Origin of the sequence: Salinispora pacifica CNR114 (genome assembly GCF_000514775.1) — a bacterium.
GTDB lineage: Bacteria > Actinomycetota > Actinomycetes > Mycobacteriales > Micromonosporaceae > Micromonospora > Micromonospora pacifica.
Window position 1 is genome coordinate 1 of sequence record NZ_AZWO01000030.1, and the last position, 57,389, is coordinate 57,389.

Annotated in this window: 52 protein-coding genes, 1 tRNA gene, 1 other RNA gene and 1 pseudogene (1 of these 55 running past the window's edge); 22 read left to right on the top strand and 33 right to left on the bottom strand. The window is 70.9% G+C overall.

All coding sequences use genetic code 11. The features are described from left to right. Positions 1–267: pseudogene (locus B118_RS28520) on the top strand (hypothetical protein); the annotation flags it as partial. A gap of 264 nt (positions 268–531) precedes the next feature. Here the strand turns inward: B118_RS28520 and B118_RS28525 are convergent. Both B118_RS28525 and B118_RS30645 read right to left on the bottom strand, forming a co-directional pair. Further along, positions 532–855, bottom strand: coding sequence for a winged helix-turn-helix domain-containing protein (locus tag B118_RS28525; protein ID WP_238324001.1), 324 nt, complete (start codon positions 853–855; stop codon positions 532–534). A 191-nt stretch (positions 856–1,046) separates the two neighbouring features. Continuing rightward, positions 1,047–1,382: a GntR family transcriptional regulator gene (locus B118_RS30645; RefSeq protein WP_408640403.1), complete on the bottom strand. Its 336-nt coding sequence runs from the start codon at positions 1,380–1,382 to the stop codon at positions 1,047–1,049. Between the two features lie 327 nt (positions 1,383–1,709). Here B118_RS30645 and B118_RS0118110 point away from each other — a divergent pair, with 327 nt between their 5' ends. Then, positions 1,710–1,976 (top strand): DivIVA domain-containing protein, encoded by a 267-nt coding sequence (locus B118_RS0118110; protein WP_043541544.1) that lies wholly within the window; start codon positions 1,710–1,712, stop codon positions 1,974–1,976. Between the two features lie 30 nt (positions 1,977–2,006). Here the strand turns inward: B118_RS0118110 and B118_RS0118115 are convergent, their stop codons facing one another. Together B118_RS0118115 and B118_RS0118120 are read right to left on the bottom strand one after the other, a co-directional pair. Continuing rightward, positions 2,007–2,906 carry an ABC transporter permease gene (locus tag B118_RS0118115; RefSeq protein WP_018221626.1) on the bottom strand — a complete coding sequence of 300 codons (900 nt, stop codon included), beginning with the start codon at positions 2,904–2,906 and terminating at the stop codon, positions 2,007–2,009. Continuing rightward, entirely contained in the window at positions 2,906–5,752 is a 2,847-nt protein-coding gene (locus B118_RS0118120) for an alpha/beta fold hydrolase (protein ID WP_028193166.1), read from the bottom strand. The genes B118_RS0118115 and B118_RS0118120 overlap by 1 nt, the downstream gene beginning before the upstream one ends. A gap of 39 nt (positions 5,753–5,791) precedes the next feature. On the opposite strand from B118_RS0118120, the gene B118_RS31825 reads away from it, so the two are divergent. Continuing rightward, on the top strand, positions 5,792–5,935 hold the full coding sequence (locus B118_RS31825; RefSeq protein ID WP_155256563.1) for a hypothetical protein: 144 nt from the start codon (positions 5,792–5,794) through the stop codon (positions 5,933–5,935). Here the strand turns inward: B118_RS31825 and B118_RS0118125 are convergent. Then, on the bottom strand, positions 5,913–6,548 hold the full coding sequence (locus B118_RS0118125) for a class I SAM-dependent methyltransferase (RefSeq protein WP_018812402.1): 636 nt from the start codon (positions 6,546–6,548) through the stop codon (positions 5,913–5,915). The genes B118_RS31825 and B118_RS0118125 overlap by 23 nt on opposite strands. A gap of 231 nt (positions 6,549–6,779) precedes the next feature. Here B118_RS0118125 and B118_RS0118130 point away from each other — a divergent pair, with 231 nt between their 5' ends. Continuing rightward, positions 6,780–9,110, top strand: a complete 2,331-nt coding sequence (locus B118_RS0118130; protein ID WP_028193167.1) for an AAA family ATPase — start codon at positions 6,780–6,782, stop codon at positions 9,108–9,110. On the opposite strand, the gene B118_RS0118135 is transcribed toward B118_RS0118130, so the two are convergent. Continuing rightward, positions 9,104–9,613, bottom strand: coding sequence for a GNAT family N-acetyltransferase (locus B118_RS0118135; RefSeq protein WP_026185514.1), 510 nt, complete (start codon positions 9,611–9,613; stop codon positions 9,104–9,106). The genes B118_RS0118130 and B118_RS0118135 overlap by 7 nt on opposite strands. Positions 9,614–9,829: 216 nt before the next feature. On the opposite strand from B118_RS0118135, the gene B118_RS0118140 reads away from it, so the two are divergent. Beyond that, a complete protein-coding gene (locus B118_RS0118140; protein WP_018218042.1) occupies positions 9,830–10,045 on the top strand; it encodes a hypothetical protein in 216 nt (71 codons plus the stop codon). Positions 10,046–10,073: 28 nt separating this feature from the next. Here the strand turns inward: B118_RS0118140 and B118_RS0118145 are convergent, their stop codons facing one another. From B118_RS0118145 to B118_RS0118160, 4 genes are all read right to left on the bottom strand, one after another. Beyond that, entirely contained in the window at positions 10,074–10,535 is a 462-nt protein-coding gene (locus B118_RS0118145) for a DUF3263 domain-containing protein (RefSeq protein WP_018221631.1), read from the bottom strand. A 184-nt stretch (positions 10,536–10,719) separates the two neighbouring features. Continuing rightward, positions 10,720–11,733 (bottom strand): ABC transporter permease subunit, encoded by a 1,014-nt coding sequence (locus tag B118_RS0118150; protein WP_018221632.1) that lies wholly within the window; start codon positions 11,731–11,733, stop codon positions 10,720–10,722. After that, positions 11,730–12,707, bottom strand: a complete 978-nt coding sequence (locus tag B118_RS0118155) for an ATP-binding cassette domain-containing protein (RefSeq protein ID WP_272945103.1) — start codon at positions 12,705–12,707, stop codon at positions 11,730–11,732. Before B118_RS0118155 ends, B118_RS0118150 begins: the two co-directional genes overlap by 4 nt. 142 nt (positions 12,708–12,849) lie before the next feature. Further along, positions 12,850–13,635 (bottom strand): DeoR/GlpR family DNA-binding transcription regulator, encoded by a 786-nt coding sequence (locus B118_RS0118160; protein WP_018221634.1) that lies wholly within the window; start codon positions 13,633–13,635, stop codon positions 12,850–12,852. A gap of 186 nt (positions 13,636–13,821) precedes the next feature. On the opposite strand from B118_RS0118160, the gene B118_RS0118165 reads away from it, so the two are divergent. Genes B118_RS0118165 through nagA form a run of 3 tightly spaced genes read left to right on the top strand, consistent with a single transcriptional unit; the run spans position 13,822 to position 16,828 of the window. Next, the gene (locus tag B118_RS0118165; protein WP_018221635.1) at positions 13,822–14,748 is read left to right on the top strand and encodes an SIS domain-containing protein; all 927 of its coding nucleotides are present in this window, start codon (positions 13,822–13,824) and stop codon (positions 14,746–14,748) included. Further along, positions 14,745–15,722 carry an ROK family protein gene (locus B118_RS0118170; protein ID WP_018221636.1) on the top strand — a complete coding sequence of 326 codons (978 nt, stop codon included), beginning with the start codon at positions 14,745–14,747 and terminating at the stop codon, positions 15,720–15,722. Before B118_RS0118165 ends, B118_RS0118170 begins: the two co-directional genes overlap by 4 nt. Continuing rightward, on the top strand, positions 15,719–16,828 hold the full coding sequence (gene nagA, locus B118_RS0118175) for an N-acetylglucosamine-6-phosphate deacetylase (protein ID WP_028193168.1): 1,110 nt from the start codon (positions 15,719–15,721) through the stop codon (positions 16,826–16,828). The genes B118_RS0118170 and nagA overlap by 4 nt, the downstream gene beginning before the upstream one ends. A gap of 37 nt (positions 16,829–16,865) precedes the next feature. On the opposite strand, the gene B118_RS0118180 is transcribed toward nagA, so the two are convergent. Continuing rightward, positions 16,866–18,077: a DUF4032 domain-containing protein gene (locus B118_RS0118180; RefSeq protein WP_018221638.1), complete on the bottom strand. Its 1,212-nt coding sequence runs from the start codon at positions 18,075–18,077 to the stop codon at positions 16,866–16,868. A 42-nt stretch (positions 18,078–18,119) separates the two neighbouring features. Here B118_RS0118180 and B118_RS0118185 point away from each other — a divergent pair, with 42 nt between their 5' ends. After that, positions 18,120–18,956 (top strand): phosphatase PAP2 family protein, encoded by an 837-nt coding sequence (locus B118_RS0118185; protein ID WP_018221639.1) that lies wholly within the window; start codon positions 18,120–18,122, stop codon positions 18,954–18,956. A gap of 312 nt (positions 18,957–19,268) precedes the next feature. Then, the gene (locus B118_RS0118190; protein WP_028193169.1) at positions 19,269–19,838 is read left to right on the top strand and encodes a carbonic anhydrase; all 570 of its coding nucleotides are present in this window, start codon (positions 19,269–19,271) and stop codon (positions 19,836–19,838) included. A 93-nt stretch (positions 19,839–19,931) separates the two neighbouring features. Here the strand turns inward: B118_RS0118190 and B118_RS0118195 are convergent, their stop codons facing one another. After that, complete coding sequence (locus tag B118_RS0118195; RefSeq protein WP_050592832.1) at positions 19,932–21,887, bottom strand: potassium channel protein; 1,956 nt, start codon at positions 21,885–21,887, stop codon at positions 19,932–19,934. Positions 21,888–22,000: 113 nt separating this feature from the next. On the opposite strand from B118_RS0118195, the gene B118_RS0118200 reads away from it, so the two are divergent. Then, positions 22,001–23,527, top strand: a complete 1,527-nt coding sequence (locus B118_RS0118200) for an FAD-dependent oxidoreductase (RefSeq protein ID WP_018812392.1) — start codon at positions 22,001–22,003, stop codon at positions 23,525–23,527. A gap of 22 nt (positions 23,528–23,549) precedes the next feature. Here the strand turns inward: B118_RS0118200 and B118_RS0118205 are convergent, their stop codons facing one another. The 3 genes from B118_RS0118205 to B118_RS33480 form a co-directional block, all read right to left on the bottom strand. Next, on the bottom strand, positions 23,550–24,347 hold the full coding sequence (locus B118_RS0118205; RefSeq protein ID WP_028193171.1) for an enoyl-CoA hydratase/isomerase family protein: 798 nt from the start codon (positions 24,345–24,347) through the stop codon (positions 23,550–23,552). 111 nt (positions 24,348–24,458) lie between these two features. Next, the gene (locus B118_RS0118210) at positions 24,459–24,929 is read right to left on the bottom strand and encodes an MSMEG_6728 family protein (protein ID WP_018221644.1); all 471 of its coding nucleotides are present in this window, start codon (positions 24,927–24,929) and stop codon (positions 24,459–24,461) included. 5 nt (positions 24,930–24,934) lie between these two features. Continuing rightward, positions 24,935–25,060, bottom strand: coding sequence for a hypothetical protein (locus B118_RS33480; RefSeq protein WP_269744919.1), 126 nt, complete (start codon positions 25,058–25,060; stop codon positions 24,935–24,937). Between the two features lie 78 nt (positions 25,061–25,138). On the opposite strand from B118_RS33480, the gene B118_RS0118215 reads away from it, so the two are divergent. The 4 genes from B118_RS0118215 (at position 25,139) to B118_RS0118230 (ending at position 29,318) form a co-directional block, all read left to right on the top strand. Continuing rightward, positions 25,139–26,308 carry a UDP-N-acetylglucosamine--N-acetylmuramyl-(pentapeptide) pyrophosphoryl-undecaprenol N-acetylglucosamine transferase gene (locus B118_RS0118215; RefSeq protein WP_018221645.1) on the top strand — a complete coding sequence of 390 codons (1,170 nt, stop codon included), beginning with the start codon at positions 25,139–25,141 and terminating at the stop codon, positions 26,306–26,308. Positions 26,309–26,971: 663 nt separating this feature from the next. Further along, complete coding sequence (locus B118_RS0118220) at positions 26,972–27,388, top strand: group I truncated hemoglobin (RefSeq protein ID WP_238324003.1); 417 nt, start codon at positions 26,972–26,974, stop codon at positions 27,386–27,388. Then, on the top strand, positions 27,385–28,575 hold the full coding sequence (locus B118_RS0118225) for a globin domain-containing protein (RefSeq protein WP_026185517.1): 1,191 nt from the start codon (positions 27,385–27,387) through the stop codon (positions 28,573–28,575). Before B118_RS0118220 ends, B118_RS0118225 begins: the two co-directional genes overlap by 4 nt. Continuing rightward, positions 28,572–29,318 carry a DivIVA domain-containing protein gene (locus tag B118_RS0118230; RefSeq protein ID WP_027646227.1) on the top strand — a complete coding sequence of 249 codons (747 nt, stop codon included), beginning with the start codon at positions 28,572–28,574 and terminating at the stop codon, positions 29,316–29,318. Before B118_RS0118225 ends, B118_RS0118230 begins: the two co-directional genes overlap by 4 nt. Positions 29,319–29,408: 90 nt before the next feature. Here the strand turns inward: B118_RS0118230 and B118_RS0118235 are convergent, their stop codons facing one another. Together B118_RS0118235 and B118_RS0118240 are read right to left on the bottom strand one after the other, a co-directional pair. After that, positions 29,409–30,587: an NAD(P)/FAD-dependent oxidoreductase gene (locus B118_RS0118235; protein WP_018828233.1), complete on the bottom strand. Its 1,179-nt coding sequence runs from the start codon at positions 30,585–30,587 to the stop codon at positions 29,409–29,411. An 81-nt stretch (positions 30,588–30,668) separates the two neighbouring features. Then, complete coding sequence (locus tag B118_RS0118240; RefSeq protein WP_026270901.1) at positions 30,669–31,613, bottom strand: RNA polymerase sigma-70 factor; 945 nt, start codon at positions 31,611–31,613, stop codon at positions 30,669–30,671. A gap of 180 nt (positions 31,614–31,793) precedes the next feature. Between B118_RS0118240 and B118_RS0118250 the strand changes: the two genes are divergently transcribed. Further along, positions 31,794–32,093, top strand: a complete 300-nt coding sequence (locus B118_RS0118250) for a DUF1905 domain-containing protein (RefSeq protein ID WP_018828231.1) — start codon at positions 31,794–31,796, stop codon at positions 32,091–32,093. A gap of 49 nt (positions 32,094–32,142) precedes the next feature. Beyond that, a complete protein-coding gene (recD2, locus tag B118_RS0118255; RefSeq protein ID WP_018221652.1) occupies positions 32,143–34,368 on the top strand; it encodes an SF1B family DNA helicase RecD2 in 2,226 nt (741 codons plus the stop codon). A gap of 77 nt (positions 34,369–34,445) precedes the next feature. On the opposite strand, the gene B118_RS0118260 is transcribed toward recD2, so the two are convergent. Beyond that, positions 34,446–36,149, bottom strand: a complete 1,704-nt coding sequence (locus B118_RS0118260) for a bifunctional metallophosphatase/5'-nucleotidase (RefSeq protein WP_026185518.1) — start codon at positions 36,147–36,149, stop codon at positions 34,446–34,448. A gap of 287 nt (positions 36,150–36,436) precedes the next feature. Between B118_RS0118260 and B118_RS0118265 the strand changes: the two genes are divergently transcribed. Further along, entirely contained in the window at positions 36,437–37,858 is a 1,422-nt protein-coding gene (locus B118_RS0118265) for a GGDEF domain-containing protein (RefSeq protein WP_018221654.1), read from the top strand. A gap of 4 nt (positions 37,859–37,862) precedes the next feature. Here the strand turns inward: B118_RS0118265 and B118_RS0118270 are convergent, their stop codons facing one another. Both B118_RS0118270 and B118_RS0118275 read right to left on the bottom strand, forming a co-directional pair. Next, a complete protein-coding gene (locus B118_RS0118270; protein ID WP_018812386.1) occupies positions 37,863–38,924 on the bottom strand; it encodes an aspartate-semialdehyde dehydrogenase in 1,062 nt (353 codons plus the stop codon). A 3-nt stretch (positions 38,925–38,927) separates the two neighbouring features. After that, positions 38,928–40,193, bottom strand: coding sequence for an aspartate kinase (locus B118_RS0118275; RefSeq protein WP_018221656.1), 1,266 nt, complete (start codon positions 40,191–40,193; stop codon positions 38,928–38,930). Between the two features lie 460 nt (positions 40,194–40,653). On the opposite strand from B118_RS0118275, the gene leuA reads away from it, so the two are divergent. Then, positions 40,654–42,429: a 2-isopropylmalate synthase gene (gene leuA, locus B118_RS0118280; RefSeq protein ID WP_028193173.1), complete on the top strand. Its 1,776-nt coding sequence runs from the start codon at positions 40,654–40,656 to the stop codon at positions 42,427–42,429. Between the two features lie 220 nt (positions 42,430–42,649). On the opposite strand, the gene B118_RS0118285 is transcribed toward leuA, so the two are convergent. Further along, positions 42,650–44,146 (bottom strand): MFS transporter, encoded by a 1,497-nt coding sequence (locus B118_RS0118285; protein WP_018812384.1) that lies wholly within the window; start codon positions 44,144–44,146, stop codon positions 42,650–42,652. A gap of 144 nt (positions 44,147–44,290) precedes the next feature. Between B118_RS0118285 and B118_RS0118290 the strand changes: the two genes are divergently transcribed. Both B118_RS0118290 and B118_RS0118295 read left to right on the top strand, forming a co-directional pair. Continuing rightward, a complete protein-coding gene (locus tag B118_RS0118290; RefSeq protein WP_018221659.1) occupies positions 44,291–44,899 on the top strand; it encodes an HNH endonuclease family protein in 609 nt (202 codons plus the stop codon). After that, positions 44,896–45,348, top strand: a complete 453-nt coding sequence (locus tag B118_RS0118295) for a hypothetical protein (protein WP_018221660.1) — start codon at positions 44,896–44,898, stop codon at positions 45,346–45,348. The genes B118_RS0118290 and B118_RS0118295 overlap by 4 nt, the downstream gene beginning before the upstream one ends. Before the next feature lie 53 nt (positions 45,349–45,401). On the opposite strand, the gene B118_RS0118300 is transcribed toward B118_RS0118295, so the two are convergent. From B118_RS0118300 to ffs, 9 genes are all read right to left on the bottom strand, one after another. Then, a complete protein-coding gene (locus B118_RS0118300; protein WP_027658337.1) occupies positions 45,402–46,517 on the bottom strand; it encodes an ABC transporter ATP-binding protein in 1,116 nt (371 codons plus the stop codon). Beyond that, positions 46,510–47,568, bottom strand: coding sequence for an ABC transporter ATP-binding protein (locus B118_RS0118305; RefSeq protein WP_027658336.1), 1,059 nt, complete (start codon positions 47,566–47,568; stop codon positions 46,510–46,512). Before B118_RS0118305 ends, B118_RS0118300 begins: the two co-directional genes overlap by 8 nt. Before the next feature lie 67 nt (positions 47,569–47,635). Next, entirely contained in the window at positions 47,636–48,598 is a 963-nt protein-coding gene (locus B118_RS0118310; protein WP_027648480.1) for an ABC transporter permease, read from the bottom strand. Then, on the bottom strand, positions 48,595–49,599 hold the full coding sequence (locus B118_RS0118315; RefSeq protein ID WP_018221664.1) for an ABC transporter permease: 1,005 nt from the start codon (positions 49,597–49,599) through the stop codon (positions 48,595–48,597). Before B118_RS0118315 ends, B118_RS0118310 begins: the two co-directional genes overlap by 4 nt. Positions 49,600–49,674: 75 nt before the next feature. Further along, positions 49,675–51,336 carry an ABC transporter substrate-binding protein gene (locus tag B118_RS0118320; RefSeq protein ID WP_018812380.1) on the bottom strand — a complete coding sequence of 554 codons (1,662 nt, stop codon included), beginning with the start codon at positions 51,334–51,336 and terminating at the stop codon, positions 49,675–49,677. Between the two features lie 392 nt (positions 51,337–51,728). Continuing rightward, positions 51,729–52,322, bottom strand: a complete 594-nt coding sequence (gene recR, locus B118_RS0118325; RefSeq protein WP_018221666.1) for a recombination mediator RecR — start codon at positions 52,320–52,322, stop codon at positions 51,729–51,731. Between the two features lie 7 nt (positions 52,323–52,329). Beyond that, positions 52,330–52,638, bottom strand: a complete 309-nt coding sequence (locus B118_RS0118330) for a YbaB/EbfC family nucleoid-associated protein (protein ID WP_018221667.1) — start codon at positions 52,636–52,638, stop codon at positions 52,330–52,332. A 125-nt stretch (positions 52,639–52,763) separates the two neighbouring features. Further along, positions 52,764–55,253 carry a DNA polymerase III subunit gamma and tau gene (locus tag B118_RS0118335; RefSeq protein ID WP_028193174.1) on the bottom strand — a complete coding sequence of 830 codons (2,490 nt, stop codon included), beginning with the start codon at positions 55,251–55,253 and terminating at the stop codon, positions 52,764–52,766. Between the two features lie 164 nt (positions 55,254–55,417). Then, positions 55,418–55,508: signal recognition particle sRNA small type (ffs, locus tag B118_RS30650), an RNA gene on the bottom strand. A gap of 81 nt (positions 55,509–55,589) precedes the next feature. Here ffs and B118_RS0118340 point away from each other — a divergent pair. Continuing rightward, positions 55,590–55,674 (top strand) — tRNA-Ser (locus B118_RS0118340). A gap of 98 nt (positions 55,675–55,772) precedes the next feature. Here B118_RS0118340 and B118_RS0118345 read toward each other — a convergent pair. The 3 genes in view from B118_RS0118345 to B118_RS32445 are tightly spaced (at most 15 nt apart) and all read right to left on the bottom strand, a layout consistent with a single transcriptional unit that may run on beyond the window. Then, positions 55,773–57,029, bottom strand: a complete 1,257-nt coding sequence (locus tag B118_RS0118345; protein WP_028193175.1) for a tyrosine-type recombinase/integrase — start codon at positions 57,027–57,029, stop codon at positions 55,773–55,775. A 15-nt stretch (positions 57,030–57,044) separates the two neighbouring features. Then, the gene (locus B118_RS0118350; protein ID WP_028193176.1) at positions 57,045–57,257 is read right to left on the bottom strand and encodes a helix-turn-helix domain-containing protein; all 213 of its coding nucleotides are present in this window, start codon (positions 57,255–57,257) and stop codon (positions 57,045–57,047) included. Next, on the bottom strand, positions 57,254–57,389 hold the 3' portion of the coding sequence (locus B118_RS32445) for a hypothetical protein (protein WP_202902342.1). 32 nt of this gene lie beyond the right edge of the window; 136 of the gene's 168 nt are visible here — the last part of the coding sequence; the start codon falls outside the window, past its right edge; it ends in the stop codon at positions 57,254–57,256. The genes B118_RS0118350 and B118_RS32445 overlap by 4 nt, the downstream gene beginning before the upstream one ends.

The following is a 57,389-nucleotide window of genomic DNA, read 5'->3' on the forward strand; positions in this document are numbered from 1 at the left end:
AAGGTCTCGCTGGCCAACGGACTCCTGTACACCTACACCCACCCCTCCGCCGACGAACTGGCGTTCCGTCCCGGCGGCCAGTTGCTTGGACATCCGGACGCGTGGTACCTCACCGCGATCGACGTACACACCGGCGAACGAGTATGGAGCAAACTGGCCGGAGCCGGACCACTTGTCAACAACCACTACGCCCCGATCTCCATCGGACCCGACGGCGCCGCGTACATCGGAGCCGTCGGTGGCCTCATCCGCATCGCTGACAGCTAATACCGTAGCGGCAGTAGGCGAGTCGATTTCGGCTCGCCTACACGATGGGTCGGGCCCGCGCGGACCTGATTGCCGCTCTCCCCGCCCAGGTGCGGTGCCGGCTGTCCGCCGGCACCGCTCGCGGGATAACTCGGCTACTGCCCCCGAAAAATCCACCCGACGCCCGTGGTAGAACGCTTCCGCAGGGCGGAGCGCCGCTGCCGGAGTGCAATCCCAAGTAGGCGACCGCGCCGACGGCCAGGAGAGCATGGCCTGCATGTGGAGCTACTCCGGCAAGCGTTGCGGTAGCGACGGCCCACCCTTACCCGGGCCGAGCACGAGGGAGGGCCACATCACACGTGCTACCTGACCGCACCACCCCAGCTCTGGACGTTCCGAGACGTACGTTCCCTTGCCCTGGTGCCCCTCGACCAATCCACGTTCCCGAAGTATGCGCAGCGCAGTTTGGGCAGTGGTGACACTGATCTTGAAGCGGTCGGCGAACTGCGCGTAGGTCGGCAACTTGTCTCCCGGCGCAAACTCACCCGCTCGAATCTGAGCAGTGATCGAATCCACGACACGAATGTAGTCAGCGGTACGGCGGGACATGCGGGGCGTTCCTCGCGTCGTCGCTCTCCGCTAGCAACTACGCGACCCTGGGCCCTGACTCCGCCCTGGGAACGCGCCATGTCAGCAACTTCGCCCTTGACCGGTCACCTCAATGACAGGCCCCCGCGGCGACCGGGATCAGCGAAACTTGTCATGGACAGCCCGCGAGAGCTCCGCCCGAACCTAGCACCTCAACGATCACTCGCCGGCGGAATGGCCACGAAAACGCCCATTCCCTGCCTACCCAGTAACTCACCAGACTCAATGAGGATATCGACCGCTTTGCGAACAGTGACCGGACTCGTCTCATATTGGTCCGCAAGCTCCCGCGTGCTGGGCAACTTGTCACCAGGCTTGAGGATGCCCGCCTTGATCCGAGCACGAAGGTCATCCCGGATGACTCTCCAAAGCGGGACGGCATGAGGCATAACCTCATCTGACCACTCGCATTTTTGATCATGGTCGACAACCTTGTCTTTACCAGCATTGCTTGTAAAGTGTGCTACTGTCAGCTGCGGATTGAACACGGGCGATAAGAAATGGGGTAACAGTGTGCCTACCCAGGCCGACGACCAGCGGCGGCTGGGCGACCGAGCAGGTGACAGCGCACTCATGCGAGACGTACCCCGGTATTGCTTCCGCCACCGCGCTGCTGGGGCGGAGCGGCGAGGTAGCGCAGACGTGCTGGCTCTGGGCGCCGACACCCCGACCACCAAACGCCCGCTCGCGAACGTGCGCGACGCGGGAAAGGGCCCGGGGCGGGTGCCGGGCTCCGGCCGGTACGCCACGCGCGGACGTGCCGGTCGCCCCCGCCCGCCTCGGCGCCGCCCCCACCCCACCCGACCTGAGAGGACGTGACCGCCATGATCCACCGAGCCCGACGCCTGTTCTCATCCCAGGTTCGCGCCGCGACCTTCGCCCGGCGGCGGTGGCGCGGCTTAGACCCCGAGCAGGTGTACGCCTACCTCGACCGCGTCGCCGACGAGCTGGAACGGCTCACCCGGGAAGCGCGCACCGCTCACACCGAGGGTGAGCTGATCCGGCAGGCGTTGCGGCAGTGGCAGTCCCGACACGCCGACTGCCAGCATGCCGCCACCACGAATGGCCGATGGCACCGCTGAGCACGGTGGACCGATCGCACTCGCGTGCTGCTAGGACACGACGTCCTTGCGGGTGAAGCGCCAGAAGGCCAGGCCCCAGAAGAGCGTCGCGTAGCTGATCGCCGAGATCGCTCCCCGGACCACGTCGTCGGTCTGGATCGGTGTCGACAGCAGACCCAGCCAGGCGGTGCTGTAGTGGGTCGGCAGGAAGGCCCGTAGCACGCCGAGGGCGGTGATCTGGTCGAGGATGCTGGACAGGATCCAGAGCAGCACCGCCCCGCCGACCGCGCCCAACGCGGCGTCCGTGGACACCGACAGCAGCACGGCCAGACCCGCCACCACCAGCAGTACGACGGCCAGGTAGCCGAGCACCGCCAGCAGCCGCAACAGCCCCTCCCCCGGCTCCAGCTGGGCGGCGACCGTGCTGCGTAGCGGCCCCCACCCGTACCGCACGGTGCCGAGCAGCAGCGCGGTGCCGGCGAGCAGGAGCAGCGCCAGCGCCGAGTAGGCGAGCGCCACCAGTAGTTTCACCGCGAGCAGTCGGGCCCGTGGCACCGGCACGGCGAGCAGGTAGCGCAGGCTGCCCCAGCTCGCCTCGCTGGCCACCGTGTCGCCGCAGAAGAGCGCCACCACGACCACCAGCAGGAACGACGCGGAGACAAAGAGGGTGAAGAGAGTGAAGTTCAGCCCGCCGGAGGTAGCGAACTCGACCAGGCTGCCGAACTCGCCACGCCCATTGTCGTCGTCGCCGGAGCCGAACTGGAACGCGATCAGGATGATCAGCGGCAGCAGCACCATGAAGCCCAACGCGAGCTGGGTCCGCCGCCGCGACGCCTGCCGCCGGAACTCGGCCCGCAACGGCAGCGTGGCGAAGGGCCGGTAGCCCGCCGCCGCGCCGGACGGGGTGCCGCCGGAGCCTCCCGCGCCGGGCTCGACCGTCGTCTGCGCCATCATCGATCCCCGCTTCCCCGAGAGTTCTCGCCGACCAGGGCCAGGAACGCGTCCTCCAGGCGCCGCCGGGGCACCACCCGGTCCACCCCGATACCGGCCCGCACCAACTCGGCGACCACCTCGCTGCGGGCAGTGCCGTTGGTGTCCACCACGAGCTGCCCGTCGCCGTCGGGCAGCACCGAGACGCCCGCGAGCCGGTCCAGCACCTCCCGCGCGGCCACCGGGTCGGTGACCTCCAGCAGGACGCTCGGCGACTCGCCGACGATCTCCTCAACCGGGCCGGACGCGACGATCTGCCCCTTGGTCACCACCACCGCGTGGGTGCACGTCTGCTCCACCTCGGCGAGCAGGTGGCTGGAGACCAGCACCGCCCGGCCACCGGTGGCGTACCGCCGTAGGACCCGGCGCATCTCGGCGATCTGCGGCGGGTCCAGGCCGTCGGTCGGCTCGTCGAGCACCAGCAGCTCCGGCAGGCCGAGCATCGCCTGCGCGATCGCCAGCCGCTGCCGCATGCCGTGGCTGTACGTCCGGACCCTGCGGTACACCGAGGTGCCCAGCCCGGCGATCTCCAACGCCTCGTCGAGGTGCGCGTCGGCCCACGGCCGCCCGGTCGCCCGCCAGTACGCCTTCAGGTTGTCCAGCCCGGACAGGTGCGGCAGGAAGCCGGGGCCCTCCACCAGGGCTCCGATCCGGGACAGCACCGGGGCGCCCGGCACCAGCCGGTGCCCGAAGACGTAGACCTCGCCGGTGGTCGGCTGGGTCAGCCCCATCAAGACCCGTAGCGTGGTGGTCTTGCCCGCGCCATTCGGGCCGAGCAGGCCCACCACCTGCCCGGGGTGCACCTCGAAGTCGACGTTGGAGACGGCGACGAAGCCGTCCGCGTACTCCTTGCGCAGTTCCCGGACGGCGAGCGGGACGCCCGCGTACGCCGGGTGGACCCGGCTCTCCCGACGCCGGTGCCGGCGGCGGAGGACGGCGACGACCACGACGAGCCCGACCACGATCGTGGCGAGCAGCCCGGCGAGCACCCAGCGCCAGACGACGGCGTCGGTGGGGATCGGCTCGCTGGCGACCGTGGGGAGGGTGACCGCCCCGCCCGCCAGGGCCACACTGTAGACGGCCGGTTCGACCGGGGTGGCGTACGCCTGGTCGGAGGTCGCCACCACGACCCGCAGCCGGTGCCCGGCCTCGATCCGGCGGACGATCGCCGGCAGCGTGACGGTGACCGGTTCGGCGTCCTCGACGGCCGCCGGTAGCCCCGCCAGCCGGATCGGCGCGACCAACCCGTTCGGTAGGGTCGCTGACCCATCACCGGCAACGTCGTAGAGCTTGACGAAGAGTACGGCCGTGCCGGTCGGGGACGCGGCCCGGATGGAGATGGTCGGCGCGCCGACCACGTCCACCGCCGCCGGCAGCGGCGCGGACTCGAACCGGGCGTGCTGGCCGGGAATGTCCCCGGCGACCCCGTCGAGCAGCGACGAGAGCTCCCCGGCGAAGGGCACCGACGAGATCGCGGCCGGGTTGCCGGCCGGCGGGTTGGCGATTGACTGGGCCGGACCGCTCACCGACACCGGCTGCTGGCCGGTGCCGGTCACGCCCGGGTAGCCGGTGGCGCGGAAGCCGCTGGCGACCAGACCCCGGTCGAGGGCGTCGAACCCGGCGATCCGGGAGAAGGTGAAGTCGTCGGCGGGGGCCGCGCCCTCGCCCTTGACGTAGTGGTCGAGCCACCGCACGGTCAGGTGCCGTACCCGGTCCCGGTCGGACTTCGGGCCGTCGCCGCCGTCGTGCCCGCCGGTGAACCAGGCCACCTGGACCGGGGTGCCGGTCGCGGCGACTTCCCGGGCGTTCGCGTCCGCCTCGGCGAGCGGGAAGAGGGTGTCGGCCGCCCCCTGCACCAGCAGCGTCGGCGCCTCGATCCGGTCGAGTTGCCCGGCCGGGCTGGAACGGCGCAGCAGTGCGACGGCGGCCGGGTCGGCCCGCCCGGTGGTGGCGATCCGCAGGTACGCGGCGCACACGTCGGCGGCGAACCGCCCGCAGGAGGGGTCAACGGCGCCGGCCGTGGTGGCCGCGTTCTCCGGGAGGGAGCCGCCCGGGACGGAACCGCCACCGGGGGCAAGGCCGCCGGCCGGGCCGGAGCCACCGAGGGTGGCGGGGCCGGGGTTGCCGCCGCTGCCGAAGAAGAGCCCGGCCCAGCCCTTCTTGAACACCCCCTGCTCCGGCCCCTCGCCGCTCTGCTCCGGCAGGAAGGAGCGGGCGAGGTCGTTCCAGGTGATCATCGGCACGATCGCGTCGACCCGCTGGTCCCGCCCGGCGAGCAGCAGCGCCAGCGCACCGCCGTAGGAGCCGCCGACCACACCCACCCGCGGGTCCCCGGCGGCGTCGGTGACGACCTCCGGGCGGGCGGCCAGCCAGTCCAGCAGGCGCTGCGCGTCGCGGACCTCGTAGTCCGGGTGGTCCAGGTGGATCTGCCCGCCGCTGCGACCGAAGCCCCGCGCGGTCCAGGTCAGCACCGCGTACCCGCGGCGGGCGAACTCCTCGGCGTCGGCGCGGACCGACTCCTTGGTGCCGCCGAAGCCGTGCCCGAGCAGCACCGCCGGCACCGGGGCGTCGGCGGCCGCGGCGGGGGGCAGATACAGCGTGGTGTCCAGCTCGACCGGCTCGTCGCCGCTCGGCCCGGACCGGACGGTGATCAGCGCCGCCTCGGTGCGCAGGTCCGGCTCGGCGGGCCGGAGGGTCCCGGCGACTCCGGCGGCGAGCAGGACGACGACCACCGCCGCCGCGGCCAGCGCACGCCGACGGGTGGGCAGGGCGCGCCGGATCCACGCGGCCGGTGACGGCGATCTCATGCGGCTCACGCTACGGGGGAAGAGCTGAGGATTGCCTGAGTGAACACAGAACGCACCACTGTCGGCGGAGAGCACCGGGCTGTCGGCGGAGAGCACCGGGCCGTCGGCGGAGAGCACCGGGCCATCGGCGGGCTGGGCGCCGGGCCCGGCGCTGTCGTCGTCAGCGGGTGCGGCGGGCGGTGAGCACGGTGTCGTGGATGGTCACCGGCGTGCCGTCGGGGGTGGTGGCGGCGCGCGGGCGGGCGGCCCGGGTACGCACCTCCCAGTCCCCGGCGGGCAGGTCCTGCGCCAACTCGTCGGCGGTGTAGAACAGGTCGGGCTCCGGCGGTCGGGGCATGGCGGTGTCCAGGTCGCTGGGGTGGTGCCCGACGATCAGCAGGTGGCCGCCCGGGGCCACCCGGGTGGCGAGAGTGGCGAACACCCGTCGCCGCAGCGCCCCGGAGAAGTGCAGGTAGGACGTGGTTACCAGGTCGTAGCGGGGGCCGTCGTCGGGCTGCCAGTCGCAAATGTCCGCCCGCTCCCACCGCAGCCGCCCGGCCAGGGAGGCGGGTACCCGCTCGGCGGCGCGGGCGAGGGCCTGCGCGGAGAAGTCCACACCAGTGACCTGCCAGCCGTTTCCGGCCAGCCAGATCGCGTCCGCACCCTCGCCGCAGCCCACCTCCAGGGCCGTACCCGGGGTGAGGGGGGCAACCTCCGCGACGAGTACGGGGTTCGGGGCGCCGCTCCACACCGGCCCGGCCTCGCTGTATCGCTGGTCCCAGTAGTCAACATTGAAGAGGGCGTCGAAGTCAGTCATCACAGGTTCCTCTCCCGATCACCGGATTACGTGGAAGTGCCACCTTCCGGCAACACGACCCGAACACGCAAAGATCTTTGCCAGACTGGCAAGGCTGGAGGGCGGCGAACCCCGCGCCGAAACCGATCGGCAGCTCCACCGCGACCAGGCTGAACCGGGAACCCGGCCAGGCTGTCGCGCCACCGCGGCGGTTACCGAGACCCCTTCCGCGTACCGGCTAGGGTTCGGTGGGTGGGGGGACCAGAACTCGTACTCACCGCCAGCCGTCAGCCGGCCGCGCGGGACGCCCGACGGGGCATCGTGCGGCTGCACCCGGAGGTGCTCACCGCGCTCGGGATCCGCCCCGGCGACCCGGTCCGGCTGGCCGGTCGGCGGGTCACCGCCGCCCGGGCCGAGGCGAGTGAGCCGGAGGCCACCCCCGGGCTGCTGTACGCCGATGACCTGACCCTGGGCAATCTTGGCCTGCGCGACGGCAGTGAGGTCACCGTCGGCCCCACCCCGGTCACCGCCGCCGCCCGGGTGGTGCTCACCGGCGCACCGCAGGTGGTCGCGGCCATCTCCCCGGAGCTGCTTCGGCTCGCGCTACTCGGCAAGGTGGTCACCACCGGCGACGATGTCTCGCTGCTGCCGCAGGAGCTGCCACCCCCGGAGGCGCTGCCCCCGGCGGTGCTGCCCGACCCGGCGTTACGTGGCCTCCTGACGGCGGCCCGGCAGAGCCTGGCCAACCGGGTCGGCTACGCCTGGACCAGCACCCTGCTCACCGTCACCGCCGCCGCACCGGCGTCGGCGGCGCTGGTCACGATGGAGACGGCCATCGGGTGGGAGCACGGCCCCGCCACCCATGACCTCGCCGCCCACGACCCGGCCACCCACGGCCTGGCGACGTCCGGGGCGCTCTCCCCCGCCGAGGGTATACCCCCGCCCCGGGCCGCCGCGCCCACCGGGGCACGGGATACCGAGCCGACGGAGACAACCGAGCCGGCGGAGACGACCGACCCAACGGCACCCGCGGTGGAGGAGCTACCCGGGCTGCGCGCCCAGGCCGAGGAGCTGACCGAGCTGCTCGACCTCGGCTTCCACCACGGTGCGGTGCTGCGCCGACTCGGCACCACGGTGGCGCTCGGGGTGCTCCTCGACGGCCCGGCCGGGTCCGGCAAGTCCGCGCTCGTGCGCGCGGTCGCCGCCCGGGTCGGTGCGCGCGTTCGGCCGCTCTGGGGGCCGGAGCTCGCCGCGTTGACCAACTCGGCCGCCGCCGAGCGGCTGCGGGCCGCCGCCGCCGCGGTACGCGTCAACGGACCGGCCATCCTGCTGGTCACCGACGTGGAGGCGCTCGCCCCGGCCGCCGCGCCCGGCCCGGTGGCCACCGTCTTCCGCCAGGTGGTGGCCGAGACCGTCGCGGCCGGGACCGCCGTCGTCTGCACCACCAGCCGCCTCGACGCCCTGGACCCCGCCCTGCGTACCCCGGACCTGCTCTCGCTGCGGGTCAGCGTCCCGTTGCCGGACGCCGCCCGGCGCCGGGAGCAGCTCGGGATGCTGACCCGACCGGTGCCGCTGGCCGAGGACGTACGGCTGGACGAGGTCGCCGCGCGTACGCCCGGCTTCGTCGCCGCCGACCTGGCCGCGCTGGTCCGCGAAGCGGGGGTCCGGGCCGCCCTGCGGCAGAAGACGGTGGAGCAGCCCCGCATGACGATGGCCGACCTGCACGCGGCGCTGGCGGTGGTCCGCCCGACCACGATGGCCGCGTCGACCTTGGAGTTGGCGTCGGTGACCCTCGACGACGTGGGGGACCTGGCCGAGGTCAAGCAGACCCTGACCGAGTCGGTGTTGTGGCCCCTCACCTATCCGGACACGTTCGCGCGGCTGGGGGTGCAGCCGCCCCGCGGGGTGCTGCTCTACGGCCCGCCGGGCTGCGGCAAGACGTACCTGGTGACCGCGTTGGCCGGCTCCGGCCGGGCGAACGTGCTCTCGGTGAAGGGCGCCGAGCTGCTGTCGAAGTGGGTGGGCGAGAGCGAGCGCGCGGTGCGCGAGCTGTTCCGCCGGGCCCGCGAGGCCGCGCCGACACTGGTCTTCCTGGACGAGGTGGACGCGCTGGCGCCGATACGCGGCCAGGCCACCGACGGCGGTACGGCCGACCGGGTGGTGGCCGCCCTCCTCACCGAACTGGACGGCGTGGAGTCCTTACGCAACGTGGTTGTGGTCGGTGCGACCAACCGCCCAGACCTGGTCGACCCGGCCCTCCTGCGCCCCGGCCGGATGGAACGGCTGGTCTACGTCCCGCCGCCGGACGAGGCGGGCCGCGCGGAGATCCTGCGGGCGGCGTCGCGCACCGTGCCGCTCGCACCGGAGGTGGACCTCGGCGCGCTCGCCAGCGACCTGGACGGCTTCTCCGCCGCGGACTGCGCGGCGCTGGTCCGGGAGGCGGCGCTCGCCGCGATGCGCGAATCACTCGCCGCGGCGACGGTGACCACCGCCCACGTCGCGGTCGCCCGCACCCGCGTACGCCCCTCCCTGGACCCGGCCCAGGTCACCTGGCTGGCCGAGTACGCGAAGAAACGTCAGTGATCCTTCGGCGTGGCGTCCAGCGACAACTCGGCGTGGACCTGGCCGTTCGCTTCGCGCAGCCGCGCGCCGCAGTTGGTGAGCACGGAGAGCGCACCCCGGTTGTCGGGGGTGGTCGCCGCGACCACCCGGCGCATGCCGGCCGCGGCGGCCTTGTGGAGTAGTTCCCGGAGCGCGGCCGCTCCGATCCCCCGGCCCCGCGCCGAACGCCCCAGCCACAGCCCGGTTTCGACCGCCTCCGGCTCGTCGCAGCGGGTCATCCGGATCACCCCGACGACCTCGCCGGCGGCGAGGACGGCGTACATCCGGGTGCGGGTCGGGCCCGGCAACCCGGCGAAGCTGGCCCGGTGGAACTCGCGGAACGCCTCCCGTCGGGCCTGCGACCAGCCGGCCGGGGCTTCGACCGGCGGCATGACATCGGCCGGATCCGCCTCCGCAGCAGCTACGGAGAGCAACGGTTCGAGGTTGCGTTCACTAACCGGCTCCAACCGCACGTCACCCGCCACGTCCGGCAGTCTGCCGGGCTCATCGGCGAGCGTCCAGCTCAAACGGGGCGGACTGACGATCCGGACGAAGAGATCGGCCAGTTGGCCCTACCCGAATCCTCCTCACCCTCCGTTGCTGAATTCTCCGTCCCGCGCCACCGCAGCAGGTAGCGTCAGCACTGGTGGCCCGCCGGGCTTCCGTGGCACGAGCCGACTTTTGCGACAGGGGGATCGCGGATGTTGCAGCGCCTACACGAGACCGGCCTCCGAGCCGAGCACGCCTACCTCGCGGGTTTCATAAGCATTGGCCTGTCGTTCGGCAGTTGGTTCCTCTCGAAGCATCTGGAGCGGGCGGGCATGGCCCGCGCCGACCGCTGGGGGATCTTCATCGGCGAGTGGGCTCCGACCTTCTTCGCCATCGGCAACGGCCTGCGCATGCACGAAAAGCGCTGACCGCGGGGGCCGGCCGTGGGTCGGCCCCTCAGCGACGTCGGTCGCGGGCTCGGGCCGAGCGCAGGCGACGCAGCCGCCCCACCAGGAGCGGCTCGGCAGCCAGGGCCGCCGGGTTGTCCAGCAACCCGTTCAACAGCTGGTAGTAGCGGGTGGCGGTGCAGCCGAACCGGTCCCGGATGGCCTGCTCCTTGGCGCCCGGATGCCGCCACCACTGCTGCTCGAAGTCGAGGATGTCCCGCTCTCGCTCGGTCAGTCCGGCGGTCGAGCCGAGGGCGCCTCCCGGCGCGGCGTCGCCCGACGACGCACCGCCGTCGGCGTCGGCCAACGCACCGCCGTCGACCCCCGCGACGTCCGGCTCAAGGTCGGCGGAGGCGACGGCCTCCGCCTCGGGCACCGGCCGGGGCGGTGGTACGACGGAGCGCCCGCGCCCGTCGCCAGGTCGCCCGTCGCCGGAGGGTTCGGCGGCGGTCGGGGCGGTGTCGGGCGGCATGACCCTCCTCGCGGGGGCGGTCGGCTCGGTACGGCCGACCCGGGAGTGCCTCAGCCTAGTGCGCCGCTGGGCCAGCCGCACGAGACGGCTGGCCCAGCGGCGGGGCGAGCGGGTTGGCGGGAAGGCTCACCGGACGGCGAGCCGGTCCGGCGGGCGCGGTCCGGGGGGCGCGGTCCGGCGGGCGTCAGGAGATGTCTCGCCGACGTATCGCCCAGCACGCACCGCCGAGGACGAGCACCAGCCCCGCCACGAGCAGCCCGGACGAGTGCTGCCAGGTGAGGGTCAGGGTCTCCGGTTCGCATGGACCGAAGGGGTTGCTCTGGCACAGTTGCCAGTCCCGGAGGACGACCTCCTTCTCCACCCAGGCCTGCACGTAGGTGGGGAGCAACCATGCCTCGATGAACTTCGCTTCGGTCAGGCTGAGCAGCACTCCGAGACCGAACTGCCCGACCACCACCACCCCGACCGCGCCACCCAGCGCCATCGCGGTGTGCCGGCCGAGCGAGGCCAGCCCGAAGCCGAGAGCAGCGGCGACCAGGGCGAGCACCCCGCCACGCAGGCCGGTCAGGGCGAAGGACTGCCAGGCACCGGCGGTCATCCCCTCGGTGCTGCCACGCGTGGTGGCGATCAGCCAGAAACTGCCGAACCAGAGCACCGTCGTGGTCACCGCCAACGCCAGCAGCCCGGTGAGCAGGGCGGCCAGCTTGGTGAGCAGGACAGTCACCCGCTTCGGCCGCCACAACAGCATGGTCATCATGCCGCCGGTGTTCCACTCGGCGCCCACGAACGAGGAGCCGACCACGAAACCGACCAGGGCCAGGATCGCCGCGAGCGCGGTCAGCGTCTGGCCGAAGCTGGCCCGAAAGTCAAAGGTGGTCGGTAGGTACTGTTCCGCCGGGAAGGCGTCCCGGGGTGGGGACGAGATCTGGGAGCAGTCCGCGGGAAAGCGATCCGACTGGTCGCCCTGGGCCGCCGCCTGCTCGCACCCCGCCCGAATCTCTTCGGTCTGCCGCACCTGCTGCTGCCAGTACTGCTCGGCAGCCACCTCGGCCTTGGCCCAGGCCGCGTCGTCGATCTTCTGGTTCGACAGGAAGACCCCGACGGCCACGGTTGCCAACACCGCCAGACCCAGCACGGTCGCCCAGCGGGTTAGGCGCCGCAGCACCAGCCGGCGTAGTTCCGCACGGTAGAGACTCACGCGCCCCACCCTCCTGCGCTGCGCTGACCCACCGTGGCGGGCCGCGCCGACTGGTCGACCTGCCGGCTTTGGCCGGGGGCCGGCGCGGTGGCGGTCAGCTCAAGGAAGACGCTCTCCAGATCGGCGTCGACCCAGGTCAACTCGCTGACGTACAGGCCCTGACCGGCGAGGAGGCGGGTCACCATGGCGGATTCCTCCACCCCGGCGAGCAGCAGGTGGTCCGGTTCCCGGGTGACCCGGAACCCAGCCCGGGTCAGCGCCTCACTCGCGTCCGGCAGGTCGGCCACCGCTTCCAGGCGCACCCGGACGGTGCCGGCCGAGTGGGCCGCCAGCACCTTCTCCACCGGGCCGAACGCGACCCGGCGGCCCATCGAGATGATCGTGACCGAGTCACAGATCAGTTGGATCTCGGCGAGGATGTGGCTGGAGAGCAGCACCGTGGTGTCCGCTTCGGCCAAGTTCCGCATCAACGCCCGCATCTCCCGGATGCCACCCGGGTCGAGCCCGTTGGCGGGCTCATCCAGGATCAGCAGTCGCGGCTCCTTCAGCAGGGCGGAGGCGACGGCCAGCCGCTGCTTCATGCCGAGTGAGTAGGTCTTCACCCGCTCCCGGGACCGGTCGCGCAGCCCCACCAACTCCAGCACCTCGTCGATCCGGGTGGAGCGGACCTGACCCGCGCCGGCCAGCAGGGACAGGGTGTCCCGAGCGGTGAAGTGTGGGAAGAACTGCGGGCTCTCCACGATCGCGCCGACCTGACCGGCGACCGCGGACAGTTCGGCCGGGACCTCGTGCCCGAGCAGTCTCATCCGGCCGCCATCGGGCCGGATGAGACCGAGCAGCGTACGGAGGGTGGTCGTCTTACCTGAACCGTTCGGGCCGAGGAAGCCGTGCACCTGGCCCGCCTCCACCCGCATGTCGAAGCCGTCGAGCGCGTTGCGGGTGCCGCGCCTTCGGCTTCGATAGGACTTTTGCAGACCTGCTATCTCCAGGACAGCCGTCAAGCTGCACCTCCCCCGTTGGCGGCACTCACGTCACAATACGTGGTACTACCCTTTGCACAATACCCAATCCGTGCATCGCGGCGGAAAGCGGCGAAAGAAGAGTTGGTCGTGCGAGTCAGGCACAGACCACCCGCACGCCAGCGGCGCGGAAGGCGGCGACCACCTCGGGCGCCGCACCCGAGTCGGTGACCAGGGTCTCCATCCGGTCCACCGGACAGATCCGGGCAAAGGCGTGGCCACCCAGCTTGGAGGAGTCGGCGATCACCACCACCCGCTTCGCCCGCGCCACCATCAGGCTGTTCATCGCCGCTTCCCCCTCGTGGTGGGCGGCGGCACCGAGCTGCGGGTCAACCGCGTCCACCCCGAGCAGGGCCACATCCAGGGTGACCTCCCGCAGCAGGGCCCCACCCAGCGGGCCGACCAGCTCGAATGACTTGGGTCGCACCACCCCACCGGCCACCACGACCTTCATCCGGGACCGCACCAGCAGCTCGTTGGCGATGTTGAGGGCGTTGGTGACCACGGTGAGCTGGGCACCCTCGGCATTGGTGTTCAGATCCGGCCGTACGGCCAGCGCTCGTGCCACCTCGGTGCTGGTGGTGCCGCCGTTGAGGCCGACCACCGTGCCCGGGGACACCAGCGCCGCGGCAGCCGCGCCGATCCGCTGCTTCTCGGCCGAGTGCTTCGCGGACTTGTACCGCAGCGGCAGGTCGTACGAGACGCCGTTGGCGACCGCCCCACCCCGGGTACGCGTGATCATCTGCTGCTGGGCGAGCTGGTCGAAGTCCCGACGGATGGTGGCCTGCGAGACGGCCAGACGCTCGGCGGCCCCCTCGACACTGACCCGACCGCTGTCGGTCAGCATCTCAAGCAGGGCGTTCCATCTCGCGTACCGGTCCACCCCGAACCCTCCAGCGGCTGCACGATTGGTGATTGTGCGTGCACACTAGTGCGCGAAACTAGGTAAAGGCAACGCCGGTTCTGCTCGATCCTCGGCCTGGTTGCCACCGCCACCCGAATCGGCGCACAATAGCGCGCGAAAGCCGGGCCTAACGAGCCAAATTGCGCACGTTCTGGAGAACCCCTGATGTCGTACGTCGACATGGAGATCGCGACTCAACCCGACTGCTGGCGGACCGCGGCACGGCTGGCCACCTCGGTAGCCGAGCTGCCCCAGCCCGGCGAGCGAGTCGCCGTCGTCGGATGCGGCACCTCCTGGTTCATGGCGATGGCCTACGCCGCCCGCCGCGAGCACGTCGGCCACGGCGAGACCGACGCCTTCCAGGCCAGTGAATTTCCCACCGGCCGCCGCTACGACCGGCTGATCGCGATCACCCGCTCCGGCACCACCACCGAGGTGACCGAGCTGCTCGCCGCGCTCCGCGGAGTGCTGCCCACCACCGTCCTGGTCGGTGACCCCGCCGCCCTCGCCGCCGATCTGGCCGACGCCACGGTGCCGTTGGCCTTCGCCGACGAACGCGCGGTGGTGCAGACCCGATTCGCGACGACCGCGCTGGCCCTGCTCCGCGCCCACCTGGGCGACAACATCCCCGCGCTCTCCGCCGACGCCGAGGTGGCGGTACGCGCCCCCCTACCGATCGACCCCGCCCAGATCGAACAGGTCACCTTCCTCGGCCGGGGGTGGACCGTCGGATTGGCCCACGAGGCGGCGCTGAAGTGCCGCGAGGCCGCCACCTTCTGGGCCGAGGCCTACCCAGCCATGGACTACCGGCACGGCCCGATCTCCGTCGCCGCACCGGGCCGACTGGTCTGGGCCTTCGGTGACCTGCCCGCGGGGCTTGCGGAGGATGTGGCGGCCACCGGTGCCGCCTTCGTCCACAGCCGCACCCACGGGTGCCGCAGCGTGATCGGAAACTGGGCCGCCGGTCGCACACCGCTGGACCCGATGGCCGACCTGATCCTGGCGCAGCGCTTCGCCGTCACGCTCGCCACCAGCCGTCGCCTCGACCCCGACGCGCCGCGGCACCTCGCCCGCTCCGTGGTGCTGGCATGAGCAGCGGGGAGCCGGGCGGGAAGCTGAGCGCTCCGGACGGCGCACCCGACCGGAAGCAGGTCGTGGTCGCGATCGATGTCGGCGGCAGCGGAATGAAGTGTGCCCTGGTCCACCGAGACGGCACCGCCGCGCGCACCGAACACCACCCGACCCAGGCCGCCCGTGGTTCGGCGGCCGTGGTCGACACCATCCTCGACGTGGCCGACGGCCTGGCGGACACCGCCCGCCGCGAAGGGCTCACTCCGGTGGCGCTCGGCCTCGCCGTCCCCGGCGTCATCGACGAAGCAGCGGGGGTGGCGATCTGGTCGTCCAACGTCGGCTTCCGCGACGTGCCGCTGCGGGCCCTGGCCACGACCCGGCTCGGGATACCGGCGGTGCTCGGCCATGACGTCCGCGTCGGCGGCATCGCCGAAGCGCGCCTCGGCGCCGGCCAGAACGACCGACACGTCCTCTTCGTCGCCATCGGCACCGGCATCGCCGCCGCCCATGTGATCGACGGAACGGCTGCCGCCGGCGCGCACGGCGCTGCCGGGGAGCTCGGCCACATCCTGGTCCGTCCCGGCGGTCCGCGCTGCGGCTGCGGGCAGGCCGGTTGTCTGGAGGCGGTCGCGTCCGCCGCAGCGGTCGCCCGCCGCTACGCGGAGCTGACCGGCAGCACACCAGGGCCGAGCGCGGCCGAGGTGGCCGCCCGCGCCGCCGCCGGCGATCGGCTGGCCCAGCAGGTCTGGACGGAGGCGGTCGCGGCCCTCGCCGACGGGCTCGCCACCGGCCAGGCGCTCTTCGACGTCGAGACGGTCGTGCTCGGCGGCGGGCTGGCCCGGGCCGGCGCCCAACTGCTCGACCCGCTGCGGGCCGCGCTGCACGACCGGATGACCTTCCACCGCGAGCCACGGCTGGTCCCGGCGGCCCTCGGCGCCGAGGCGGGCTGCCTCGGCGCCGCCCTACTCGCCCTCGACAGCCTGGAGAAGCGATGACGGTACGGGTGACCGGTAGGGTGGTGACCCCCGCCGGGGTGATCCGCCAGGGCTGCGTAGAGATCAACAACGAGCAGATCACCGCGGTCGCCGAGTACCCGTCCGGGCGGGACGGGCACTGGATCCTCCCCGGGTTCGTGGACATCCACACCCACGGCGGCGGTGGACACACCTTCACCACCGGAGACCCCGACGAGGCCCGGGCCGCCACCGGCTTCCACCTCCGGCACGGCACCACCACCCTGCTGGCCAGCCTGGTGAGTTCGCCGTTCGAGCTGATGCGCGCCGCCACCACCGCCTATCGGCCACTGGTCGCCGAGGGGGTGCTCGCCGGGATTCACTTCGAGGGCCCGTACCTCTCCGCGGCCCGTTGCGGGGCGCAGAACCCGGCGTACCTGCGCGACCCCTCCACCGCGGAGCTGACCGAGCTGCTGCAGCTGGGCCAGGGGACGATCCGGATGGTCACCCTCGCCCCGGAGCGCGAGGGAGCGACCGCGGCGATCAAGCTCCTCGCCGCCCAGGGCGTGGTCGCGGCGATCGGCCACACCGATGCCACGTACCAGCAGACCCAGGCCGCCGTCGCCGCCGGCGCGAGCGTCGCCACCCACCTGTTCAACGCGATGCGCCCGGTGCACCACCGGGAGCCGGGGCCGGTGATCGCCCTGCTGGAAGCTCCCACCGTGGTCTGCGAACTGGTCGCCGACGGAGTACACCTACACGACGGAATGCTCGCCTTCGCCACCACCACCGCCGGTGTGGAGCGGACCGCCCTGGTCACCGACGCGATGGCCGCCGCCGGCCAGCCCGACGGCGAGTACGAGCTGGGCGGACAGCGGGTCACGGTGACTGCCGGCGTGGCCCGGCTCGCCAGCGACGGGCCGGTCGCCGGCAGCACGCTGACGATGGATGCCGCCTTCCGGAACGCGGTCGCCACCGGGGTCGCCGTCCCGGAGGCCGCCCGGATGGTGGCCACCACGCCCGCCCGGGCGATCGGTCTCGGCGATCGGGTCGGCGCCCTCCAGCCGGGTCTCCGAGCGGACCTGGTGGTGCTCGGAGACGACCTGAACGTCGTCCGGGTGATGCGCGCCGGCACCTGGCTGGACTGACCGGGCCGCGTCGGTCCACGGCGGCGCGCGCCGCCAGTCAGCCCGGGGGCGAGATCTCCACCCCGAGCACCGCCTGCTCGTCGGGGCGGTGCGCCAGCACGTCCCCGAGGTACGACTGCACCGCCGGGGCCATGCCGACGTCCCGGCCGGCCCGCTGGGAGAGCAGCCACTTGTGCTCGATGATCTGCGCGAAGATCTCCTGGGGTTCCAGCTTGCGGCGCAGGTGCGCTGGCACGGCGCGGACCACCGGCTCGAAGACCTCGGTCAGCCAGCGGTGTGCCGCCTGCTGCTCATCGACCAGGTCGCTCTCGGCCCGGTAGGCGTCCAGGTCGTTGAGGAGCCGACGCGCCTGGTTCTCCTCCGCGTCCAGACCGGTGAGGCGAAGCAGCCGCCGGGTGTGGTAGCCGGCGTCCACCACCTTCGGCCGCACCAGATACCGCCCGTTGTCGATCGTCGACACGGCGATCTCGGCCACGTCGAAACCCAGCTCGTTGAGCCCGCGGATCCGGCCCTCGATGTCGTGCCGAGCCTCCCGCTCGATCTGCTGCTCGTAGGTGATCTCATGCCACAGCCGCTCGTACCGCTGTACGACCTCCTCGCACACCACGGCCGGGTCGATCGACTCGTGCAGCAGCCCGGCCGCCTGTAGATCCAACGCCTCACCGAAGATGTTCACCCGGGCGATCTCCAGGTCCTCACCGCGCTGCCCGTTCGACAACGAGCGGTGCAGCACCCCGGTCTCCGCGTCCACCAGGTAGGCCGCGAACGCGCCCGCGTCCCGACGGAAGAGGGTGTTCGACAGCGAGCAGTCGCCCCAGAAGAAGCCGGTCAGGTGCATCCGGACCAGCAGCGCGGCCAACGCGTCGAGGAGTCGCTCCATCGTCTCCGGCCGCAGCGTGTGCGAGAAGAGCGCCCGGTAGGGCAGGGAGAACTGGAGGTGCCGGGTGATCAACACCGGGTCCAGCGGTTCCCCGGCTTCGGTCTGCCGGTCGGCGACGATCGCCACCGCCTCCACCGTTGGGAAGTCGATCCGTTCCAGGGCCCGCAGCAGGTCGTACTCCCGCTCGGCCACCCGCTCGCCGGTCTCCTTGACCGCGTACACGTAGCCGCCGAGCCGAACGAACCGGACCACGTGCCGAGAGATGCCCTGCGGCAGCGCCACCAGGTGCTGCGCCGGCCACTCCACCAGCGGGGTCGACCAGGGCAGGTCGAGTAGCGCCGGGTCTACGAGAGCCGAGGTGATCCGCACGCACTCCAGTTTGCGCCCTCACCCGCCGGAACGCCTCCCCGCGTGGTTTGGCACACAGCCACCCGAACCGGGCCGGGGGCCGAACGGGCCGGTAGCGTGGCCGAGATGCGGCAGGCAATGACCCGGTGGCGAGCGGTACGGCTCCGGCCGGTCCGCCCGGCCGGCTGGTGGTTCGACGGGCTGCTCCTCGCCGGTCTGGTGGCCCTGACCACCGCCCTCGCCGCCGACCACCTCTTCGGCCTCGACCGGGCGGTGGCCGACTGGTCGGACGCGCACCGCCCGGCCGCCGCGTACTGGGCCGCCCTCATCCTCAACTACCTCGGCCAGGGCGGCCCACTGACCCTGACCGCCGTCGGGCTCGGCGTTCTGCTCGCCGTACGACTCCGCTCCGCCCGCCCACTGCTGCCACCGGTCGCCGGGTTCATCCTGATCAACCTTGTCGTCGGCGGACTCAAGGTGACGACGGCCCGGCCCGCGCCCAGCGCGAGCGGGAAAGAGCCCTTCCTCGCGCCGGAGCAGACTCTGCCGCTCTTCCAGCACGAGTTGGCGCTGCAGTTCACCCGCTCCTACCCGTCCGGGCACGTCGTCAACACGATCATCTGGTGGGGCGTGATCGTCCTGCTCCTCGCCCGGTTGCTGGAGACATACGGGCGCACGTTGCCACCTCGGCTCGCCGTCGCGGCGCGGGTCGTCCCGCCCCTGGTGGTGTTCGCCACGACCATGTACCTGGGCTGGCACTGGCTGACGGACTCGATCGCCGGGCTGCTCCTCGGCCTCCTGCTGGACCGGGTGCTGCACCGGGTGCCCTGGGATGACGTGCCGCTGCCCCGGCGGATCGACCAGGACCGTCGGCGGCGGACCTCCGAGCGCGCGAACTGACTCGGACCGCTGTCGCGTGGGTCGAGGGCGTGGAGCTGCTCAACACCCGAGTGACATCGCCTATTGTGTCCGCTTCTGGGAGCTTCGACGTATAATTCCCCTGGTCAAGGGTGAGAGTATGGCTATGAATAAGTTCAGGGGAAATTAATGAATAGAGTGGTACGCCCGAATCGGCGGGCGTTGCTCTCCAGCGCGCTCGTCGGCACGGTGGCCGCGCTCGCGGGCTGCTCATCGACGGAGGCGCAGACGCCAACGACCAGCGCCTCCCCCGAAGCGCCACCCACCACACCCAAGGCAGCACTCGAACGGCTGATGGAGGGCAACCAGCGGTGGGCACAAGGCGACCCGCAGGCCCCCAACCGGGACCCGGCCCGGCGTCAGGCCGTAGCCCAAGAGCAGAAGCCCTTCGCGGCGGTCCTCTCCTGCATTGACTCGCGAGTGCCACCGGAGCTCATCTTCGACGTCGGCCTGGGCGACCTCTTCGTGACGCGCACCGGCGGCGAGGCGGTTGGCCCGGTGGTCACCGGTTCTGTCGAATTCGGGCCCCTGACCAGCGGCACTCCGCTCATCGTCGTCCTCGGTCACCAACGTTGCGGCGCCATCAAGGCGGCGTACGCCTCCCTTCATGACGGCGAAACGCTGCCCGGCAACCTGCCGGAGGTCGTCACCGCCCTGCAGCCGGCGTACGAACAGGTAGCCGCCGCGGAGGGCAACGACCCGATCGATGCCATGATCCGTGCCCAGATCGAGTTGGCCGCGAACGGCCTGCGTTCCAGCCCGGACCTCGGCCCACTCGTGGCGAAGCAGGACCTCGCCATCGTCGGCGCCTATTACTCCCTCGACACCGGTGCCGTCGAGGTCCTCAGCGGCGCACCCTCCTGACCAGCCGAACGGTGACCGAACAACACTGGCCCCGGCCTGCGGCATGGGCATCAGGGGCTTCTCCCTGGTGCTGGCGCCCTTCCGAGATCTGGGCTAATCGGCAGGGTCGGGTTGTTGACCAACCGAACCGTCCTGCTCCCCCGCTCGGGGCAGGGGCGGGCCGCCCGGGGGCAGTACGGCCTCCGGAGACGAGCCACCCGGGGGCAGTACGGCCTCCGGAGACGAGCCACCCGGCGGCAGTGCGGCCCCCGGGAACGAGCCACCCGGGGGCAGTGCGGCCTCCGGAGACGAGCCGGCCGGGGGTCCGGGAACCTCTGCATCGAGCGGGCCGGCCGCACGGAGCAGGGCGTTCAGCCCGGCCCGGCGGGCAACCACCGTCAACCGGTCCCCGGCCATGATCACTAGCCGGTGGTCGAACTCCCACTCGTACCGCTGGCCGGAGCGGGCATGGGCGAGGAGCCGGACGCTCCCCGCGCGACCAACGGCGGCGAGCGGCTGACCTTCGAGTGCGGAGCCGGCGGCTACCGGGACCTCGGTGACCAACAGGGCGTGCCGGCCAACCGAGATGGTGGCGATGACGGCACGGTCCAGCAGGGCGCCGGCGAACGACGGCGCCGCCAGGTACGACACGCTCCGCGAGACACCGATACCGAAGGACCGTTGGACGCGCTCGGCGAAATGCCCATCAAAGAGCCGCAGCACCACCTGAACATCGTCGTTGAGAGAGCGGGCGGTCAGCGCGGCCCGCAGGTTCACCCCGTCGTCGGTGGAGACCACGACGAGGGCCTGGCAGGTAGCTACCGAGGCGGCACGCAGGGTCTCCTCGGCGGAGGCGTCCCCCACCACCAGCGGCACACCGAGCCGCCGGGCCAGCGACGCACCGCGCGCCTCCGGGTTCTTGTCGATAGCGACCACCTCGACGCCGAAGTCGCGGAGTTGGGCGGTCACCCGCATCCCGATGTTGCCGAGGCCGACCACGACCACGTGCCCGGCACGGTCGGTCAGGGGCCGCCCGGAGTGCAGCGCCAGCCGGGCGTTGACGAGACCGTCCACCACCACAGCGGTGATCAACGGAATCAGGGCCAGCCCGGAGAGATTGAGGACCACCTGGAGGACCTGTTCGCCGAGCGGCTTGGCGGCGTCCGGGTCCTGCCCGCTCAGGGCGGTGACCAGGGTCAGGTAGAGCGCCTCCCCCCAGCTCACCTCGGCGGTGCTGGCGTAGAGGCCGCCGAGCACGACGATCACCGCCAGCAGCACCAACACGGCGATGCCGATCCGACGGGTGGCGAAGCCGCGGACCGCCCGGAGCAGCATCGTGGCCGGCCGGCGCCACCGCCGGGCCCGGCGCAGTCGGCGTGCTGCCACCTCGGTTCCCGGTGGCGTACCGGCCGCCCCGGCGAGCACCACGTCGGCGGCGGTCGCGTCCGCGGGCAGGACCCGAACCTCCCGCGGATCGCGGGTATCCGCCACCGGGCAGACGATGTCCTCGTCGCGAAGATCGACGCGGCGGGCCACATAGAGGGTCCGGCCGCCGTGTCGGAAGTGAGCCGGCGCGACCTCACCCAGCGCGGCGGCGACAAAGGCAGGGGCCGCCATCGCGGCGTCGGAGAGCACCGCCGAGTCGGGGAAGATCTGTCGCACCCCGTTGGCCAGGCTGGTGTTGAACATCCGCACCACCAACCGCAGGCTCGGCTGGACCTCCTGTGCGCAGAGCGCGGCGTGCATGTTGCCCACATCGTCTTGGTGCAGCAACGCCAAACCCTCGGCCCGGTCCAGCCGGGCCTCGCGAAACGTCACCTCGTCGAGCCGGTCAGCCCGGATGACCTCGATGCCGTCGAGATCTCGACCGTCCGGGCTGTCCGTCCGCTGCCGCCTGGGCACCACCAGCGTGATCCGGATCCGGGTCAGCTGCGGCTCGGTGCCGAGCAGTGACTTGACCACCCAGTACGCCAGGGCGTCGTGGCCACAGACCACGTAGTGGGTCCAGGGGTCGTTGTTGCCTCGGAGCCGCCGCCCGGTCCACCACGCACGATCGAAGGGCCCCGTCATGTGGCGCATCGTAGACAGCCGGCACCCCTCGCGCAGCCCATCGATCACGATCGTGACGGATCAGTAGCGCGAGTCCAATCTCCACCCCGGTCCGACTCCGGCAAACTGGGACGATGACGCTGTCGCAACTGGCGGGTCGGCTGCTCGGCGTCCGCGAGCAGGTGGTGGAGCAGGGCGGTGGGGGCCCGTCGCGCGTACCGCGCCCCGCACCGACCGTGGTGGTCGGCGGCGGAATCGCCGGCATGTCCGCAGCGGTGGTGCTGGCCGAACGGGGAGTGCCGGTCACCGTCCTGGAGGCCGCCCCCACCATCGGCGGACGGCTCGGCGCGTGGCCGGAGGCGTCGCCCGACGGCACCCGGACCAACGAACACGGGTTCCACGCCTTCTTCCGCCAGTACTACAACTGGCGAAACATCCTCCGCCGGGTCGACCCGACGCTGGGCTTCCTCCGGCAGATCCCGCGCTACCCGGTCCTGTCCGCGCGCTGGCCGACCGAGGAGTTCGGCAAGCTGCCGCCCGCGGCGCCAGCGAACCTGCTCGCCCTTCTGCTCCGCAGCCCCAGCCTGCGCCTGCGGGACCTACGCGCGATGAACCGAGACGCCGCGCTGCCGTTGCTCAGCTACGACCCGATCCAGACGTACGCCGAGTTCGACGACACCACCGCCGACGCCCTGCTCACCTCGCTCCGGCTGCCGGACCGAGCCCGGGCGATGCTCTTTGAGGTCTTCTCCCACTCGTTCTTCAACCACGAAGCGGAGATGTCCGCCGCCGAAATGATCGCCCAGTTCCACTTCTACCTGCTGGGCAACCCGGAAGGGCTGGCCTTCGACTGCCCCACGGCGGACTACGCGACCTCGATCTGGCAGCCCCTCACCCGGCACCTCGAACAACACGGCGGCCGGATCATCACCGAGGCCGCGGCCACCGGGCTGCACCGCGACGCCGCCGGCTGGCAGGTGGTGAGCGCCGCCGGCGCGTACGAGGCCCGGCACGTCGTGCTCGCCGTCGACCCACCGGCCCTCGCGGCGCTGGTCGCGGCCTCCCCCATCCTCGCCGAAGCCGCCCCCGACCTGGTAGCGCGAATGCCCGCGTTCGGCCGACCCGGTCCGCCGTACGCGGTGGCCCGCTACTGGTGTGCCGGGGATGTGGATCCCGGGCGGGCCGTCTTCAGCGGGGTCTCCCGGCAGCCCACCCTCGACTCGGTGACGCTCTACCACCGGCTGGAGGCGGAGTCCCGCCGCTGGGCGGCGCGCAACGGCGGCGCGGTGGTCGAGTTGCACGCGTACGCCTGCGAGCCGGACGTGCCCGCCGAGGAACTGGCCGAACGGATGTGGCGCGAGCTGAGGCCCCTCTGGCCGGAGGCGGGGCGGCTGCGGATCCGTGAGCTGCGGGCCCGGGTGGAGGCCCAGGCGCCCGCGTTCCCGCCCGGCGGCCACGCGGAGCGGCCCGGCGTCCGCACCGACGCCGCCCGGCTCTACCTGGCCGGCGACGGCATCCGCACCGACTTCCCCAGTGCGCTGATGGAGCGCTCCGCCGCCACCGGCATCCTCGCGGCCAACCACATCCTGCGGGACGAGGGCGGCGCGACCGAGCCGGTCCACTCGATCCGCCCTCGGGGCCTGCTCGCCCGAGGGCACTGATCGGGCGGGGGCGCCCAAGCCGCTACCCGGTGCCGCCCGTTTCGCCGGGCCCCACCTCGGGCGGGGACCACGGAAAGCGGGCCGGTCGGCGCTCGTTGGCCGCCGCCACGCCCTCCCGGGCCTCCCCGCTGGCCCGCACCTGCCCGTGCCACCAGGCGATCCGGTTGTCGTCCGCCCGCCCGTCGATGATTTCCTTGGCCGCCCTGACGCTGAGCTGAGACCGCGCGGTCACCGCGGCGGTAACCGCACCGACCCGGGCCGAGAGGGCGGCGGCGGGCAGCACCTCGTCCACCAGACCAACCCGGAGCGCCCGCTCGGCGTCGATCAGCTCCGCCGTGAAGAGCAGAGCCTTCGCCGTGGACGGCCCGACCAGTCGGGCCAGCCGGTGGGTGGTGGGCGCCGGATAGACCAGGCCGAGCCGGGCCGGAGGTACGCCGAAGCGCGCGTCGGCGGCGGCGAGCCGCAGATCGCAGGCGACGGCGAGTTGACACCCACCACCGACGCAGGCGCCCCGAATCGCGGCGACTGTCGGCTTGGCGAAGTCGACGAGCCGCTCCTCGGCCGTGACGGCGATACTGGCGTCACCGGCGTCCAGCAGCTCGTCCAGGTCACCGAGGTCCGCGCCGGCGCAGAAGGTGCCGTCGGCTCCGGTGAGCACCAGGGCCCGTACCGCCGGGTCAGCCTCCAGCTGATCGAGCATCCCCGGTAGTCGTCGCCACATCGCCGGGGTCATCGCGTTTCGCCGGGCCGGATTATGGATCACCACGGTCGCCACCGGACCGGCCACCTCGACAAGCAGTTCCGCGTCCGCCACCGCCACTCTCCCTCCGGTCCGTGTCGCCGCGGTGACGATATCGACGCAGCCGCCGCCCCGCCCCATCTCGGTGACGCCGGTCACGGTCTGGCGGCTCTTCCCCGCCGGTGGTTCTCCCTAGCCGGTGGCGCGATCAGAGCGGGGCCAGACGTATTCCAGATCGATCGGGATGTCCCCAAACTGGGGGCGATAGTGCTCGGGGTCCTTGCGCAGCAGCGACGAACGGTGGCTCAGGTGCAGGTCGTCGCGGCCCAACCAGGGCGGTAGCTCACCGGCGTCAGCCAGCTCGGCCTGGGTGCGTACGATACGCCCGCCCCGGGCGGCGGCGAAGTCGGTGACGAGCGTCGCGGCACAGGTGTCGGCTCGGCCCGACTCGCACCAGACCGCGCACACGTCCAACCCGTACCGGGTCAGCGCCTCCTCGTAGCCGGCCCACATCTTCACCGCCGGATGGTGTCGCCAGCCGTAACCCGGACGGGTCAGCCCCCGCAGCACCTGTATCGCCTCCACCCGCTGCTTACCGAGCCGACGTTGGTCCAGCGCGGCCGCGCTGGCCAGGAAGTCGGGGTACGGAAGGAACGTCTGCATCCTGGTTACCTACCCGCCACCGCACCCGACAATCCTCCGGCAGCGGGCAGCACGGCGGCGGCGCGGCGGGCGACGAAGCGACGGGGTTCGCTGACGTTATAGTCGATCCACCACAACGTCAGAACGCCCACCCAGTCCATCCTGGCTCGCCGGCAGGGATGCCAGCACTTCGACGCGCCGAGCCGGACGGACACCGCACAGGGGAACGCATGGCCGTCTACAGTGCTCGACAGCTCCACGGCTTGCGAATCATCGTCACCGGCGGCGGCACCGGGGGGCACACCTATCCGGCACTGACGACCATCCGAACGCTCCGCGCCCGCCTCGCCGAAACCGGCGCCGAGCCCGACATTCTCTGGGTCGGCGTCGAGCAGGGACTGGAGGCGAGGATCGCCCGGCAGGAGGGCCTACCCTTCCGCGCCATCACCACCGGAAAGTTACGGCGGTCCCCCAACCGTCAGGAGCTGTGGCGCAACATCACCGACGCGTTCCGGATTCCGATCGGCGTACTGCAGGCCATGGCGACCGTACTGCGGGTCCGGCCGCACGTGGTCCTCTCCACCGGCGGCTACGTCTCCGTCCCGATCGGTCTGGCCGCCTGGCTGGCCCGGCGCCCCCTGGTCATGCACGAGCAAACCCTCAACCTGGGCCTGGCCAACCGGATTCTCGCCCTGGTCGCCCGCCGGGTGCTGCTAAGCCACACCTCCTCGTTGCCGAACCTGTCGAAGCGAGCGCAGGCCAGAGCGGTGGTCACCGGCAACCCGGTCCGCCCCGACATGCTCACCGGAGACCCGGCTGCCGGCCGTGCCGCCTACGGACTGGAGCCGCACCTGCCACTGGTCTTCGTCACCGGCGGGGCGCAGGGCGCGGTGCAGGTAAACCAGATGATCGCCGAGGTCCTCCCCGATGTCCTGCAACGCTGCCAGGTGCTGCACCAGTGCGGGGAACACAGCCTGGACCGCATGCGACAGGTCGCCGCGCAGTTACCGCCGCACCTACAGGCCCGCTACCGCGTCGTGGACTATATCCATGGGCAACTGCCCGACGTGCTCGCCGCCGCCGACATCGTGGTCGCGCGCAGTGGCGCCGGCACAGTAGCCGAGCTGACCGCGTTGGGCCGACCGGCAATCCTGATCCCACTCGTGCCGACCTCCGGCGATGAGCAGCGGCAGACCGCCCGGCACCTCGCCGCGGCCGGCGCGGCGCGGATGCTCACCGGCGGCGATGCCACCGGCGCCGCGCTCCGCGCCGAACTCTTGACGTTGCTGGACGACGCGCAGCGTCGTCACGCCCTGGCGGAGGCCGCCCGCCGCCACGGCCGGCCAGACGCTGCTGCCGCCGCCGTCACCGAGCTGATCGACGCCGCCCGCCGCGGCTGACGCACCGCGCTTCGCGATCGCCGCGCAGTCGGCGGCCCTGGCCGGTTCCGAGGCCCCAGCCGGCCAGGATTTCGGCGAATCCGGCGCGGCTCACCCCAGGCCGCTCCGCGAACGCGGCATCCCCGATCGCATCCACCCCTGGGTGGTGGATACGAGACCGCCCGCATGGTCGCAGCCCACCCGGCCGCACCGGTCACCGCCTGGCCGCACCGGCCCGGGGACCCCCAGGCGAGGCCGGGCAGCCACCCGTACCACCACCTCCGCAGCGACCAGGCACCAGAAAGACCCTCAGCTCAGAAACCACCGACCAAACATGCAAAAGCCCTGCCCACAGCGGCCGGTATTTCGGCTCCATCCAAGGCCAGCGGCATCGGCTAAACGAAGAGTTTTGTCCGCATTTATGACGTAGACACGTCTGGTCGGCTGCGACTATCGTCGCTGGAGCAGATCGATCAACACAAAGCAAGTGTTGACGACAAACGCAACACCTGCTAAGTGGTGCCGTGGCAGTTCACGGTGGCGCTACTCAAACTGCCAGGCAAGCAAATTCCAAACAACGGGGAACGGCCGCAGTGCGTGCGCAGGACCTGGTGGTGCCGCGCCCCAACACCTCCCTGCCGGCACCCGTCCGGTCCCGCGAAGTCTGAGACTGAAGGCGGATATATGACCACAACAACGCAGCCCGAAAATGCCGAGTCGATGTACGACCGGATTGGCGGCGCGTCAACCGTGACGCGAGTCGTGGACCGGCTCTACACGCTGATCCTGGACGACTCGCTGCTGCGTCCGACCTTCCACGACAAGGACCTGGTCCCACTCAAACGGCACATGACTGCGTTGCTGTCACAGGTCCTCGGCGGCCCCAAGGCCTACACCGGTCAGGATCTTGCCACAGTGCACCAACCACTTGCCATAACGGATGCGCAGTATCGCTCGGTCGCCGACTACCTGCTCGCATGCCTTTACATCGAACATGCTCCCGCCGATGTGCTCGCGGCAATGGTCGAGACCCTTACCACGCTACAAGCCACCATCGTAAGCGCCGATTCCGATCCCGCACCGGTTGGTTCGCCGACGTGACAGTGGAGCCTGACCGGCTACAAGCGTCGTGGGCGCGGGTTGTCGCGCATGGTGATGCGGTGCCGGCCTACTTCTACGCGGCTTTGTTCACGCGTAACCCGCAGCTGCGACAACTCTTCCCGGCGTCCATGGCGGGCCAACGGGATCGGCTGGTCACCGCGCTTGGACGCATTGTCGCCGGTGTTGGTCAGCCAGACGTGATGTTGCCTTTCGCACGCGGGCTCGGCCGCGACCACCGACGCTTCGACGTTCGTCCCGAGCACTACCCGCCCGTTGGGGAGGCGCTACTGGCCACCCTCAGCCAGTTCCTCGGCCCGGACTGGGACGCCGACCTGGCCGCCGGGTGGACTGAGGCGTACGGCCTCGTCGCGCAGGTCATGTGTGATGCCGCGGCGGAGGCCACCCGCAACGAGCCCCCGTACTGGAAAGCGCTGGTTGTCGAACACGAACGCCGGGGCCTGGATGTGGCGGTGGTCCGACTGCAGGTGGACCAGCCCGTGCCCTACTGGTACCTGCCGGGTCAGTCCTGCGCGATCGAGGTGCCGACACGGCTTCGCCTCTGGCGGTACTACTCCCCGGCGAACATTCCGCGCCGCGATGGGTTGGTTGAGCTACACGTGAAGGCCGTACCAGGTGGGGAGGTCTCCACCGCCATCGTGCAGTCGCTGCGCGTCGGCGACGAGACCCGCGTCGGCGCGCCCATCGGGCACAGCCTGACCCTGGACCCGGACTCCGGTCGGGATCTCCTGCTGCTCGCCGGCGGCACCGGCCTGGCTCCGCTGAAGGCACTCACCGAACAACTCGCCGCCGAGGGCGGCCGACGACGAGTCACCCTCGTCGTCGGCGGTCGCACGAGTGGCGACCTCTACGACCTACCCGCCCTGGAATCCATGGCGCAGCAGATGCCCTGGTTGACCGTCGTCCCCACCCTGTCCCACGATGCCCACGCCGCCGGCGTTCACCGTGGCACCGCCGTGGACGTCGCACTACGCATGGGCCGCTGGGACACGCACGACATCTACGTCTGCGGTCCAGCCGAAATGGTCGCCACCAGCCGCGAGCGTCTCGCCGAGGCTGGTATCGCCCCGCAACAGATTCGAAGCGAGGACGGTACCAACGACCCCTACCGCCCCGACTCCGTAGCCACCGTCACGGTGGCCGACCGCGCCGAGGTGTACGCACGATGAACACCGCCAACCACACCCGCGACGAGCCTAAACTCGGGCTGGAACAAGCCCTACCTCGCGGATGGCAACCGCTGTCCCCGGAACACGTCCGGGGACAGCGGTTCCGCGAGACCGCACTCGGTCGCCGTGGCTACCGCCCGGACGAGGTCGAGGCATTCCTCGCCCGAATGGCCGAGGAGGTGCAACGGTGGACCACCATCCACGCCCGCGACCTCGCGGAAATCAACCGGCTGCGCGACTTCTTCCGCAACCAGAACATCGACACCGAACCCGCCCGCCAACGCGCCTTCTCCAGCGAGGCGATCAACATCCTGGCCACCGCCCAGCAACAGGCCGACCAACTCATCGCCGATGCCAAAACCCACGCCCGCAGCATGCAGACCGACGCGCGTAGCCAGGCCGAACGCGTCGTCGTCGAGGCACGCCGCGAGGCGGAAGCAGCCGCTCACGCCTACCGCGTCCGCGCAGGTCAGCAATACTCCGCCGACCGCGAACAGGTCGAACGCCTCGCCGCCATCGCACGAAACATCCTCGCCGCAGTCGCCGGCGCCACCAGCCAACTCGATGGCGCCACCAGCCAACTCGATGGCGCCAGCGCCCAGATCCGGGCCGTGGGCGACGCCTTCAGCGCCGAACTGACCAAGTTGGTCGGTCCCCCAATCGCCGCACCCGAACGCGCCGCCATACCGGACCATCCCACAGCCACCGGCATCCAACCCGCCCGCGGACAGACGCACCGGTAGCCAAAGCGCCACGAACCCCCAACGACCCACCACGCCGTAGGCCGCACCGAGAGCCGGGTGACCGGGCACCGGTGGTCTGTTTCGCACAGCTCAGCGCAATGCGTACGGCCCGCTCAGGCTGGTGCGGTAACGGCGGGTCGGCAGCAGCAACGTGGGGTGGCGGACGCTCCAGGCCGCTCCCTTGCAGACCGTTTCCTTGTACCGGGCTGCCATCCTTCCGGCGAGGAAAGACGACTTGGCGCGGTCATCGGCGGTCACGAACTGGATGAGCCCGTCCCGCCGGCCGAGACTGACGCACTGGTTGAAGTAGCGGAACGCGAGTTTCGGCACCTCCCGGCCGGTCAGGCGCGCAGCGATCGCGTCGGCGGCCTGCCACCCCATCGGAATCCCGGTGGCGCAGGACATCCGGAGCGGCTTACCCCCAGGCCCCTCCGCGAACGCGGCATCCCCGATCGCATACACCTCGGGGTACGAGACCGCCCGCATGGTGGCATCCACCCGAATCTGTCCAGTCTCGGCAAGCTCAAGGGGCGTGGCGGCGGCGATGGGGTGAACGGCGAAGCCCGCCGTCCAGACAGTCACCTGAGCCGGAATGGTTCGGGCGTCGCCGGTGACCGCGCTGGCCGCGTCGACCCCGGCGATGTTCGTGTGCTCGTGCACGGTGATGCCGAGCCGGTCGCAAACACGTCGTAGGTGACGCCGTGCCCCGACGTCCAGCCAGTCACCGAGGCCGCCGCGGGCGGCGATCGCGACGGCGAGGTCCGGCCGCGCCTCGGCGATCTCGGTGGCAGCTTCGAGGCCGGTCAGCCCACCTCCAACGACCAGAATGTTCCCGCCGGCGCCGAGGCGGACCAGGCGGTCGCGCAGCCGCAGCGCGGACTCCCTTCCAGCGATGTTGTAGGCGTGCGCGGCGACACCGGGAACCCCGTGGTCAGTACCGGTGCTACCGAGGGCGTAGACGAGGGTGTCGTAGCTGATCTCGTCCGCGCCCTGCTGGTCCACCAACGTGACGATCTTGTGGTCGAGGTCAACCGCGGTGACTCGCCCCAGGAGTAGCCGCACGTCCGTACCCGCGTAGATGTCACGCAGTCGGCGGTGGGCGAGGCGCTGTCCGGTCGCGAGTTGGTGCAGCCGGACCCGCTCGACGAACTCGGCCTCGGCGTTGACGACAGTGATCTCGACGCTGTCGGGGTGCAGCCGCCGGGCGAGACGTCCGGCGGCGGCGGTTCCGGCGTATCCGGCCCCGAGGACGACGATGCGGTGCTTCATGATCTCACTCCTGTCTCGATGCGTCCGCTTCCTGAACCGGACAGCGACGCGGTTACTGACAGGAGTTCGCCGTGAGCTGGGTCACCAGGCTTCGATGAGCGGTTCGCCGGGCTCGGCCGCGGACCAGCGGTGGGTGGCGCGGACAAGCTTGTCGGGGTTGACCTGGGTATGGATGGCCGCGATGCCCTCCCCGGTCAGGTGCAGGGACATGACGGCGACGACCCGGTCGTCGAGCACGACCACCACCGCGGGCCCGCCGTTGACGACGCCGGCATAGACAGCAGGTCGGCCGCCGATCCGGTCTCGTTTGACTTTGGTGGGAACGAGGAGACCGCGCAGGAACCGCGCCACCGCCAGCGCGCCGGCGACCGGCGTGGTCCGGGCCGGAACCTTGCCACCACCGTCGCCGACGCTCGTCGCGTCCGCGGTCAGGAGCTCGACGAGCCGCCGAACCTCCCCACTGGTGGCGGCCACAAGGAACTCCTCGACGACCTTCCGCGTGCTGGTCGCGTCCACCTCCGCCCGGACCCGGTCGGTGCTGATGTGCTGCTTCGCCCGCCGGTAGATCTGTTGGCAGTTCGACTCGGTGAGGTCGAGGAACTCGGCGATCTCACCGTGCGAGTAACCGAACGCCGCCCGGAGCACGTACACCACCCGCTCGTTGGCCGAGAGCCGCTCCAGCAGGACGAGCACCGCCATCGAGACCGACTCCCGCTGCTCCACGGTGTCGACCGGGCCGAGCATCGGGTCTCCGGGGAGCAACGGCTCGGGCAGCCAGGTGCCCACGTACCTCTCGCGCCGGGCGCGCGCCGAGGTGAGCTGGTTGAGACAGAGGTTGGTGAGCACCTTCGTCAGCCACGCCTCGGGCGTCCGAACCACGGTCCGGTCGGTGGCCTGCCACCGGAGAAACGTCTCCTGGACCGCGTCCTCGGCGTCGCTCGCCGAACCGAGCAGCCGGTAGGCGATCGCCTCCAACCGAGCCCTGGAGTGCTCGAACAGCTCGACCTCGTGCGAACGCAGCGGCATGACCCGACAGTAGCCACACGGCCCCCGAGGCACCACGGCTCGGCTCGGCCCGCCGGTAGCGTCGGTGACCTGCGCCACGGCGCCGGTCTGGTCGCCCGGGATGCCGAGCGACGGTGCCGGTCTGGTCGCCCGGGGTGCCGAGCGACGACCGGTGTCGGACCGCCGTGTCAGGCTGGACCCGTGATCGTCACCTTCGAGGCCGAGCTGTGGGGCTGGAGTGCCCGGCGGGCGGACAGTTGGACCTTCGTCAGCCTCCCCATCGACCTGTCGGAGGAGATCCGGGAGCTGTCCGGACCGCCACGGCGTGGCTTCGGCTCGCTGCGGGTCCGGGTCACGGTCGGTGGCAGCACCTGGGCGACCTCAATTTTTCCGGACAAGCAGCGAAGCTGCTACGTGCTGCCCGTCAAACGAGCTGTCCGCGAGGCGGAAAGCATCGAGGCCGGCGACGTCACCGCCGTGAGCCTGGAACTCCTCGGATAGGAGAACCCGCCCGGACCGGAGCGCCGCGCCGCCACTGGCGTACGGCAGGATGGCCGACGTGACCGCTGCCCCCCGTCCCGCCCTGGCGACGCTCGAGGCGGTGCTGGAGCGGCTCACGTACGTCAACGAGGAGACCGGCTACACCGTGGCCCGGGTCGCCACCGACCGCAGTGGGGATCTGTTGACGGTGGTGGGCGCGCTGCTGGGCGCGCAGCCGGGGGAGAGCCTACGGCTGCACGGGCGCTGGTCCTCGCACCCCAGGTACGGCCGACAGTTCGAGGTCGACACCTACACCACGGTCTTGCCGGCCACGATCCAGGGCATTCAGCGCTACCTCGGCTCGGGCTTGGTGAAGGGCATCGGACCGGTGTTCGCCGAGCGGATCGTCGCCCATTTCGGCCTGGAGACGCTGCGGATCATCGAGGAGGAGCCGGCCCGGCTGGTGGAGGTGCCGGGGCTGGGCCCGAAACGCACGGCGAAGATCACCGCGGCGTGGGAGGAACAGAAGGCGATCAAAGAGGTCATGGTCTTCCTCCAGGGCGTCGGTGTCTCGACCTCGCTGGCGGTACGGATCTACAAGCAGTACGGCGACGCCGCCACCGATGTGGTCACGAAGGAGCCGTACCGGCTGGCGGCCGATGTGTGGGGCATCGGCTTCAAAACCGCCGACACCATCGCCCGGTCGGTCGGTATCCCGCACGACAGCCCGCAACGGGTCATGGCCGGGTTGCAGTACACGCTCTCCGAGGCCACCGACAACGGCCACTGTTACCTCCCCGAACCGGAGCTGGTCGCGGACGCGACGAAGATCCTCGACGTGCCGGCCGACCTCGTCACCCGTTGCCTGGACGACCTGGTCGCCGAGGAGGGCGTGGTCCGTGAGTCACTGCCGGGCGGCGACGCGGAGCCGGTCCGGGCGGTGTACCTGGTGCCGTTCCACCGGGCGGAGCGGTCTCTCGCCACCAGCCTGCTCCGCCTGCTCGGCGATGGGGCTGATCGGTTGCCACACTTCGCGGGCGTCGACTGGGACAAGGCTCTGACCTGGCTGAAGGCGCGTACCGGCAACGACCTCGCCCCGGAGCAGGAGCAGGCGGTCCGGCTCGCGCTGACCTCGAAGGTCGCGGTGCTGACCGGCGGGCCGGGGTGCGGCAAGAGCTTCACTGTCCGTTCGATCGTCGAGCTGGCCGCCGCCAAGAAAGCCAAGGTCACGCTGGTGGCCCCGACCGGGCGGGCCGCCAAGCGCCTCTCCGAGCTGACCGGGCACCCCGCCGCCACGGTGCACCGCCTGTTGCAGCTACGCCCGGGCGGGGATGCCTCCTACGACCGGGACAACCCCCTCGACGTTGACCTGCTGGTCGTGGACGAGGCCTCGATGCTCGACCTCATCCTGGCCAACAAGCTCGTCAAGGCCGTACCACCCGGCGCACACCTGCTGCTGGTCGGCGACGTCGACCAGCTTCCCTCCGTCGGCGCCGGCGAGGTGTTGCGCGATCTGCTCGCCGCTCCCACCATTCCGCGGGTGCGGTTGACCCAGATCTTCCGCCAGGCCGCCCAGTCCGGCGTCGTCACCAACGCGCACCGGATCAACGCCGGCCGCCCGCCCCTGCTCCAGGGCCTGCCGGATTTCTTCCTCTTCGCCTGCGACGACACGGAGGCCACCGCCGACCTTACCGTCGATGTCGCCTGCTCCCGGATCCCCGCCAAGTTCCGCCTGGATCCCCGCCGGGACGTGCAGGTCCTCACCCCCATGCACCGCGGCCCCGCCGGCTCGGGAGCGCTGAACACCCTGCTCCAGCAACGACTCACCCCGCATCGGGAGGAGCAGCCGGAGCGGCGTGCCGGCGGGCGGGTGTTCCGCATCGGCGACAAAGTCACCCAAATTCGTAACAACTACGACAAGGGGCAGGCGGGGGTCTTCAACGGCACCCTCGGCATCGTCACCCAGCTCTCGACCGAGGAGCAGACCCTGACCGTCCGCACCGACGAGGACGAGAGCATCGACTACGACTTCGACGAGCTGGACGAGCTGGCGCACGCCTACGCCATGACCATCCACCGCTCGCAGGGCTCCGAATACCCGGCCGTCGTCATCCCGCTGACCACCAGCGCCTGGATGATGCTGCAACGCAACCTGCTCTACACCGCGGTCACCCGCGCCAAACAGCTCGTTGTTCTGGTCGGCTCCCGCCGGGCCCTCGCCGCCGCGGTCCGTACCGTCGGCGCCGGTCGCCGGCACACCGCCCTCAACCACCGACTCGCCACCACCACGCCCTGATCGGCGGGGAACACCGGGCCGGGACGAGAACAGGCCCCGGGCGTTCCCGGGGCCTGTTCTCGCTGGGAAGCGGGGCGTCAGCGGCCGGCCTCCCCGGTGGTACGGATCCGGTCCAGTGCCGGGGCGGAGACCGGCGAGGTCTCGGTCAGGTACGCGACCAGCGCGTCCAGGTCGATCTGGCCGGTGGCCGGGTTGGTGCCCTCGGTGAGGACGGAGAAGCCGTCGCCCCCGCCGGCCAGGAAGTTGTTCACCGTGACCCGGTAGGTGCCGTCGGTCTCCACCGGCACGTCGGCGAAGGTCAGGCTGCCGCGGACCACACGCGTGCCGGCGCAGGGGTCATCCGCCGGGGCGGTGCCGCCGGCCGGATCGACGACGTACCGGACCGTGGCCGACGGGTAGAGCACCCGCTCGGTGACGAACTGCTGCTCCAGCAGGCAGTAGAGCTGCTCGCCGGTGAGGTCGAGGGTCACCAGGTTGTTGGTGAACGGTTGGGTGGTGAACGCCTCCTCGTAGGTGACCGGGCCGGCGTCGAGGTCGGCCCGGACACCGCCCGGGTTCATGAACGCGGCGACCGCGTTCTGGTCCCCCTCGCTGGCCCAGAGCTGGGCGTCGGCGATCAGGTTCCCGAGCGGGGACTCCCCGCGGACGGTGTCGAAGAGGGTCTCCTGCGTCCGGGTGATCGCCTCGGTGGTCTCGCCGACCTCCCGGCCGGCGACCGGGCCGAGGACGGTCTGGTACCGGTCGATCAGCGCGGTCTGGGCCGGGTCCTCGGCGACGTCCCGGGTGACCACCAGGTTCTCGGCGGTGGCCCGCAGCACGTCCCCGGTCCGCCGATCGATCTTCAGGTCGATGTCGGTGATCAGCCGGCCGTACGAGCTGGCGCTGGTCACCAGCTTGTTGTTGACCTCGCAGTTGTACGCCTGGTGGGTGTGCCCGCTGACGACGACGTCGATGGACCGGTCCATCCGGTTGACGATGTCGACCACCGGGCCGGTGAAGTCGACGCAGTCGTTGATGCCACCGGCGCCGGCCTGGTTTCCGCCCTCGTGCAGCAGCACCACGATGGTCTCCACGCCCTTACGGCGCAGTTCCCGCGCGTACCGGTTGGCGGTCCGCGCCTCGTCGGCGAAGGTCAGGCCGGCGACGCCGTCCGGGCTGACGATGTCCGGCGTGCCCTCGAGGGTCATTCCGATGAAACCGATCTTGACGCCCTGCACCCGGTGGATCGCGTACGGGGGCAGCAGCGGCTCGCCGGTCTCGGTCACGAAGGAGTTCGCGGCGAGGTACTGGAAGTCGGCGCCCCGGTACGGGGTGCCGTCGGCGCAGCCGTCGACCGGGTGGCAGCCGCCGTGCTGAATCCGCAGCAGCTCGTCGGAGCCCTCGTCGAACTCGTGGTTGCCGACGCTCGCGTAGTCGAGCCCGGCCTGCGACAACGCCTCAATGGTCGGCTCGTCGTGGAAGGCCGCCGACAGCAGCGGCGAGGCGCCGATCAGGTCCCCGGCGGCGACCGTGATGGTGTTCTTCTTCTTGCTGGCCTTACGCAGCTCGGCCAGGTGGGTCGCCAGGTACTCGACCCCGCCGGCGGGCTGGCCCTCGATCGTGCCGCTGGAGCCACCGGGCGGCTCCAGATTGCCGTGGAAGTCGTTCAGCGCGAGCAGCGTGACGTCGACCGGCTTCCGGCCGGCGTCCGCCGCTTCAGGGGTGGTCGCGACCGCGCCGAAGGCGGCCACAGCGAGCGCGGTCAGGCCGATTGCGGCCCGACGCATCCCAGGGATGGACATGGAACTCCTCGTGGAACCGGCGCGGAAACATCCGGGCTAGGCACGCCCACCATTTCGCGCCATCGGCAGGATTCAGACACCGGCGGCGACGGGTACGCCACCAGCACCGACACCAGCCTCTCATCGCTCCCGCCACCAGTCGACCGGGCGGTAGACCACAGCTTCAACAACAGTGGGTAGCCCGCTGGCCCGCCGTATCGAGCAGACCGGGGTGTCGCGACCGGCTGGCTACCCTGGTACCCGGCACCGGCAGCGGCCGGTCACCTCCGACCCGGGACAACACGCGAGTGGATCACGATCAAATCATCTGTGCCGGCACGGCCCGCCTGCCGATGGCGTCGACCGTCGCCCAGGCGTGTCAGTGGACCGTCGCCACCCTGGCCCAGTCCACCCCGGCCGCCGTCTCGGTGCTGCTGGAGGTCCATGACCGGCTCCGGTGCATCGCGGCCACCGGGTCGTGGCAGGTCTTCTCGACCGTCCCGCCGGCTACCGGCGTCGTCGGTCAGGTGCACACCACCGGCCGCCCCGCGGTCATCACCGACCTCGGCGCGGACCCGGATCGCCTCCCGGTCCGCCCCGACGCCACCGGTGAGGTCTGCGTACCGGTGCCGGGGCCGGCGGGGCGACCCGTCGGCGTCCTCGACCTGATCTGGAGCCAACCGGCGGACCTGACGGCGTGGCGGGACACCGCCGAACGCCTCGCGGAACAGCTCGGCGCGCGGATCGCCGCGCTCGGCGGACCGCCGGCGGAGACCCGGAGCGAGGAGCTGTTGCGGCACGCCGCCGCGCTGGCCGCCGCCGACACCGAGCGGGAGCTGCGACATGCGGCGTGCACGGCCGCGCGGGACGTCTCGACGCTCTCCACCGCCGTTATGGTGCTCGCCGGGCAGCCGGGGCCCCGGCTGTGCGCGCCGACCACCCGCCCCGACGAGTTGGAGGCCCGGGTCCGGGCCGCGCTCTCCGCGGCCGGCCCGGAGGCGCTGGGGCGGATGGTCGACCTGGCCCACCGCTACGGCGCCGGTTACACCCTCGGTGAGACCGAACCGCCGGCGACCGACGACCACGCTCCGCTGACCCGGGCCGGGGTCCGCACGCTGGTGGCGGTACCGGTCCGCGCAACCGACGACATCGGGCTACTGCTGGTCGCCGACGCGCGGCGGCTCCGCCCCGACCCGACCACCGTCAACCTGCTGGAGCTGCTCGCCAGCCAGACCGGAAGCGCCCTGGACCGGCTCCGGACCGTGGCCCGGCTCCGCGAGCGGGCCAGCTCCGACCCGTTGACCGGGTTGCGGCATACCGGGCCGTTCGGGGAGCGGATCGCGGCGGCCACCCCCGGGCGTACCGCCCTGCTCGCGATCGACGTGGACGGCTTCAAGACCGTCAACGACACGTACGGCCACCAGGCCGGTGACCGGCTGCTGGTGGGGCTGGCGCGGGCGTTGGAGGGCGCGTTGCGCCAGGGCGACGAGCTGTACCGGACCGGTGGCGACGAATTCGCGGCGGTGATCGAGGTGAACCGCCCCGAGGAGGCCCTCCGGGTCGCCGAACGCCTCACCGCGGCGGCGCGCCGGATCGGCCGCACCGTCAGCGTGGGCGTCGCCCTCCCGTACCCGGACGAGCCCGCCGGCCACGCCCTCCACCGCGCCGACCAGGCGCTCTACCGGGTGAAACGGGAGGGCCGCGACGGCGTACGCCTGGCCGCCGCCTGAAACGTCAACGCCGGGTCAGTTCGCCGGCCAGGAGTTCGGCGATCTGCGCCGCGTTCAGGGCGGCGCCCTTGCGGAGGTTGTCCCCGGTCACGAAGAAGTCGAGCGCGCGGGGGTCGTCCAGGGCACGGCGGAGGCGACCGACCCAGGACGGGTCGGTGCCGACGGCGTCGATCGGCATGGGGAACTCACCGGCCGCCGGTTCGTCGACCAGAATCACGCCGGGTGCGTTGCGCAGCACCTCACCGGCCCCCTCGGCGTCCACCTCGGTGCCGAAGACGGCGTGCACCGCCACCGAGTGCCCGGTGACCACGGGTACCCGGACGCAGGTGGCGGTGACCTTCAGATCGGGCAGGTCGAGGATTTTGCGCGAATCGTTACGCAGGGTCACCTCTTCGGAGGACCATCCGCCGTCGCTGAGCACCCCGGCCCAGGGCACCACGTTCAGTGCGAGGGGTGCAGGGAAGGGGCCAAGGTCGTCCCCGACCGCCTGCCGGACATCTCCGGGACGGGAGCCGAGCTCCCGGTCTCCAACGATCTTGACGAGCTGGCGGTGCAGAGTGTCCACCCCGGCCTGCCCGACATCGGATGCCGCCTGGTAGGACGAGAGCACCAGCTCCCGCAGGCCGTACTCGCGGTGCAGTGGCGCCACCGCGACGATCATGGCGGTGGTCGTGCAGGTCGCGTTGGCGACGATGCCCCTCGGCCGGTTCCGGACCTGCTCCGGGTTGATCTCGGGGACCACCAACGGAACATCGTGTTCGGTACGAAACACGGCGGTGTTGTCCACCACGACGGCGCCCCGGTCGACCGCGGTCGGCGCCCACTGGGCCGAGACCGCGTCCGGAACGTCGAATATCGCCACGTCAACGCCGTCGAAGACCTCCGGGGTGAGCGCCTGAACGGTCAGCTCCTCGCCCCGGCAACACACCGGCTGCCCGACCGACCGGGGAGAGGCGACGAGTCGGATCTCGCCCCAGACGTTCCGCCGGCCGGTGAGCAACTCACACAGGATGGTGCCAACCGCGCCCGTCGCCCCGACCACAGCCAGGGTGGGCTGCGACGCCATGGGCTACCGCCCCGTCCCTGCGTACACAACCGCCTCGGTGTCACCACCGAGCTCGAAGGCGTCGTGGATGGCGCGCACGGCGTTGTCCAGGTCGGTGTCGCGGCACACCACCGAGACCCGGATCTCCGACGTGGAGATCATCTCGATGTTCACGCCGGCCTGGCCGAGGGCGGCGAAGAAGCCGGCCGCCACGCCCGGGTGGGAACGCATTCCGGCACCGATCAGCGAGACCTTGCCGACGTGGTCGTCGTAGAGCAGCCCCTTGAACTTGACGCTGTCCTGGATCTTGCTGAGCGCGGCCATGGCGGTGGGGCCGTCGGTCTTGGGCAGGGTGAACGAGATGTCCGTCCGGCCGGTGCCCTCGGTGGAGACGTTCTGCACGATCATGTCTATGTTGATCTCCGCACCGGCGACGGTGTCGAAGATCCGCGCGGCCGCACCCGGCTCGTCGGGCACCCCGACGATCGTGATCTTGGCTTCGCTGCGGTCGTGGGCGACTCCGGTGATCAACGCCTGTTCCACGGGAAGGTCCTCCATCGATCCGGTGACCATCGTGCCGGTGCTGGTCGAGTATGACGAACGGACGTGGACCGGCAACCCCGCCCGGCGGGCGTACTCCACGGCGCGCAGCGCCAGAATCTTGGCGCCGCAGGCGGCGAGCTCCAGCATCTCCTCGTAGGTGATCTGTCGGATGTGCCGGGCGTCCGGCACGATCCGCGGATCGGCGCTGAAGACGCCGTCAACGTCGCTGTAAATCTCGCACACATCGGCGTTGAGCGCGGCGGCGAGAGCCACGGCGGTGGTATCCGAGCCACCCCGCCCCAGAGTGGTGACGTCCTTGGTGTCCTGCGACACGCCCTGGAAGCCGGCGACGATGACCACCGCGCCCTCGTCCAGGGCACCCTTGAGCCGCCCCGGCGTGACGTCGATGATCCGGGCCCGACCGTGCACCGAGGTGGTGATGACCCCGGCCTGCGAGCCGGTGAACGACCGCGCCTCGTACCCCAGGTTGTGGATCGCCATCGCGAGCAGCGCCATCGAGATGCGCTCCCCGGCGGTGAGCAGCATGTCCAGCTCCCGACCGGGCGGCAGCGGACTGACTTGGTTGGCGAGATCGGTCAACTCGTCGGTGGTGTCGCCCATGGCGGAGACCACCACCACCACGTCGTCGCCGGCCTTACGGGCGGCGACGATCCGCTCGGCCACCCGCTTGATCCGCTCGGCGTTGTCGACGGAGGATCCGCCGTACTTCTGCACCACGAGTGCCACGACGGCGCACTCCCCTCCCAAGTGACCCTGAGCGTGCCGACGCCGCCGACGGAGCCGGCGGCGTCATGTCAAGACGCCCTCAGGGTATCCGGCGGACCACCCGGCCGCGTCGGGTGATCCCAGCATCCGGCCCCGAGCGCCGGGACGCTCCGGACAGCGGACCGTTACGGGTACCTTTTCCCACATTTAACCGCCGCCAACCGCACCGTCGTACCAGCGAGCTCGACCTTCCCGCTGACCTGTTGCTGGCCACCCGACTGCGACTCCCGTCTCACAGTCCGGGCGATCCTTCCCAGATCCACTTCCCGCCACGTAGGGTGACGCTGTCATGTGGCAGCCGTTGCTTCTCCTTGGTCGCCGCGGCGAGGCCTGACGGCCGGCACCTCGCCGCGGGGTCGAACCGCGCCGCCCGCTCCGACCCATTCTTCGGCGCCTCGCCGACCTCGACTGCTGATGTCACATGACCACGGAGGCACTCCGCATGGCCCACCCTGCTGCCACCCCCGACGCTGCGACCGACCCCATCGCCCGGCAACGCCCCAGCCGGATGCCGTACCACCGCTACCAGCCCTACCAGCGTCAGTTCCGCACCGACCTCCCCGACCGCAGCTGGCCCACCCGGCAGATCGAGGCCGCGCCGCGCTGGTGCGCGGTCGACCTGCGAGACGGCAACCAGGCCCTGATCGACCCGATGTCCCCCGAGCGCAAGCGCCGGATGTTCCAGCTCCTGGTGCAGCTCGGCTACAAGGAGATCGAGGTCGGCTTCCCCTCGGCCAGCCAGTCCGACTACGACTTCGTCCGACAGCTCATCGAGCAGGACCTGATCCCCGACGATGTCACCATCCAGGTGTTGACGCAGTGCCGGGAACACCTGATCGACCGCACCTTCACCGCGCTGCGGGGCGCGAAGCGGGCAATCGTGCACTTCTACAACTCGACCTCAACGCTGCAACGCCAGGTCGTCTTCGGGCTGGACCGCGACGGCATCACCGACATCGCGACCACCGGCGCCCGGCTCTGCCAGAAGTACGCGGAGATCCACACCCCGGACACCGACATCCACTACGAGTACTCCCCCGAGTCGTACACCGGCACCGAGCTGGACTACGCCGTGGAGGTCTGCGCGAAGGTGATCGAGGTCCTCGACCCGAACCCCGACCACCGGCTGATCCTCAACCTGCCGGCCACCGTCGAGATGGCGATGCCAAACGTCTACGCCGACTCGATCGAGTGGATGCACCGCCACCTGCCCCGACGGGACAGCCTGGTGCTCAGCCTGCACCCGCACAACGACCGCGGCACCGGAGTGGCCGCCGCCGAACTGGGCCTGCTGGCCGGTGCGGACCGGATCGAGGGCTGCCTCTTCGGCAACGGCGAGCGCACCGGCAACGTGGACCTGGTCACCCTGGGCCTGAACCTCTTCTCCCAGGGCATCGATCCTATGATCGACTTCTCGAACATCGACGAGATCAAACGTGCCGTCGAGTACTGCAACCAGCTACCCGTGCACGAGCGCCACCCGTACGCCGGCGACCTGGTCTACACCGCCTTCTCCGGTTCCCACCAGGACGCGATCAACAAGGGGTTCGACGCCCTCGCGGCCTCCGCCGACACCGCCGGCATCCCGGTCGAGCAGCACCCGTGGGCGGTGCCGTACCTGCCGATCGACCCGAAGGACCTGGGTCGCACCTACGAGGCCGTCATCCGGGTCAACTCGCAGTCCGGCAAGGGCGGCGTGGCGTACATCATGAAGACCGAGCACCAACTCGACCTGCCCCGCCGGCTCCAGATCGAGTTCTCCGGCGTGGTCCAGCAGGTCACCGACGACAACGGCGGCGAGGTCGACCCGCAGACCATGTGGGAGATCTTCGCCGGGCAGTACCTGCTCGACCACCAGGTGAACCCCACGGTCACCCTGACCACCTACACGCTCGGCACGGTGGACGGCAAGGTCGAGTTCGAGGCGCGGGTCGGGCACGGCGGCGGGCAACGCGCCGTCAGCGCCATCGGCAACGGACCGGTGGACGCGTATGTCAACGCGCTGCAGTCCCTCGACGTCAACGTACGCGTCCTCGACTACCACGAACACGCCCTCTCCGCCGGCGGCGACGCCCAGGCGGCCGCGTACGTGGAGTGCGCGGTGGACGGCCGTACGGTCTGGGGCGTCGGCGTGGACGCCAACATCGTCACCGCCACCATCAGGGCGGTGACCAGCGCCGTCAACCGCGCCCACTGAGGCACCCAAGGCCCGGCCCGGGTTGGCCTCCACCGAGGTTCACCCGGGACCCAGTCCGGGTTGGCCTCCACCGAGGTTCACCCGGGACTCAGTCCGGTTGGCCTCCACCCGAGGTCAACCCGGGGCCCGGCCCGGTTTGACTCCACCCGAGGGCAAACCCGGGCCCGGCCGCCTGCCGGCCGTACCGGCCGACCTCAGTCGGCCGGTACGGCCGGAGCCGTCAAGAAGCCATCCCCTTCTCCGACCCGGTGGCGGCCGGCAGGGACTGGCAGGGCTGCGACGGTGGCGGCGCCCGGCGCGGACGGCGTACGAAGACCACGGCCAGCGCCGCCCCGATCAGCAGCAGCCCGGCGCACCAGGCCAGCGCGCCCCGGTAGGCGGCGGTCAACTCGTCCGGCCGTTCATACTCGGTGCCGGAGAGGCCGACCAGCAAGGGCAGTGCGGCCACCGCGAGTAGCCCCCCGGCGCGCGAGGCCGCATTGTTGAAGCCACTCGCCACTCCGGCGAAGCGATCCGCGACGGCGGCCAGCACCGAGGCCGTCAACGGCGCCACCACCAGGGCCAGCCCGAACCCGAAGAGAAACACCCCGGGCAGCACGTCCCGCCAATAGGACGCCTCCGCCCCGACCTCACGGAGCAGGACAAGCCCGACCGCGGACACCACCGGCCCCACGGTCAACGGCAGGCGGGGCCCGATCCGAGTCGCCAGATCACCGGCGAGCGGTGAGCCGACCAGCAGCAGCACGGTCACCGGCAGCAGCGCGACGCCGGTGGCCAGCGCCGACCAGCCGGCCACGTTCTGAAGAAAAACGGCGACGAAGAAGGTGAACCCACTGAGCGCCGCGTAGATCACCACAGTGAAGATGTTCAGCACGGAGAAGATCCGGCTGCTGAACAGCCCGGTCGGCAGCATCGCGGTCTCCCCCCGACGTCGCTCGACCAGCACGAAGGCCACCGAAGCGAAGACCCCGGCCGCGGCGGCGAGCAACACCGATACCGACGTCGCACCCCGAGCCGGTGCGTCGATCAGCGCGAACGTGATCCCGGCCAGGGCGACCGCCCCCAGCACCGTGCCGAGCACGTCGAACCGCCGCCGGCCCGACCCCTTGGTCCTGGTACGCGAGGCGCTCTCGTCGCGACTCTCCGGCACCCAGCGCAGGGCGGCCAGCAGCACCAACACGGCCAGCGGCACGTTCAGGAAGAAGATCCATCGCCAGGAGAACTGGTCGATCAGCCAGCCGCCGACGAAGGGGCCGAGCGCGGTGGAGACGCCGGAGAAGCCGGCCCAGGCGCCGATCGCCCGCCCCCGGTCGTCCGGGTGGAAGCTGGCCTGTAGGACCGACAGGGAACCGGGGGTGAGCAGGGCCGCTCCGGCGCCCTGCAGGAGCCGGGCCGCGATGAGCTGCCCGGTGTCCTGGGCCAGCCCACACAGCACCGACGCCACGGTGAACCACACCACCCCGAGCAGGAAGACCCGCCGTCGGCCGAACCGGTCCCCGAGCGCGCCACCGAGCAGTACGAACGCCGCGAGCATCAGCAGGTAGCCATTGACCGTCCACTGCAGATCCGAGACGGTGGCGTCGAGGTCCGCGCCAAGGCGGGGCAGGGCAACGTTGACCACGGTCCCATCGAGAAAGACCATGCCGGAGGCGAGCACCGCGGCGAGTAGCGTGCCGGCCCCCGCCGGGGTACCCAGCCGAAGGGAGGGTGTAGTCATGGCCCCAAGGTTGCCCCGACTCGATCTCGAAGCGGCTACGAAACGCCGAAACGGCCCGCCGAGATGCTGGGCGAGAGCCCTGGAACCCGCCAAGCTAGAGCGGTGTCGTCTCTGCGTACCAGATCCGGACCGCTACTCGCGACAGTGCTGGCGCTCGGCTTGGCCGGCTGCGTCCCGGCCACCACACCGGAGCCGACGCCCACCAGCGACGGTGGGAGCGCGATGGAGAAGCTGGCCGAGCTGACGGTGGCCAGCGCCGGCTCGATGAAGGGCTACAGCCGCGACCGCTTCCCCCACTGGCGGGGCACCGGCAAGAACTGCGACGTCCGGGACACCGTGCTCGCGCGCGACGGAGAGAGCATCAAGCTCTCCGGCTGCAACGTGGTCGGTGGGCGCTGGGAGAGCGTCTATGACGGCCTGGTCCTCACCGACCCCTCCGAGGTCGATGTTGACCACATGGTCCCGTTGGCAAACGCCTGGCGATCCGGGGCCGACCGGTGGACCGACGCGAAGCGGGGTGACTTCGCCAACGACACCCGGCTGCCGCACCTCTTCGCGGTTTCCCGCACCGCCAACCGGTCGAAGGGTGATCAGGATCCATCCCAGTGGCGACCGGCGAACCGGTCATACTGGTGCCGCTACGCCGAAAGCTGGGTCACGGTGAAACATCACTGGCAGCTGTCGGTGAACACCGACGAGAAGACCGCGCTGGCCGACATGTTGGCGGGCTGCACCGGGGGGAGCCGATCGTGACCAGCACCGGGACTGACCCGACACCGCACCGGCTCCCGGGAGCCGACAACGACGTGACCGGTGGTTCCGCCCCGGGCAGCGCCGGGATGACGGCCGACGGCGCTGCCGGTGCCGCGGTACCCGGCGCCGGGATGAGCGCGGAGACCACCGGCGCCCCGGCGGGCGGCACTCCCGGCTCCGGGATGCGGGCCGACGGCGGATCCCAGGTCTGCAGCGCGGACATCGTCCCCGGGCCGGGCGGGGTGATGACCGACGAGGTCGGTGTGATCACCGGCGAGCTGACGCTCCGCACCGAGTACCTCGACGGTCAGGTCACCCTGCGAGTGCAGTACCGCGAGGCCGACGAGTGGTATGTCGTGACCGGCGGACGGGTGATGCTGCCCGACCCGGCCGGCCTCGGAGCGGTACACGCGATCGCCGTCGCCCTGCTCCACCGCCCCGACGGCTGAGCCGAGCCGCGGTAACAGCCGGTCCTGGCTGCCCGCGACCCGGCTTCGACGGCTCAGCCGTCGGCGGAATCCGCCTTCGCGGTCGGGGCCGGGATCGATACCGGCTCCGGAACCGCGTCACCGTCGGACGCCCGGGTGGCTCCCGCCCCGGCGTGGCCCGGACGAAGTTCCCCGCTGGCGATCTGCTCGGCCCAGTGGCAGGCCACCCGGCTGCCGCCGATGTCGCGCAGCACCGGCCGTTCGTCGGCGCAGCGCGTCGGCTGGGCCCACGGACAGCGGGTGTGGAATCGGCAGCCCGCCGGCGGGTTGGCTGGCGAGGGCAGGTCCCCGGCGAGCAGGATCCGCTCCCGGCGGTCCTCCACATCCGGGTCCGGCACCGGCACCGCCGACATGAGCGCCCGGGTGTACGGGTGCAGCGGCTCGGTGTAGAGCCGGTCGCTCGGGGCCTCCTCCACCAGAGCGCCGAGGTACATGACGCCGACGATGTCGGAGATGTGCCGGACGACGGCCAGATCGTGCGCGATCACCAGATAGGTGAGACCGAGGCTCTCCTGCAGTTCGTCGAGGAGGTTGACCACCTGCGCCTGGATCGACACGTCCAGGGCGGACACCGGCTCGTCGGCGACGATCAGCTCCGGACCGAGGACCACCGCCCGGGCGATCCCGATCCGCTGCCGCTGCCCGCCGGAGAACTCGTGCGGGTAACGGGACAGCGCCCACCGGGGCAGCCCCACCTTGTCGAGCGCCGCCCCGATGATCGCGCGTCGCTCGTCCCGGTTGCCGCCGATGCCGTGGGTCTGCAAACCCTCGGTGAGGATCGACTCGACATTCTGCCGTGGGTCCAGGCTGGACATCGGATCCTGGAAAATCATCTGCATCCGACGACGCATGGCGCGCAGCCGGGCCGGCGGCAGCGTGGTCAGCTCGACACCGTCGAAGACGACCTCGCCGCCGGTGGGCGCGGTCAGCTGGAGCAGCGCCCGGCCGAGCGTCGACTTCCCGCAGCCGGACTCGCCCACCAGGCCGTAGGTCTTGCCGCGGGGAATCCGCAGGTCGACCCCGTCGACCGCCTTCACGTGGCCGATCGTGCGATCGAAGAGCACCCCCCGCTTGATCGGAAAGTGCACCTTCAGGTCACGGACCTCGACGAGGATCTCGTTGTCAGTCACGGGTCTTCTCCTCGTTGGGCTCCGGGCTCGACGCCCCGGGCTGGTCGGCCGGACCGGCCTGGGCCGGGACGGCACCGGGCAACGGCACCGGGTCGACACAGCGGTAGGTACGGCCGTCGTAGGTGCGTACCAGCGGCGGCGTCTCGTCGAGGCAGGCGTCCACCCGCCGGGAGCAGCGCGGAGCGAACGCACAGCCCTCCGACCAGGACAGCACGTCGCGTACCGAGCCGGGGATCGGGTTCAGCGGCTCGCCACGTCCACTGTCCAGGCGGGGCACCGAACCGAGCAGACCCGCGGTGTACGGGTGCCGTGGTTCCCGGAAGAGGGGACGTCGACGGGCGGTCTCGACCACCCGACCCGCGTACAGCACGTTGATGCTGTCACACATGCCGGCGACCACCCCCAGATCGTGGGTGATCATGACCAGTGCGGTGCCGGAGTCGTGGACCAACTCCTTGAGCAGCTCCAGGATCTGCGCCTGGATGGTGACGTCCAGCGCGGTGGTCGGCTCGTCGGCGATCAGCAGCCGGGGACGGCAGGCGACCGCCATCGCGATCAACGCCCGTTGCCGCATCCCACCGGAGAGCTGGTGCGGATACTCCTTGAGCCGCCGGTTCGGATCCGGGATGCCGACCCGGTCCAGCAACCCGGCCGCTTCCCTGCGTGCCGCGCCACCCGTCATTCCCCGGTGACGGGCCAACACCTCGGTCACCTGCAACCCGATCGGGATCACCGGATTCAGCGAGGAGAGCGGATCCTGGAAGATCATCGCTACGTCCCGACCGCGGATGTCCCGCCGGGCGCGGTCGTCGAGTCCGAGCAGGTCGGTTCCGTCGAAGACCGCCTTGCCGCCGATCCGGGTGCCCGGATGCCGAGGCAGCAGACCCATGATCGCCATCGAGGTGACGCTCTTGCCGCAGCCGGACTCACCGACCAGACCGACGACCTCACCGGTGTCGACCGAGAAGGAGACCCCGTCCACCGCGCGCACCGTACGCTGCCCACGCCGGGCGAACGTGACGCTCAGGTCATCCACTTCGAGCAGCGCCATTACCGGCCCTCCGTTCGCACCTGCGGGGCTCGCGAACCCGTTTCTCGGGCTACACACATGGCGGGACCTACTTCCGCAGCTTCGGGTCGAGGGCCTCACGCATCGCCTCACCGAGCAGGGTGAAGCCGAGCGCGGTGATGATGATCGCCACCGCCGGGAAGATCGCCAGTGCGGGTCGAATGCCGAGGTACGGCTGGGCGTCGGCGAGCATGACGCCCCACTCGGGCTGCGCCGTGTCCGGGTTGCCGAGGCCGAGGAACGAGAGCGCGGCGGCCTCGATGATCGCGGTGGCCAGGGTCAGCGTGGCCTGCACGATAACCGGAGCCAGCGAGTTCGGCACGATGTGCGTCAGCGCGATCTTCGGCTTCCGGACGCCGAGTGAGGTGGCCGCGAGCACGTAGTCGCTGTTGGCCTGCGCGATCATCGAGACCCGCAGCAGCCGGGCGAAGACCGGCACCGACACCATGCCGACCGCGATCATGACGGTGCTGAGGCTCGCCCCGAGCAGGGCGGCGATGCTGACCGCGAGCAGGAGGCTGGGCAGCGCCAGCATCATGTCGATGACGCGCATGAGCGCGTTGTCGACCGCGCGCCCCCAGCGGCCCCCCAGACCGGCGGCCGCGCCGGCGATCCCGCCGATCAGGGCGCCCACGGTCAGTCCGATCAGCGTGGCGACCACGCCGACCAGCAGCGTCTGTCGAGCCCCGACGATCATCCGGCTGAAGACGTCCCGGCCCTGGTGGTCGTAGCCGAACCAGTGCTCGGCGGAGGCGCCGGGGATGATGCCCTGCCCCGACTTCACCAGGCCCTCGCGAATCCCGATGGTGTCCTTCGGCTCGTAGGGGACGAAGAACGGGCCGACCAGCGCCACCAGGACGAAGGCCGTCAGAATGACGGCGCCGATGATGGCGGCGGGGTTCCGCCGCAGCCGCCGGAACGCCTCCTGCCAGAGGCTGACCCCCCGCTCGTCGTCCCGGTTCACCAACTCGGCGAGCCGATCCAACCGCTCCTTTCTACCTGTCATCGTCATCGGACCCTCACCCTCGGGTCGATCAGGCTGTAGGAGAGGTCAACCAGGAGGTTCACCAGCACGTACACCACCGATATGATCATGATGAAGCCCAGCAGCACCGGGTAGTCACGATGGTTGATCGCCTCGTAGATGAAGGCCCCGATGCCGGTGAACGCGAAGACGGTCTCGGTCAGCACGGCACCGGAGAGCAGCCCCCCGGTGAGCAGGCCGATCGAGGTGACCACCGGCAACAGCGAGTTGCGCAGCACATGCCGGCCCCGCACGGTCCGCTCGGTCAGCCCCTTCGCCTCGGCGGTCCGGACGAAGTCCTCGTTGAGCACCTCCAACACACTCGCCCGGGTGATCCGGACGATGATCGCCAACGGGATGCTGGCCAGGGCGATCCCCGGCAGCACCAGATGCCAGAGCGCGTCCGCGGCGGCATCCCACTCCCGGGTCATCAGCCCGTCGAGGACGAAGAAGTTCGTGATCCGGGTCGCGTCGAGGGTCGGATCCTGTCGGCCGCTGGACGGGAACCAGCCCAGGTTCTCCGAGAAGATCGCCTTCAGGACGTAGGCCAGGAAGAAGATAGGGACGCAGATCCCGACCAGCGATCCGCCGACCGAGAGATGGTCGAGGAGCTGGCCCCGACGGCGGGCGGCGAGGTAGCCGAGGGGAATGCCGACCCCGATCGCGATCACCAGGGCGGTGATCGTCAACTCGACGGTGCCGGGGAAACGCTCCAGGAACTCTTCGACCACCGGGCGCTTGGTCGACGACGAGGTGCCCAGGTCCAGGCGGAGGAGCCGCTGCACGAAGCGGCCGTACTGGACCAGGATCGGCTCGTCGAGACCCATGCTGCGGCGAATCGCCGCGCGCATCTCGGGGGTGCCACGCTCGCCGAGGATGGCGTCCTCGGGGCCGCCCGGTAGGCGACGGACCCAGATGAAGAGCAGGAGCGAAAGCCCGAACAGCGTTGGTATCAGCTGGAGCAGGCGTCTGACGATAAACCGGAACACGATGCCTCAGAAGGGTGCGGAGGGGCGCGGGCGGGCGCTGTGCAGCACAGCGCCCGCCCGGTTTCTTGCCTTAGATCAGGACTTGAACTCAGCGTTGGCGAACCGCTCGTCGGTGAGCGGGCTGGCCGTGATGCCGGTCACGTCCTTGCCGAACACGATCGCCGGCGGTGAGTGCGAGATCGGCACCCCGGGCAGGAAGTCCATGATGGTCTTGTTCACACCCTTGTACTTCTCCACCCGTTCCGCCTTGTCGGCGGTGGAGTCGGCGTCCTGGAGCTGTTCGAAGAGGGCCGGGTTGTCGAAGCCCCACTCGTCCTTCTGCCGGTCGAAGAAGATACCGATGAAGTTGTAGGCGTCGCCGTAGTCGCCGGTCCAGCCGAGGAAGTGCAGGTCGTGCTCGCTACCGGAGGTGGTGGCGTTGATGTAGTCCGGGGTCCACTTCAGCGGGATCGGCTCGACCGTGATGCCAGCCGCCTGGAGGTCCGCCGAGACCAGCTCGAAGAGATCCTTCGGGTTCGGCATGTACGGACGGGTGACCTCGGTCGGGTAGTGGAACCGCAGCGTCAGGTCCGTCGCGTCGGCCTCGGCCAGCAACTGCTTGGCCTTGTCGACGTCGTAGTCGTAGGTGGTGACGTCGCCGTTCCAACCCTCGACCGTGTCCGGGAAGAAGTTCGTCGCGACCTTCGCGCCCGGGGGCAGCTTCGAGTCGACCAGGGCCTGCCGGTTGATCGCGTGGGCGATCGCCTGCCGGACCTTGAGGTCGGCCAGCTTCGGGTTCCCCTCCTGGTTCATGGCCAGGTAGAGGATGTTGAACGCCGGCCGGGTCAGGAGATTGAAGCCCTCGCTCTTCAACGGCTCGACATCAGCCGGCCCGACCAGGTCGTAGCCGTCGATGTCGCCGGAGCTCAGCGCCTGCTTGCGCGCGTTCTCATCCGGGATGGTCCGGAAGATGAGGTTCTTTAGCTTGGCCTTTTCGCCCCAGTAGTCGTCGTTGCGCTCGATGGTGAGCGACTTGTTGGCGATGTCCCAGGACTTGAACTTGAAGGGTCCGGTGCCGGTCGGGTACTTGGTCGCGTACTCGGGGTACTGGACGTCGTCCGCGGTGCCGCCGATGTTGTCCGCGTCGTACTTCTCCAGCGCCGTCGGGCTGTGGATGGAGAACGACGGCAACATCAGGGCGGCCGGGATCTTGCTGGAGACCCGGCTGAAGGTCAGGTCGACCGTGGTGGCGTCCTTGGCGGTGCAGGACTTGAAGAGGCTCTCCGAGAGCCCTTCGTCCTCGTTCTGGGCGAAGCCCTGCATCACGTCCTGCCAGTACGCGGTCACGTCCGGGCTCTGCATGAGGCCCGTGGCGTTGTACCAGCGATTGAAGTTGACGCAGACGGCCTCGGCGTTGAAGTCGGTGCCATCGTGGAACTTCACGCCCGAGCGAAGCTTGAAGGTCCAGGTGGTGCCCGCCTCATCCGGAGTCCAGGACTCAGCCAGACCCGGGCTCACCTTGGTGCCGCCCTCCTCGGGGCGGACCAGGGTCTCAAAGACCTGACGGGCCACCCGCAGCGACTCACCGTCGCTGGCGAAGCTCGGGTCGAGCACCTTCGGGTCAGAGGCGACACCGAAGACAAGGGTGTCATTGTTACTACCGCCGGAATCCTCGCGGTCGCTCTCGGCGCAGCCGGCTACCGCGAGGGCCGCGACCGCGACGGCCGCGACAGCAGCCTTCGGCCTGGATGCACGCATGGGTGCTTCACCTCGTCCTTGTGGATACGGACAACGCGGTGACCGGGGTCACCGATGGCGGGAACCATAGCCGGCCGGCCAACGGTGCGGAAACTGCTAGGTGGACAGTCGATGTCGGATCGCGACTTTTCCCCACCCAGGCCGAAGGATCGAAGGAAAAAAGAAGAACTTTCCGAATGATCGGTGGCCGTGATGCGAAACTGTTACATCATCCCAGCCCTGGGGGCCTCAGCTGTTAGATCAATACGACCCCCGTTGATGCGTGACCAACAAGGCCCAGACCGTTGGCCCGGGTGCCAGCGGCGCCTGGTTGGCACCCCCGGGGGCGCCCATGGCCCCCCGAGGGATGCCCGTGGGCCCAGGCCGTTGGCCCCCGGGGTGCCAGCCGGAGCTCAGACCGTCCGGCGCCCCTCGAAGGCACGACCGAGAGTGATCTCGTCGGCGTACTCCAGGTCACCGCCGACCGGCAGGCCACTGGCCAACCGGGTCACGGCGATGCCCATCGGCTTCACCATCAACGCCAGATAGGTGGCGGTCGCCTCACCCTCGGTGTTCGGGTCGGTGGCCAAGATCAGCTCCCGCACCGCGCCACCGCCCAGCCGGGTCAGCAACTCCCGGACGCGCAGATTGTCCGGCCCGATCCCCTCCAGTGGGTTGATCGCGCCACCGAGGACGTGGTAGCGGCCGCGGAACTCACCGGTCCGCTCGATCGCCACCACGTCCTTCGGCTCCTCCACCACGCAGAGCACCTCATCGGTACGGCGTGGATCGCGACAGATCCGACACTGCTCGGACTCGGCCACGTTGTAGCAACTGGTGCAGAAACGCACCAGCTCCTTGACCTTGCGCAACGCGCCGGCCAACCGGTTGATGTCGGCCGGATCCGCGGACAGGACGTGAAAAGCGATCCGCTGGGCGCTCTTCGGGCCAACGCCCGGCAGCCGGCCCAGCTCGTCAATCAGGTCCTGGATGGCGCCCTCGTACATCGTCGGCTCAGAAACCGGGCATGCCGAGGCCGCCCATGCCGCCGGCCACCGGCCCCATCTTCTGGTCGGTCAGCTCCCGGGCCGCCTCGCCGGCGTTCCGCACGGCCGCGACCACCAGATCCTCCAGGGTCTCGACATCCTCCGGATCGACCGCCTTGGGGTCGATGGTGACCGACTTGAGCTCGCCGGTGCCGGCGACGGTCGCGGTGACCAGGCCACCACCCGCGGCACCGGTCAGCTCCGCCTCGGCCAGCTCGGCCTGCGCCTGGGCGATCTGCTGCTGCATCTTCTGCGCCTGCTTCAGCATCTGCTGCATGTTCGGCTGTCCACCTGGGCGCACGAACGACTCCTCACTCATCGACTTGCTGCTAACTCTGCTCACTGCTTACTGCTCACTGGCCTTGCTCACGGGTGCTACTCCCCGCCAGCAGCACCGCCGACCTAACGGGACTCAACCTCGTCGATCCGCTCCGCGCCGAACGCCTCGCGGAGCAGCCGCACCGCCTGCTCCTCACTGGACTGACGGGCGGTCCGCTCATCAATCACCTCGTCCAGCGGCTCGTCCCCCGGATCGAACCCCTCATGCACCACCGCGGAAGCCGTACCACCACGCGGCGCACCGTCGTAGTCCGGATCGTACGGCGGCTCGCCGGCCCAGTCCGGCTCCGCTATCCGTCGCGACGGAGCGGAGGAGCGCTGCGACCGCCCCCCGCCGGCAGCCGCCGCCCGGGCAGCGGCGATCGCACTACTCGCCGGGGAACCGCTCGTCACGGACGGCCGGGATGCGGCCGCAGGCGCCGCCGCACCCGCGCCGGAGACCCGGCCACCACCGGCAGCCGACCCCGCCGACCCTGCTGCTGACGGAGCCGGTCCCGCTGCTGGTCCTGCCGACGGAGCCGTGGCGGCCGCCCCTGCCCCCCCTGGACGGGCGGTCGCAGGCCACTCCTCGGCCGCGCTGCCGACCGGCTCGGGCGGGGCAGCAGCCCCGCCGGGGCGCGCCGGCTCTGGCCACTCCTGCTCCTCGGCGGACCCGGCGGGGTGCCGGGCCGCACCATCAGCCGCCCCGCCGCCGGCCGCCCCGCCGCCGGCCGACGAGCGGGTCGGAGCGGCTGGAGCCGGCTCCGGCCGAGCCGGCGCGGCCGCAGGCCGGGCCGGGCTGCCGGCGCGGGCCCCGGCAGCGGGTCCGCCGACCCGCTCACCGGCCACCTCGCACCTGATCTGCCAGCGCTCGCCCAGCTCCTCGTGGAGGGACTCGATAAGCAGATCCGGCTCGTTGGCGAGCGCCTGGGCGTGAAACGGATACCGGAAGGCCAGCACGAGGGTCTGACCGTCGACCTCGTGGACCGTCGCCTCCCGCGCCCAGGCAGCGGCCTTCTTGCTCTTGCGACCCACCAGGCCGACCACCTCCGACCAGCGCCGCCGTACCGCGGCCGCGTCGAGTGGGCCCGGGCCGGTCGTACCCGGCCGGGGCGGCTCGGGCGTGGCCGGGTCGGGCATGACCGCCGGCCGGGGGGAGGTACGGCGAGCATCGTCGGACGCGGCCGGACCAGCCGGGCCCGCCGTACTCGCGGACGTCGCGGTAGCCGCCGGGCGAGGCGGGGAGTCGGCTGCCGGCGCGGAAGACGGGCCGGCAGCCGGTGTGGAAGGCGTACCAACTGCCGGGGCAGGGGCCGCCGGCACGGGAGACGAGCCAGTAGTCGGCGGGGCAGGGGCAGCCAGCGTGGCGGAAGTCGGCGCGGGGGCAGCGGCCGGTGGGGCACCGGCACCGGCGGCCGTGAGTCGACGCTCCAGAGTTTCGAGGCGTTGCAGGAGGCCAACGGTCGAGTCATCGGCACCGGGCAACAGCAGCCGGGCGCAGATCAGCTCCAGCAGCAGCCGGGGGGCGGTGGCACCCCGCATCTCGACCAGGCCGTCGTGCACGATGTCGGCGCACCGGGACAGGGTGCCCGGCCCAAGCCGCTGCGCCTGGGCGGTCATCCGCTCGATCTGGTCAGCCGGGCCATCCACCAGGCCCTTCGGCGCGGCGTCCGGCACCCGCTGGAGGATGATCAGGTCACGCAGGCGCTCCAGCAGGTCAGCGGCGAACCGACGCGGGTCGTGGCCGGCGCCGACGATCCGGTCAACGGTGGCGTACGCCGCCGCACCGTCCCCCGCGGCGAGCGCGTCGCACATCTCGTCGATCAGCGCCGAGTCGGTGACACCGAGCAGCGCGGCGGCCCGGGCGTAGGTGACGCCCTCCGGGCCGGCCCCGGCGATGAGCTGGTCGAGCACCGAGAGACTGTCCCGGGCGCTGCCGCCACCGGCGCGCACGACGAGGGGGAAGACCGCCGGCTCAACCTGGACCCCCTCGGCCTGGCAGAGCTGTTCCAGGTAGGGCCGGAGCACCTTCGGCGGGATCAGCCGGAACGGGTAGTGGTGGGTCCGCGACTTGATCGTGCCGAGGACCTTCTCCGGCTCGGTGGTGGCGAAGATGAACTTGACGTACTCCGGGGGCTCCTCGACCAGCTTAAGCAGCGCGTTGAAGCCGGCCGACGAGACCATGTGCGCCTCGTCGATGACGTAGATCTTGAAGCGGCTCTGCGCGGGCGCGAAGAACGCCTTCTCGCGCAGCTCCCGCGCGTCGTCAACACCGCCGTGACTGGCCGCGTCGATCTCGATGACATCGATCGAACCGGCACCATCGGTAGCCAACGCCCGACAGGAGGGGCAGGTCCCACAGGGCTCCGGGGTCGGGCCATGCTCGCAGTTCAGCGACCGGGCCAGGATGCGGGCACTGGAGGTCTTGCCACAGCCACGCGGCCCAGAGAAGAGGTACGCGTGATTGAGCCGCCCGCTGCGCAGCGCCTGCGACAACGGCTCGGTGACGTGCTCCTGCCCGATAACCTCGGCGAAGGTACGTGGCCGGTACTTGCGGTAGAGCGCCAGCGCCACAGCGTCCCGCCTCCTCTCGACCGAGCCATTCTGCGCCGGTCCGGCCCGGGTGACCACCCGCCCCGCTGGCCCCGGGGCAAGGAAGGAGCCGGATTGACGCCCGCTTAACAGAAGGAGCCTTTGCTGACAAGGCAGCTCAGCGGCAGGCGCCGACGGCGGCACCGAAAGGCCCCCCGTGCACCCGCCAGAGCCCGCTTATCCTTGCTGCCTTCCGGCCCTGGGGAGGTTCACGAGATGCACGCCGCACGGGGGGTGCAGACAGCCTACCCGACCGAGTGTCGATCACCGGGGGGTGGTGGGGTGGGCACCCCCGACCGGACCTGTATCCTGTTCGGCGGAGGATTCGCCTAGAGGCCTAGGGCGCACGCTTGGAAAGCGTGTTGGGTTCACACCCTCACGAGTTCGAATCTCGTATCCTCCGCTCGCCTGAGCAGGAAAACAACAGGGCCGGCCCCCACGGGGGACCGGCCCTGAGTCGTCTCTACAGTCGCTCTCGTCTCAGTTGTCGTCTCACTTGCCCTATTCCGGCTCGTCGGACGGCGGCTCGGTAGCCGGCTCCCCCGACCCGCTCGGCGGGTCACCCCAGAGCATTCCGCCGAGTTGCTGCGCGATGTCCCGGCGTACCTGGTCGGTCATGTGCTGGTACCGAACGGCCATCGCTGAGTTGGACCAGCCCATGATGCCCATCACGGCGCGGCCGGAGACACCGAGAACCAGGAGCACGGTGGCGGCAGTGTGCCGAGCGTCGTGCAGCCGGCCGTCCCGCACTCCGGCGAGCTTGAGAAGCCGTTTCCACTCGTCGTAGTCCGTCGCCTGGTGGATCGCCTCGCCGGTCGGCGAGGCGAATACCCATCCTTCGTCCTGCCAGAGTTGCGCAGCGATGTCGCGCTCGGCGTCCTGTTCTTTCCGGTGCCGCCGCAGCAGGTCGACCAGGGCATCCGGCAGGCCGATGGAGCGGCGGCCGGCACGGGATTTCGTGTCCGCCGCAACCGGCCGCTCGTTCACCCGCTCGGGGCATTGACCGGGCAACTCCTGTTCGCACTTCCCATCGCAGCCATGCCGCCATTTCGGCCGAAGCAATGCGCGGCGCACGGTCAACGATCCGTTGTCCAAATCCACGTCCGGCCATTTCAGGCCGAGCGCTTCACCCTGACGCAGGCCGAGCGCCAGGGCCACCGCCCACCGGGCGCTGTTCCGCCGGGACGCTGCCGCACGCAGGATTGCCTGTACCTCCGGCACGGAGTACGGCTGCACCTCGGAATCCGGCAGGCGGGGCGGCTTGGCCAGCGCGGCAGGATTCCGGGCGAGATGGCCACGGCGGACCGCCTCGCCGAGTGCCGTGCGGATAGTCCGGTGCGCCTGGTGGGCGGTGCCGGCCGCGCTGCCGTTGGCCATCATTCGGACGTACAGCCGTTCCAGGTGTTCCGGCTCCAGGCGGTCAAGGCGGTGGGCACCGACGCCGGGAGTTAGATGCCGACGAACGGCGACCCGGTAGCCGTCGAGCGTGTTCGTACGGACTACTGGGCCGGCGATGTTCTCGACCCAATGCGTTAGCCACTTCTCGACTGTCCAGCGGCTTCCCGGCTTCCGAACCGTGCCGTTGTCGCGCTCCCGTTCCAGGGCACGAACCTTGCGGATTACCTCGGCCTCGGTCTTCGCCTGAACGTGCCGCCGGTCGGGCCTGCCGTCGTCCTTGACGCCGACGGTTACCCGGCCGTGCCAGTAGCCGTCACCGCCCTTGTAGATGCTGGATGCGCCGTTCGGCTTTCTTCCCACTCGTCGGGCCTTTCGTCAGGCGGCGTGGTTGAGTTGCGTCGGGTTGGACAGGAGGTTCTGTACGTACTCGTCAAGGCAGAAGGTGGGAACTCGACGCAGACGGCCGATGGTGACGGTGCGAATCTGGCCCGTCTTGATCAGGGCATACATAGTGGTACGGCCGACGCCGAGACGCTCTGCGGCCTGCTCGATAGTCAGAACCAGGTAATGGTCGGGGGTGGTGGTCATGGGCGGGGGTCCTCCCTCGGGGTGGCGTGGAGGTAGATGCGCTGGAACATCGGGGGACGGTGGTCGGGGGAGGGCCGGCTGATCTGCCGGATGTGCAGCACCTGGGTGATGGCGGTGAGTGCTGTGGCTGTT

Bases quoted from the DNA above. Each gene is read 5' to 3' on its own strand.
- nagA (WP_028193168.1), top strand. From the start codon at position 15,719: ATGACGGTACGGGTGACCGGTAGGGTGGTGACCCCCGCCGGGGTGATC.
- B118_RS0118210 (WP_018221644.1), bottom strand. From the start codon at position 24,929: ATGCAGACGTTCCTTCCGTACCCCGACTTCCTGGCCAGCGCGGCCGCG.
- B118_RS0118190 (WP_028193169.1), top strand. From the start codon at position 19,269: ATGGAGGGCAACCAGCGGTGGGCACAAGGCGACCCGCAGGCCCCCAAC.
- recR (WP_018221666.1), bottom strand. From the start codon at position 52,322: ATGTACGAGGGCGCCATCCAGGACCTGATTGACGAGCTGGGCCGGCTG.
- B118_RS0118220 (WP_238324003.1), top strand. From the start codon at position 26,972: ATGACCACAACAACGCAGCCCGAAAATGCCGAGTCGATGTACGACCGG.
- B118_RS0118115 (WP_018221626.1), bottom strand. From the start codon at position 2,906: ATGGCGCAGACGACGGTCGAGCCCGGCGCGGGAGGCTCCGGCGGCACC.
- B118_RS0118140 (WP_018218042.1), top strand. From the start codon at position 9,830: ATGTTGCAGCGCCTACACGAGACCGGCCTCCGAGCCGAGCACGCCTAC.
- leuA (WP_028193173.1), top strand. From the start codon at position 40,654: ATGACCACGGAGGCACTCCGCATGGCCCACCCTGCTGCCACCCCCGAC.
- B118_RS0118235 (WP_018828233.1), bottom strand. From the start codon at position 30,587: ATGAAGCACCGCATCGTCGTCCTCGGGGCCGGATACGCCGGAACCGCC.
- B118_RS0118125 (WP_018812402.1), bottom strand. From the start codon at position 6,548: ATGACTGACTTCGACGCCCTCTTCAATGTTGACTACTGGGACCAGCGA.
- B118_RS0118165 (WP_018221635.1), top strand. From the start codon at position 13,822: ATGTCGTACGTCGACATGGAGATCGCGACTCAACCCGACTGCTGGCGG.
- B118_RS0118200 (WP_018812392.1), top strand. From the start codon at position 22,001: ATGACGCTGTCGCAACTGGCGGGTCGGCTGCTCGGCGTCCGCGAGCAG.
- B118_RS0118195 (WP_050592832.1), bottom strand. From the start codon at position 21,887: ATGACGGGGCCCTTCGATCGTGCGTGGTGGACCGGGCGGCGGCTCCGA.
- B118_RS0118215 (WP_018221645.1), top strand. From the start codon at position 25,139: ATGGCCGTCTACAGTGCTCGACAGCTCCACGGCTTGCGAATCATCGTC.
- B118_RS0118120 (WP_028193166.1), bottom strand. From the start codon at position 5,752: ATGAGATCGCCGTCACCGGCCGCGTGGATCCGGCGCGCCCTGCCCACC.
- B118_RS0118310 (WP_027648480.1), bottom strand. From the start codon at position 48,598: ATGACGATGACAGGTAGAAAGGAGCGGTTGGATCGGCTCGCCGAGTTG.
- B118_RS0118170 (WP_018221636.1), top strand. From the start codon at position 14,745: ATGAGCAGCGGGGAGCCGGGCGGGAAGCTGAGCGCTCCGGACGGCGCA.
- B118_RS0118305 (WP_027658336.1), bottom strand. From the start codon at position 47,568: ATGGCGCTGCTCGAAGTGGATGACCTGAGCGTCACGTTCGCCCGGCGT.
- B118_RS0118240 (WP_026270901.1), bottom strand. From the start codon at position 31,613: ATGCCGCTGCGTTCGCACGAGGTCGAGCTGTTCGAGCACTCCAGGGCT.
- B118_RS0118330 (WP_018221667.1), bottom strand. From the start codon at position 52,638: ATGCAGCAGATGCTGAAGCAGGCGCAGAAGATGCAGCAGCAGATCGCC.
- B118_RS28525 (WP_238324001.1), bottom strand. From the start codon at position 855: ATGTCCCGCCGTACCGCTGACTACATTCGTGTCGTGGATTCGATCACT.
- B118_RS0118285 (WP_018812384.1), bottom strand. From the start codon at position 44,146: ATGACTACACCCTCCCTTCGGCTGGGTACCCCGGCGGGGGCCGGCACG.
- B118_RS0118230 (WP_027646227.1), top strand. From the start codon at position 28,572: ATGAACACCGCCAACCACACCCGCGACGAGCCTAAACTCGGGCTGGAA.
- B118_RS0118320 (WP_018812380.1), bottom strand. From the start codon at position 51,336: ATGCGTGCATCCAGGCCGAAGGCTGCTGTCGCGGCCGTCGCGGTCGCG.
- B118_RS0118145 (WP_018221631.1), bottom strand. From the start codon at position 10,535: ATGCCGCCCGACACCGCCCCGACCGCCGCCGAACCCTCCGGCGACGGG.
- B118_RS0118350 (WP_028193176.1), bottom strand. From the start codon at position 57,257: ATGACCACCACCCCCGACCATTACCTGGTTCTGACTATCGAGCAGGCC.
- B118_RS0118260 (WP_026185518.1), bottom strand. From the start codon at position 36,149: ATGTCCATCCCTGGGATGCGTCGGGCCGCAATCGGCCTGACCGCGCTC.
- B118_RS0118270 (WP_018812386.1), bottom strand. From the start codon at position 38,924: ATGGCGTCGCAGCCCACCCTGGCTGTGGTCGGGGCGACGGGCGCGGTT.
- recD2 (WP_018221652.1), top strand. From the start codon at position 32,143: ATGGCCGACGTGACCGCTGCCCCCCGTCCCGCCCTGGCGACGCTCGAG.